Here is a 57,671-nt window from a genome sequence, read left to right as displayed (position 1 = left end):
GCTTTCGCTGCCTTCGCTGATGTAGGCAAAGTCGATCTGGCCGGTCACCGGCGCCCGCTCCAGGCGAAAGACCAGGCCTGGCACATTAGCGGCAATACCTTGCAACCGCGCTTCGCTTTCGCGCAACGCCGCCAGCGCTCGTCGGCGCTCGGTCACATCATTGAGGTAGACCACCAGGTATTCAGCGTCGCGAAAGCGCAGGAAGCTCAGGGAAACGTCAGCCGGCAAGATGCTGCCATCGGCTCGCACGCATTCGGTTTCGAAACTCTGCGGCCCATCTTCGCTGGCCCGGGCGCGCTTCCACAGGTTCAGCCAGCGATCCATGTGCAAACCCGGCTCGAAGTCAATCAAGGGGCGGTCGATGATGGCGCCCGAGGCATACCCGAGCATGGTTTCAGCCGCTCGGTTGGCATAACGCACGTGACTGTCCCAATTGACCCAGAGGATGCCGACCGTACTTTGATCGATGGAAAACTGCGTCAGGCGCAAGGCTTCTTCGCTGGCCGTACGCTGGGCGATGTCCTCCCTCGCGGCACGCAGACGACGCTCCAGTGCGCGTTGCTGGCGGCGCTGCCAGAACACGATGGAGACGCTGCTGAGCAGCAGGGCCAGAATCAATAGGGTCAAGTTCTGCCAGAAGCCCGGGGTCTCGGTCAGGCGTGGATACTTTGGCTTGAGCCAACGGCTGTGCAATTGCTCCAGCGCCTTGGCCGGGATCGCCTGCAAACCGCTGTCGATGATCTCGGCCAGTTCCGGCCAGTCCCGGCGTGTGGCAACCCGCAGCAACTGCGGCAGGCCGATGTCGCCCACCACCGCCAGCTCGGCGAATTCGGGCTCGACCATCAACCGCCCGAGCTGTGCCTCGTCGACCACCGCGTATCGAGCCTGCTGGGTCAGCAATAATTGCAGGGCCTCGCGCTCCATCGGCACACCTTGCAGATTCAGCGTCGGGTAGTTGCTGCGCAGGTAATCGGCCGTCGCGCTGGGCATGCGCACCGCGACCCGGGCCTGGCTGTCGAGTTTTTCCAACTCCACCCCTTCGGCGCCCTTCTGCGCGCCGACGATCAGTTGCGGCACTCGCATATAGGGATCGGAAAACTGCCAGAGCTTGAGCCCGCCCGGGGATTGGGTCAGGCCCGGAGCTACGTCCACCTCGCCGGCGCGCACCGCTGCTTCCAGTTGTGCCAGGTCCTGGAAATTGCGCCAGGTGAGCTCGACGTTCAACGCCTTGCCCAGCCATTGCATCAACTCGACGTTAGTGCCGGACAAACGCTGCAGGCGCCGGTCGTATTGGGCATAGGGCGCCTGCAATACCAGGCCGACCCGCCATTGCGGATGTTGCACCAACCATTGGCGCTGTCCCGCATTCAATTGCACCCCATGCGTCGACGGTGCGGGCGCGGCCCACGCCATCAAGGGAAGCCATAAACAGCCGATAACCCACAGGCAGCAAAAACGCATCATCGAAGTCTCATGCACTGACAAATACTGACCAACCCATTAGGCTGCCGGAAATACTTCTGGTCATGGAATATCCAATGCCCTCTGTTTATCGCCTGGCGTTGCCAGCATTGTGCCTGTCGCTGATCCTGCCAAGTGCCTTTTCTGTACAGGCCAGCGAAACGGCGCCCGCCGCGCAGCAACCTGCCGAGGAAAAACCCGTCGAGCGCCAACCCTTGCTCGAGCGTAGCCAGGAAGAGGCGACCGCACTTGAACGAAGAGTCCCGGCCCAGGAACAACAACAGTTACAGACCGGCAGCGATGCCTTCCTGGCACTGTGGAAACCAGCCAATACCGGCGACCCCAGAGGCGCAGTCATCATAATCCCCGGCGCCGGCGAAACAGCTGACTGGCCTCAAGCTATCGGCCCTTTGCGGAAAAAATTGCCAGATGTTGAGTGGAGCAGCCTGAGTATCACCCTGCCGGACCTGCAAAGCGACGTCATTGCACCGCGCGTGGTAGAAACACCGCCCGAGACCAAGCCGACCGACACCGCTGCCGCAACACCGGACGCCACCACTGCGGCGCCGATCGAACAGGCCGCAGGCGGCGAAGCCGATGCGGCAGATCCCGTCGTCGACCAAACCGATGAAGAACATGCCAAGGCCGACGCCGAGCGCATCTTCGCCCGTATCGATGCAGCCCTGGCCTACGCCGAACAGCAAAGCGCACACCGTATCGTGCTGCTGGGCCATGGCACTGGCGCTTATTGGGCAGCGCGCTACTTGAGTGAAAAGCAGCCCTCACAAGTCGAACGCTTCGTGATGGTGGCCGCCCAGACCCCGGCCACCGCCAAGCCGGCCCTGGCCGAACTGACCTCGACCTTGAAACTGGCGACCGCCGACATTTTCTACATGGACAAGCCGCTGGATCGAAACGCGGCGCTGGAGCGCTTGCAGGCGAGCAAACGCTTGAAAGGCTCGACCTTCAGCCAGGTGTCCCTCAAGGCCCTGCCGAACCCGGCGGCGGAGCAGGAGCAGCTGTTTCGTCGGGTCCGGGGTTGGTTGAATCCGCAGAAGGCGGGGGAGTAAGGCTGACCCGTTCGGGATGTCGGCGCCCACCCTCCTGTGGCGAGGGAGCTTGCTCCCGTTCGGCTGCGCAGCAGTCGCAATCCGGGTCTTTACGAAGAACCGCAGTGCCCGCTTTGGGGACCGCTTCGCGCTCCAGCGGGAGCAAGCTCCCTCGCCACAGGGGATAGTGGCGCTACCGGAAATTCCGCCGTTCCCGTATCAAGCGATAGGCGTTGTGCAACTCCCGAGTCCTGTCAGTGGCTTCACGCACCTGCAAGGGCGTTGCCCCGCTACCGGCAATCTTGTCCGGATGGTGGCGACTGAGCAATCGTCGGTAGGCTCGCTTGATCTGCGACGGCTCACTCGTGGCGGAAACGCCCAGCAAACGCAACGCCTCCTGATACGTCACCCCACTGCTGGGCAGCGACAGTTTGTGCGGTTCGTAATCGCTGGCCAATGCCTGGACCTGTTGTTGGGTCCAGCCCAGCCACTTGCCCCACCGGGCAATCAATTCACGCTCGCCGACGCCCGCCTTGCCATCAGCCCAAACCATTCGCCAGCAGGCCCGCAGCACGCCTTCCGCCGCATGCGGCTGGGTGCTGAGACGGCGCAGATAACCGCGTAGGCGGACATCTCCAGACTTGCCCCGGTTGAATGCAGCGATGGCCCGGCGTTGCGCCGATTCGCTCAGGTCCAGGGCCCGCATTTCCTGGCGAGCCTGTTGGATGTGACCGTCGACCACACGCCCATCGCTTTTCGCCAAACGCCCCAGCAACACAAACAACAATTCATCGTTGCGCAATGCTGGGCGCCCGCCCAGACGCTCACGAAGCTGCTCCCAGCTTTGCACGTTTAGGCGCCTATCCAACGCTTGTCCTAATAACGCACCAAGCATGGCCCCCGGAATGCTGGCTATGGCAAAGCCCGCCCCGGCTCCAATCAGAGTCCCTGGCCACCACATATCAACCGCTCGCTTCTATCAAGGTTTCGACCTGCGCCAAACGTTCATGGGTGCCGACATCGACCCAATGCCCTTTGAGGTGCTCGCCACTGACGCGTCCCTCGGCCATGGCCGCGCGCAACAGCGGTGCGAGCTTGAACGCACCGTCCGCGCAACCGTCGAACAACCGCGGGTGCAGAACGGCGATGCCGCTATAGGTCAGGTTGTCGGCAGGGGCGTGCCTATCGTGAACCTTTCCGTCGACCAGGACGAAATCGCCGTCTGGGTGATGCTCGGGATTATCGACGAGCACCAGGTGCGCCAACCCTTCGAGCGGCCGGCGCAAAGCGCTGAAGTCGTAGTCGGTCCAGACATCGCCGTTCACCACCACAAACGCTTCATCGCCCAGCAGCGGCAAGGCCCGGAAGATTCCACCGCCGGTTTCCAGCGGCTCGCCTTCAGGGGAAAACCGAATGCTCACGCCAAACCGTGCACCATCCCCCAGGTGATCTTCGATCTGCTGACCGAGCCAGGCGTGATTGATCACGATCTCGGTGAATCCGGCCCTGGCCAGCGCCCGCAAGTGGTATTCGATCAAGGGAACACCACCGACGCGAATCAACGGCTTTGGCGTGGTAAGGGTCAAGGGGCGCATGCGTTCGCCCTTGCCTGCCGCCAGAATCATCGCCTTCATGCCGTTGCTCCGGCCGATTGCCGCAGGCTGCCCAGAAGTTCATCGAGCGGTGCCAGTTCCGGACGGCGGGCAATGACCGCTTCTATATAAGCAAAGAATCGCGGCACATCGCCGAGGTAGCGTGGCTTGCCATCACGATGACAAATGCGCGCGAAGATCCCGATGACCTTTAGATGACGCTGCACACCCATCAAATCGCTGGCCCGCAGGAAGTCCTCGAGGTCCGGCTGCACGGGAATGCCGAGGGCGCCGGCCTGCTGCCAGTAACTCTCCAGCCAGCCGCGCACGCGCGCCTCGGGCCAACTGAGGAAAGCGTCCTTGAACAGGCAGGTCACGTCGTAGGTAACGGGACCATAGACGGCATCCTGAAAATCCAGCACGCCGGGGTTCGGCACGCTGAGCATCAGGTTGCGTGGCATGTAGTCCCGGTGCACCAGCACTTTGGGCTGGGCCAGGGCGCTGTCGATCAGCAGCTCGCTGGCCTGCTGCCAGAGCTGCTGCTGGGCCGAATCCAATTCAATCCCCAGCTCGCGCTTGACGTACCACTCGGGGAACAATTCCAGCTCCCGACGCAACAACGCGACATCGTAGCTCGGCAACGGCGCAACCATTGGCAGTTGCTGGAAAGCCAGCAAGGCTTGCAGGGCATCGCGGAATAAATCGTCGGCATTTTCGCCGTTGATCACGTCCAGATAGGTTTGGTTGCCCAAGTCATTGAGCAAAAGAAAGCCGCGCTCAAGGTCTTCGGCATAAATTTTTGGCACGTTAATGCCGGATTTCGCCAGCAAAAAAGCAATATCCACGAAGGGTTTGCAGTTTTCCTGGGGCGGTGGCGCATCCATTACGATCAAACTGCGACCCTCGCCTTCCCAGCGGAAATAACGCCGAAAACTCGCGTCACTGCTGGCGGCGGTCAACGTGGCCGGGGGTACGGGGCCCCAGCCCTGTTGAGTGAAAAGGATCGGCAGTTGTTCATCGAGCCAAACTTTCAGGTGTTGCAAGCGTACATCTTGGTCGGGCATTGCAAGGGTCTCCGACGGCGCTAGCCGTCAAGCGGGTCATGCTTTATTATCCAGCATCTTTTTCAGACCATCGAGAGGCGTGCGGCCCACACCGCGGGCAGATGGCACGCAGGAAGCCCGGACTAATAAGATGGCATTGAAATCCCCCGCGTTTCGTAAAAAATTTCCGTTGCTGGTCACCGGCAGTCTGCTGGCCCTGCAACCCCTGGCCTCTTCATTCGTCGTCGCGGCGCAGCAGTATGACTGCTCCGTCTCCGCTTCGGGTGCCTGGGACTGTGCACCCAAGACACCGGCCGCCGCGTTGCCGCCGCGTCCCGTGCATGACGGCAGTGCGGTTTCCGACAGCGGCGCGGCTCCGGCCGACAGCAGCTCGGGCGAGGAAGCCGGCGAAAAGCCGATGCTCGTTACCGAAGCCAAGGGCCGCGGCCTGAAGTCGCGCAGTGCAGACTACAGTCACCTGGATTGGGTTCCACGGGAGAACCTTACCCCGGCGCAATTGGCTGAAACCGGCCCTTACTGCTCGGGTGCCTATATCGAGCCGACCCGTCCTGGCATGAACGACAAGACGGCCAAGAGCGACGCTCCTACCTTCCTCGGCGCCAAGGCTTCGCGCTATCAACAGGAAGAACAGGTGGCGACCCTGGCCGGCGACGTGGTCATGCGCCAGGGCAGCATGCAGGTCGAGGCCGACGAGGCCAGCCTGTACCAGGCTGAGAACCGCGGTGAGCTGAGCGGTAACGTCCGCGTTCGCGACAACGGTGCACTGATCGTCGGCGACCATGCCGATGTACAGCTGGACACCGGCGAAGCCAAGGTCGACAACGCCGAATACGTGATGCACAAGTCGCGTATCCGCGGTAACGCGCTGTACGCCAAGCGTGCAGAGAATGCGATCATCCGTCTCAAGGACGGTACGTACACCACGTGCGAACCGAACAGCAACGCCTGGACGCTCAAGGGCAACAACATCACCCTGAACCCGGCCACCGGCTTCGGTACCGCGACCAACGTGACGCTGCGGGTCAAGGACTTCCCGGTCCTGTACACACCGTACATCTACTTCCCGATCGACGACCGTCGCCAGTCCGGCTTCCTGCCGCCGACCATCGGCAGCGGCAGCGACACCGGCTTCCTGCTGGTCACCCCGTACTACTTCAACCTGGCGCCGAACTACGATGCCACGTTGTATCCGCGCTACATGGCCAAGCGCGGCCTGTTGATGGAAGGCGAATTCCGCTACCTGACCAAATCCAGCGAAGGTCAGTTCGGTGCTGCGTACCTCAACGACGAGGACGATGAGCGCAGCGGGCAAAGCGACTACGACAAGACCCGCTACATGTACAACTGGCAGCACAAGGGCGGCCTCGACTCGCGCGTGCTGACGGAAGTCGACTACACCAAGATCAGCGATCCGTATTACTTCCAGGATCTTGAAAGCGATCAGATTGGTGTCGAGTCCAGTGATTACGTCAATCAGCAAGGCGCTGTCAGCTATCGCGGCGACAACTACACGGCACGCGTGAATGCCCAGGCCTATCAGATGGCGACGATTTCGAAAATCACGCCCTATAATCGCCTGCCCCAGATCACCTTCAATGGCTCCCTGCCCGAACATCCGTATGGCCTGGATTTCGAGTACAAGACAGAGTTGGTGCGATTTGATCGTGATTTGCGGACTGGCAACTATACCGATGAGGATGGCAACACCGAGCCGTGGCTGGACACCAACGTTCGCGGACTGGCGCGGGCTAACGGCACTCGCCTGAATCTGGCGCCAGTCATGAGCTTGCCGATGGAAGCCACCTACGGCTTCATCAAGCCGTCGCTCAAATACCAATACACCCAATATGATCTGGACCTGGACGGCACTGGCAAATCCCAGATCGCCGCACAGTCCGCCGAGACTGATCGTCTGCGCGGCACGTATAGCGGCAGTCAGAATCGCGGCGTCCCAATCGCCAGCATCGACAGCGGCCTGTACTTCGACCGGGATACCCAGTGGTTTGGTAGTAACTACCGCCAAACCCTGGAGCCACGCCTGTTCTACCTCTATGTCCCAGAGAAAGATCAGAGCGACATTCCGGTTTTCGACACCGGCGAATCCACCTTCAGCTACTCCTCGCTGTTCCGGGACAACCGTTTCTCTGGCTCCGACCGTGTCGGCGACGAGAACAAACTCTCCCTGGGCGTGACCAGTCGCTGGATCCAGGAAAACGGATTCGAGCGCCAGCGCGTCAGCGTCGGCCAGGCCTTTTACTTCAAGGACCGCGAAGTTCAACTGCCAGGCATCGATTTCAATACGCGCGAAGATGCCAAGTCCGACGTATCTCCCTATGCACTGGAGTACGAATTCCGCTGGAACCGCGACTGGCGCACTACTGCTACCTATAACTGGGACCCGGACACCCATAGCCCTCGCTCGGGCAGCGCGATGTTCCACTACCAGCCTGAAGACAACCCGAACAAGGTTATCAACGCCGGTTATCGCTATCGCAACGACCAGGTCCGTTACGACCAGACTACGGGTCAATGGTCCGTGGGCGGCGGCGACTACGGCACACCGGGCACACCGGGCTACGTAAAGGACTACTACAAGATCAAGCAGCACGACTTCTCGGTCATCTGGCCAGTCGTGCCGCAGTGGAACCTCATCAGCCGCTGGCAGTATGACTACAACCGCAACCGTACCCTGGAAGCCTTCGGTGGTTTCGAATATGACAACTGCTGCTGGAAACTGCGCCTGATCAACCGTTACTGGGTCGACTACGAAGAGTTCAGTCAAGCCGCCCCGGAAAACGAAAAAGGCGACCACGGCATCTTCCTCCAAATTGTTCTGAAGGGACTCGGCGGCCTTACTGGCGCCAAGGTAGAGAGCTTCCTCGACAAAGGCATCCAAGGTTATCGTGAACGTGAAGACCAAGCTTTCTGATTGTCTGCGCCCGCTGATGCTGGGCGCGCTGTTCCTGGGTACTGCGGCCAATGCCGCGGTACAGTCCATCGATAAAGTGGTGGCCATCGTCGATAACGACGTGGTCATGCAGAGCCAGCTGGACCAGCGCGTCCATGAAGTGCAGCAAACCATCGCCAAGCGCGGCGGTGGCCAGCCGCCACCAGGCGTACTGGACCAGCAAGTGCTTGAACGCCTGATCGTCGAAAACCTGCAGTTGCAGATCGGCGAACGCTCCGGCATTCGCATCACTGATGAAGAACTGAACCAGGCCGTCGGCACCATTGCCCAGCGCAATAACATGAGCATCGACCAGTTCCGCGCCGCCCTGGCTCGCGACGGCCTCTCCTACGAGGACGCCCGTGATCAGATCCGCCGCGAAATGGTCATCAGCCGTGTGCGTCAGCGCCGTGTGGCCGAACGCATCCAGGTGTCGGAGCAGGAAGTGAAAAACTTCCTCGCCTCGGACCTGGGCAAGATGCAGCTTTCCGAAGAGTTGCACTTGGCGAACATCCTGATTCCGACCCCGGAAAGCGCCAACTCCGAAGCGATCCAGAGCGCTTATCGCCAGGCAATGGATGTCTACCAGCAACTCAAGCAAGGCGCTGATTTCGGTCAGATGGCCATTGCCAAGTCGGGCAGCGACAACGCCCTGGAAGGCGGTGACATGGGCTGGAGAAAACCCGCTCAACTGCCGCCTCCGTTCGACCGTGAACTGAGCGCCATGGCCGTGGGCGACATCACCCAGCCAGCACGCACCCCTGGTGGCTTCATTATCCTGAAAGTGCTGGAAAAACGCGGTGGCGGAACCCAGGTCCGTGACGAAGTCCATGTTCGCCACATCCTGATCAAGCCAAGCGAGATTCGCAGCGAAGCCGAGACCAAGCGCCTGGCGGAGAAACTCTACGACCGCATCGAAGCGGGCGAAGACTTTGCTGAACTGGCGAAGAGTTTTTCCGAAGACCCGGGCTCGGCCCTCAACGGCGGCGACCTGAATTGGGTTGACCCCAATGCACTGGTTCCCGAGTTCCGCCAGGTCATGGCCGACACGCCGCAAGGCCAGTTGTCCAAACCGTTCAAGAGCCCTTATGGCTGGCACGTGCTGGAAGTCCTTGGCCGCCGCGCCACTGACAGCACCACCCAGGCTCGCGAACAGCAGGCAATGACTGTCTTGCGCAACCGCAAATACGACGAAGAGCTGCAAACCTGGCTGCGTCAGATTCGCGACGAAGCCTACGTTGAAATCAAACTTCCTGGTGCAGACCAGGCAGCGCAGTGAAACCCAAGCGTTTCGCGCTGACCCCCGGCGAACCAGCCGGCATCGGTCCCGACCTGTGCCTGCTGCTCGCCTCGCAAGCCCAGCCACACCCCCTGATTACCATCACCAGTCGCGACCTGCTCCTTGAGCGGGCCGCGCAACTGGGGCTGGTCGTCAACCTGTTGCCCGTGACCTCGCAGGCCTGGCCGGACGTCCCGGCGCCCGCCAACAGCCTGTATGTCTGGGATACGCCTCTGGGTGCTCCGGTCGTCACAGGGCAGTTGGACAAGGCCAACGCCGCGTTCGTCCTCGAGACCCTGACCCGCGCCGGCCAGGGCTGCCTGGACGGTGCCTTCGCCGGCATGATCACCGCACCGGTGCACAAAGGCGTGATCAACGAATCCGGGATTGCCTTTTCCGGGCACACCGAATTCCTGGCGGACCTGACCCACACCGCGCAAGTGGTGATGATGCTCGCTACCCGTGGGCTGCGTGTGGCCCTGGTGACCACTCACCTGCCCTTGCGGGACGTCGCCGACGCCATCACCCCGGAACGCCTGGAGCGGGTCACGCGCATCCTGCACGCCGACCTGCAGGAAAAATTCGGCATCGCCCGGCCGCGCATCCTCGTTTGCGGGCTCAATCCCCACGCGGGCGAAGGCGGACACCTGGGCCGTGAAGAAATCGACATCATCGAACCCACTTTGGAGCGCCTGCGCAGCGAGGGCATGGACCTGCGTGGCCCGCTGCCTGCCGACACTCTGTTTACCCCCAAATATCTGGAGCACTGCGACGCGGTGCTGGCGATGTACCACGACCAGGGCCTGCCCGTGCTGAAGTACAAAGGTTTCGGCGCGGCGGTCAACGTGACGCTGGGCCTGCCGATCATCCGCACCTCCGTGGACCATGGCACTGCCCTGGACCTGGCCGGCGGCGGCAAGATCGATACCGGCAGCCTGCAAGTCGCGCTGGAAACCGCCTACCAGATGGCCGAGACCCATTTATGACCGAGCAATACCAACACCGCGCGCGCAAGCGTTTCGGCCAGAACTTCCTGCATGACGCCGGCGTGATCGATCGCATCCTGCGTTCGATCCGGGCCAAGCCCGACGACCGCCTGCTGGAAATCGGCCCGGGCCAGGGCGCCCTGACCGAGGGCCTGCTCGACAGCGGCGCACAACTGGACGTGGTGGAACTGGACAAGGACCTGGTTCCGATCCTCAACCAGCAGTTCGCCGGCAGGAGCAATTTCAGCCTGCACCAGGGCGACGCGCTGAAGTTCGACTTCAATAGCCTGAACGCTGCACCGAACAGCCTGCGGGTGGTGGGAAACCTGCCGTACAACATCTCCACGCCGCTGATCTTCCACCTGCTGAGCAACGCCGGCCTGATCCGCGACATGCATTTCATGTTGCAGAAAGAAGTGGTCGAGCGTCTCGCCGCCGGCCCTGGCGGTGGTGACTGGGGTCGCCTGTCGATCATGGTCCAGTACCATTGCCGGGTCGAACACCTGTTCAACGTAGGCCCGGGCGCGTTCAACCCGCCGCCGAAGGTCGACTCGGCCATTGTCCGCCTGGTGCCCCATGCCGTCCTGCCGCACCCGGCCAAGGATCATCGCCTGCTGGAGCGGGTGGTACGCGAAGCGTTCAACCAGCGCCGCAAAACCTTGCGCAACACCCTGAAACTATTGCTCAGCAGCACCGAAATCGAAGCCGCCGGCGTCGATGGCAGCCTGCGCCCAGAGCAGTTGGACCTGGCAGCGTTCGTGCGCCTGGCCGACAAACTCAGTGAACAGGTCGCCCCGCAAGTCGACGCCAACTGAACGGGTGACGATCGCTATCGGGCAGTACGCCAGTCTGGTCTACTACCCGATACTTGGCCTAGACTGATCTCCTGAGTCGCGCCCGCGTCCCGCTTCGTTTTTAAGGCCTTTTTGCATGTCCGATCCTCGTTACCAGGTCGACGTCAGCGTCACCACCCGTTTTCTGGCAGAACAGTCGCAACCCGAGCATGACCGCTTCGCTTTCGCCTACAGCATTACCGTGCGCAATAACGGCTCCTTGCCGGCCAGGCTACTGTCACGGCATTGGATCATCACCGACGGCGATGGCCATGTCGAAGAAGTGCGTGGCGAAGGTGTGGTCGGCCAGCAGCCGTTGATCGATGCAGGCAAGAGCCACAGCTACAGCAGCGGCACGGTGATGACGACCAAGGTCGGCACCATGCAGGGTACCTACCAGATGCTGGCCGAGGACGGCAAACGCTTCGACGCCGTCATCAAACCCTTTCGCCTGGCCGTGCCCGGAGCCCTGCACTAATGGCCACGTATGCGGTCGGTGACCTGCAAGGCTGCCTCGACCCGCTCAAATGCTTGCTGGAGCGCGTTGCTTTCGATCCTCAAAAAGACACGCTGTGGCTGGTGGGCGACCTGGTCAACCGTGGCCCGCAGTCCCTTGAGACGTTGCGCTTTCTCTACAGCATCCGCCAGTCGCTGGTGTGCGTGCTCGGTAACCACGACCTGCATCTGCTGGCTGCCTGGCAGAACATCGAGCGCCTGAAAAAGTCCGACACCTTGAGCGAAATTCTCGACGCCCCCGATTGCGTTGAACTGCTGGAGTGGTTGCGCCAGCAGAAGCTCATGCACTACGACGAGGCGCGCAACCTTGCACTGGTCCATGCCGGCATCCCGCCCCAGTGGTCCCTGCGCAAGGCGCTCAAGTGTGCTGGCGAAGTCGAACAGGCATTGCGCGACGACAACCTGTTCGCCCCCTACCTGGACGGCATGTACGGCAACGAGCCGGTCAAGTGGGACAACGACCTCACCGGCAGCGCTCGTCTTCGCGTCATCACCAATTATTTCACGCGCATGCGCTTCTGCACCCGCGACGGCAAGCTCGATCTCAAGGGCAAGGAAGGTATCGAGACGGCGCCGCCCGGCTATGCCCCCTGGTTCAAGCACAGTGAGCGCAAGACCCGTAACCTGAAGATCATTTTCGGGCACTGGGCCGCACTCGGCGGCCAATCCGACGAACCCGGCGTCTTCGCCCTCGATACCGGTTGCGTGTGGGGCAGTGCCATGACCCTGATGAACGTCGACACTGGCGAGCAACTGCATTGCGATTGCGATGAACAGGGCCACGCCAAAACCCATCACCCGACCACTGCACCATTGCCGGCCGGCACTGCCGTTTGACCGGCGTTGCGCTTCAGCTACAGGAGCCCCTCATGAGCGAATTCAAACGCATCCCCCCGGAACAGGCCCAGGCCCTGCGCGAGCAAGGCGCGGTCGTCGTCGACGTCCGCGACCCAGCCACTTTTGCCGCTTCGCATATCAGTGGCTCCCGGCATCTGGATAACCATTCCATCGCCGACTTCATCCGTGCCGCCGACCTCGATGCGCCGACTGTCGTGGTCTGCTATCACGGCAACTCCAGCCAGAGCGCAGCCGCCTATCTGGTCAGCCAGGGCTTCAGCGACGTCTACAGCCTGGACGGCGGCTTTGAGTTGTGGCGTGCGACTTATCCTTCAGAAACAGCGCAAGACAATCACGAATAATTTTTTATGCCGTCCAAGCCCGCGTGAACCGTGGGCTTGAGCGATGGCAGACGAACGGTCTGCCATAACTAATTACGTATTCCACCTTTACCTCCGCGATTCCGAACTATCCTTAGCCTCAGGCCATCCAAAACAGGGGAGAGCCGGTACACCGGCGCGCGGGTCATCGGGAGTCAGCTTTCAAGAGCCTGCATGCTTGAAAGCATTCTGGGGGGTAAAACGGCAACTGGATTCCCAGCGGCTGTCCAGCATCGACTGATTGATCCGACACCGGCTCCACGTATCGAGCGAGGTGACGTCATGAGCATTTTTAGCCACTTCCAGCAACGTTTCGAGTCCACGCGGCAGGAGGAATACTCGCTGCAGGAATACCTCGAACTCTGCAAGCAGGACCGCAGTGCCTATGCATCGGCTGCGGAGCGTCTGTTGCTGGCCATCGGAGAACCGGAGCTGCTGGATACCTCGACCAACTCGAGGCTCTCGCGAATTTTTTCCAACAAGGTGATTCGCCGCTATCCGGCCTTTGCGGACTTCCACGGGATGGAAGAATGCATCGAACAAATCGTGTCCTATTTCCGCCACGCCGCCCAAGGCCTGGAAGAGAAGAAACAAATCCTTTATCTGCTCGGCCCCGTGGGTGGTGGTAAATCGTCCCTGGCCGAGAAGCTCAAGCAACTGATCGAAAAAGTGCCCTTCTACGCCATCAAGGGCTCACCGGTGTTCGAATCGCCTCTAGGGCTTTTCAACGCCACTGAAGATGGCGCGATCCTCGAGGAAGACTTCGGCATTCCACGCCGCTATCTCAATACCATCATGTCGCCCTGGGCAACCAAGCGCCTGGCCGAGTTCGGCGGTGACATCAGCCAGTTCAAGGTAGTCAAGCTCTACCCATCGATCCTCAACCAGATCGCGGTGGCCAAGACCGAACCGGGTGACGAAAACAACCAGGATATTTCCGCCCTGGTGGGCAAGGTCGATATCCGTAAACTGGAAGAATTCCCACAGAACGACGCCGACGCCTACAGCTATTCGGGTGCACTGTGCCGGGCCAACCAGGGCCTGATGGAATTCGTCGAAATGTTCAAGGCGCCCATCAAGGTGCTGCACCCGCTGCTGACCGCCACTCAGGAAGGCAACTACAACAGCACCGAGGGGCTGGGGGCCATTCCGTTCACCGGCATCCTGCTGGCCCACTCCAACGAATCGGAATGGCATACCTTCCGCAACAACAAGAACAACGAGGCCTTCATCGACCGGATCTACATCGTCAAGGTGCCGTACTGCCTGCGAGTGAGCGATGAGGTGAAGATCTACGACAAGCTGCTGTTCAACAGTTCGCTGTCCAAGGCCCATTGCGCTCCCGACACCCTGAAGATGCTTGCCCAGTTCACCGTGCTGTCGCGCCTCAAGGAACCGGAAAACTCCAACATCTATTCGAAGATGCGCGTGTACGACGGTGAAAACCTCAAGGACACCGATCCGAAGGCCAAGTCGATCCAGGAATACCGCGACAATGCGGGGGTCGACGAAGGGATGAACGGGCTGTCCACACGCTTCGCGTTCAAGATCCTGTCCAAGGTCTTCAACTTCGACCCTCACGAGATCGCGGCCAACCCGGTTCATCTGCTGTATGTGCTGGAACAGCAGATCGAGCAAGAGCAATTCCAGGCCGAAACCCGCGAGCGCTACCTGCGTTTCCTCAAGGAATACCTGGCCCCGCGCTACATCGAGTTCATCGGCAAGGAAATCCAGACGGCGTACCTGGAGTCCTACAGCGAGTACGGCCAGAACATCTTCGACCGCTACGTGCTGTACGCAGACTTCTGGATCCAGGACCAGGAATACCGCGACCCGGAAACCGGCGAAATCCTCAATCGCGTGGCCCTCAACGAGGAGTTGGAGAAAATCGAGAAACCGGCGGGCATCAGCAATCCGAAGGACTTCCGCAACGAGATCGTCAACTTCGTATTGCGCGCCCGGGCCAACAACAACGGCAAGAACCCAACCTGGCTCAGCTATGAAAAGCTGCGGGTGGTCATCGAGAAGAAAATGTTCTCCAACACCGAAGACCTGCTGCCAGTCATCAGCTTCAACGCCAAGGCCAGCAAGGAGGATCAGCAAAAACACAACGATTTCGTCACACGCATGGTCGAACGTGGCTATACCGACAAACAGGTACGACTGCTCTCCGAGTGGTATCTGCGGGTCCGGAAATCGCAGTAAGCAGCGGCAAGCTTCTAGCTACAGCCTGTAAGGGAACGGCGTTGAGCCCATGGCTCGACGCCACGCCCCTTGCAGCTTGAGGCTTACGACTTGAAGCTCCCCCGGAGGGGCCTATGAGCTATGTGATCGACCGACGCCTTAATGGCAAGAACAAGAGCACGGTGAACCGCCAGCGGTTTCTGCGGCGTTACCGTGACCACATCAAGAAGGCCGTCGAAGAGGCGGTCAGCCGGCGTTCCATTACCGACATGGAACACGGCGAACAGATCAGTATCCCCGGTCGCGACATCGACGAGCCGGTGCTTCACCATGGTCGCGGTGGCAAACAGACCGTCGTGCACCCCGGCAACAAGGAATTCACCAGTGGCGAGCACATCCCCCGTCCCCAGGGCGGAGGCGGCGGCAAGGGACCCGGCAAGGCCGGCAACTCCGGCGAAGGCATGGATGAGTTCGTGTTCCAGATCACCCAGGAGGAATTCCTGGAGTTCATGTTCGAGGACCTGGAACTGCCGAACCTGGTCAAGCGTAACCTGACCGGCACCGACACCTTCAAGACCGTGCGTGCCGGTATCAGCAACGAAGGCAATCCATCACGCATCAACATCATCCGCACCCTTCGCTCAGCCCACGCCCGGCGTATCGCGCTGTCGGGCAGCAGCCGGGCAAAACTACGCGAGGTGAAGGAAGAACTGGCCCGCCTGAAACGCGAAGAACCCGACAATTTTGGCGACATCCAGGACCTTGAAGCGGAAATCGAGAAACTCAGCGCCCGCATCCATCGCGTACCGTTCCTCGACACGTTCGACCTCAAGTACAACCTGCTGGTGAAACAGCCAAACCCCAGCTCCAAGGCGGTGATGTTCTGCCTCATGGACGTCTCCGGCTCCATGACCCAAGCCACCAAGGACATCGCCAAGCGCTTCTTCATCCTGTTGTACCTGTTCCTGAAACGGAACTACGACAAGATCGATGTAGTGTTCATCCGCCATCACACCAGCGCCCGGGAAGTGGATGAAGAGGAATTCTTCTATTCCAGGGAAACCGGCGGCACCATCGTCTCCAGCGCCCTGAAGCTGATGCAGGAGATCATGGCCGAGCGCTACCCCGCCAACGAATGGAACATCTATGCAGCCCAGGCGTCGGACGGCGACAACTGGAACGACGATTCGCCGATCTGCCGTGACATCCTGATCAACCAGATCATGCCGTTCGTCCAGTACTACACCTACGTGGAAATTACTCCACGCGAACACCAGGCCTTGTGGTACGAATACGAACGGATTGCCGAAGCTTTTTCCGACACATTTGCCCAACAGCAATTGGTCTCGGCCGGGGATATCTACCCGGTCTTCCGTGAACTCTTCCAGCGCAGGTTAGTGACATGACCGCCAAAAAAGAGCAGAAGCGCCAGCCTATTTCCACCGGCTCCGAATGGACATTCGAGCTGATCAAGGCCTACGACCGCGAAATCAGCCGTATCGCGGACCGTTATGCCCTCGACACCTACCCGAACCAGATCGAGGTGATCACCGCCGAGCAGATGATGGACGCCTACGCGTCGGTCGGCATGCCGCTGGGCTATCACCACTGGTCCTACGGCAAGCACTTCCTCAGCACCGAGAAATCCTACAGCCGGGGCCAGATGGGGTTGGCCTATGAGATCGTCATCAACTCCGATCCTTGCATCGCCTACCTGATGGAAGAAAACACCATCTGCATGCAGGCCCTGGTGGTGGCGCATGCCTGCTATGGGCACAACAGCTTCTTCAAGGGCAACTACCTGTTCCGCACCTGGACCGATGCCAGCTCGATCATCGATTACCTGGTGTTCGCCAAGCAGTACATCATGCAATGCGAGGAGCGCCATGGTATCGACGCGGTGGAGGACCTGCTGGACTCCTGCCACGCCCTGATGAACTACGGCGTGGACCGCTACAAGCGGCCGTATCCGATTTCCGCCGAAGAAGAACGTCGGCGCCAGAAGGATCGCGAAGAGCACCTGCAAAAACAGATCAACGACCTGTGGCGCACCATTCCCAAAGGTGCAGACAAGTACAACGAAAAAGACAATGCACGGTTCCCTGCCGAGCCCCAGGAGAACATTCTCTATTTCATTGAAAAACATGCGCCGCTGCTGGAGCCGTGGCAGCGGGAAATCGTGCGCATCGTGCGCAAGATCGCCCAGTACTTCTATCCACAGCGCCAAACCCAGGTCATGAACGAGGGCTGGGCCACGTTTTGGCACTACACGCTGATGAACGACCTGTACGACGAGGGCCTGGTCACAGACGGCTTCATGATGGAGTTCCTGACGTCCCACACCAGCGTGGTGTTCCAGCCTGGCTTCGACAGCCCGTACTACAGCGGTATCAACCCTTACGCACTGGGCTTCGCCATGTACCGCGACATCCGGCGCATGTGCGAAAACCCCACCGAGGAAGATCGTCGCTGGTTCCCGGAAATTGCCGGCTCGGACTGGTTGTCCGCCATTAAATTCGCCATGAGCAGCTTCAAGGACGAAAGTTTCATCCTGCAGTACCTCTCGCCCAAGGTGATCCGCGACCTGAAACTGTTCAGCATCCTCGATGACGATCAGAAAGATGACCTGCTGGTACCTGCCATTCACGATGAGGGCGGCTACCGCATCATTCGCGAAACCCTGGCGGCGCAGTACAATCTGGGCAATCGCGAACCCAATGTGCAGATCTACAGCATTGACCGCCGCGGGGATCGCTCGCTGACCCTGCGGCACCAGGCACACAACCGCAAACCACTGGGCGACTCCACCGACGAAGTGCTCAAGCACCTGCATCGCCTCTGGGGTTTCGACATCCACTTGGAAACCCTGCAAGGCGACCAGGTGATGAAAACCCATCACGTACCACCCAGAGGCGAACAAGCCGAAGGAGACTACGGTCGCCTGGACCTGGCCGTCATTCATCTTTGATCCCGTTTTCGCCTCCGGACGTCCGACGCACAGGTTATCCTGTCGGACCAACGGAGGTTTTTTATGCAGATCTATAAAGTCGGCGGCGCCGTTCGCGACCGCCTGCTAGGCATTCCCGTCACCGACATCGATCGGGTCGTGGTGGGTGCCACCGCCGAGGAAATGCTCGCCAAGGGGTTTCGCCCGGTGGGAGCCGATTTTCCGGTATTCCTAGACCCAAAGAGCGGCGAGGAGTACGCCCTCGCCCGCACCGAACGCAAGAGCGGCCGAGGCTATGGCGGCTTCGTGTTCCATGCCAGCCCTGAAGTGACCCTGGAGCAGGATCTGGTTCGCCGGGACCTGACGATCAACGCCATGGCCGAAGATGACCATGGCAACCTGACCGATCCGTACCACGGCCAGCGCGACCTGGAAGCCCGGGTGCTACGCCACGTTTCCCCCGCTTTCGCCGAAGATCCGCTCCGAGTCCTGCGGGTTGCCCGCTTCGCCGCGCGTTATGCTCCGCTGGGCTTCAAGGTGGCGGACGAAACCCTTGAACTGATGCGCCAACTCAGCGAGTCCGGCGAGCTGGAAGCACTGACGGCCGAGCGCAGTTGGAAAGAAATTTCCCGCGCCCTCATGGAAAAACAGCCGCAGGTATTTATCCAGGTCTTGCGCGACTGCACGGCCCTCAAGGTCCTGATGCCAGAGGTCGATGCGCTGTTTGGCGTACCCCAGCCTGAAGCCCATCACCCGGAAATCGACACCGGCGTCCATACCCTGAGCGTGCTGGAACAAGCCGCCCTGCACCAACAACCGCTGACAGTCCGCTGGGCCTGCCTGCTCCATGACCTGGGCAAAGGCCTGACGCCCCAACACGAATGGCCGCGACACATCGCCCATGAGCACACGGGGTTGAAGCTGATCAAAGCGGTCAACGAGCGCTTCAAGGCGCCCCGCGACTGTCAGGAATTGGCGTTACTGGTAGGCCAATACCACACCCATGGTCATCGCGCGCTTGAGCTCAAGGCGTCCACTTTGCTTGAGCTGCTGCAGAGTTTCGATGTGTACCGTCGTCCTCAGCGCTTCGAGGAATTCATCGCAGCCTGTGAGATGGATGCGCGGGGGCGCAAAGGGCTTGAAGACAGAAGTTATCCACAGGCTGATTATTTGCGGGGCGCTGCGGCAGCAGCCCGCGCAGTGGCGGTGCAGCCCTTGCTGGAGAAAGGCTTCAAGGGACCGGAGCTGGGTGAGGCGATCAAGCGCGAGCGCCTCAAGGCGTTGAAGGCCTATAAGGAGGCGGCGAGCTGACGGGCGTTTTCAGGTCAGTTCGCATTCCGGCCGGATGTAACGCCGCCATCGCGAGCAGGCTCGCGATGACGGCAGGCGCCTCACAGCAGATTCGATGGCGTAAGCTGCTGGCCACGCCATTCGAAAGCCACTGGCGCCAGCACCTGGTCGATCTGCGATTCTTCCCACAAAGTGGCGAAGCTTTTGCCGACGCCTGGGTGAATCCGATCCGGCGCGATCAACGACAAAGGCCATAGGACGAAGGCGTTCTTGAGGATTTCCGCACGCGGCAAGATCAATCCATCGAAGTTGCCGACCTGTTCGCCATACAACAACACGTCGATATCCAGCGGCAGCCCCTTGCGGTCCGGCGCATAGCGACCGTTGTCCGCCTCGATGAACTTGAGACGACGATCCAGCTCCATCAGCGGCAGATCCGTGAAGGCCGAGACGACGAAATTGAAGAATGGCCCGCTCTTGATACCCACCGGCTGGCTCTCGAACACGGCCGAACAGCGGATGTCCACCAGGAAACCGGCCAAGGCTTCAAGACCGGCGCACAGATGGGTTTCGCGCTCGATATTGCTGCCGAGCCCGAGAAAAACCTGAGTCAGCGACATCCGCGCTCGATCTCCACACCAACGCCACTGGCCGCCGGTACGGCGCCAGGCTTGGTTAATTTCAGACGCAGCCAGGTGATCTTGAACTCATCCATGAGCTCCTGGGCCAGTCGCTCGGCAAAGGTCTCGACCAATTGGAACTGCGCCTGTTCGGCAAATGCCTGGATGCGCGACGATACGCTGGCGTAGTCGAGTGCCAGGGTCAGGTCGTCGCCCGCGGCGGCCGGACGGTTGTCCCAGGCGAAGCTCAGGTCAAGCCGCAGGCACTGTCGGATGCCTCGCTCCCAGTCGTAGGCCCCGATTACCGTGTCGACTTCCAGGCCCTCGATAAACACTCTGTCCAAGCACTCTTCTCCGCAGCACGACAAGGGCGCAATGCGCCGTTAGAATCAGGGCGTCCTCGCCCGGAATAGTTAGCATGTTTTGGTTACTGGCGATTCTCGCCTACCTGCTCGGCTCGCTGTCCTTCGCCATTTTGCTCAGCCGCCTGACCGGTCGCCCGGATCCGCGAATGAGTGGCTCAGGCAATGCCGGCGCCACCAACATGCTGCGCCTGGCCGGACGCAAACTCGCCATCCTGACCCTGCTGGGCGACCTCTGCAAAGGCCTTGTCCCGGTATTGATCGCCAGCCTCGCAGGGCTCTCGTTGCAGCAACAGGCCTGGATTGGCGTCTGCGCCGTCATCGGCCATCTATTCCCGCTGTACTTTCGCTTTCGTGGCGGCAAGGGTGTCGCCACCGCCGCCGGCATGCTGCTGGGCCTGTACCCGCCCGCCGCCCTGCTGGCTGTCTGTGCCTGGCTGCTGACGTTCTACCTGACCCGCACCAGTTCCCTGGCCGCGCTGATCGCCACGCCGCTGACCCTGCCGTTGCTGGCCTGGCAGGAACCGGCGGCCTTGCTACCGATGACCGCGCTGGTTGCGCTGATCGTCTGGCGTCACCGGGGCAATCTACGCGACCTGTTCGCCGGGCGCGAACGGCATTTTTAAATGACGCTTCACAGGGGCGCCAACTGCTCCATCGGCCAGCGCGCCTGTACGCTGATCGCCAGGCTTTCGTGCTGGCCGGCCTGCAAGCGCTGGCAACCGGCAAAGGCAATCATCGCGCCGTTATCTGTACAGAACTCCGGTCGGGCGTAGTAAACGTCGCCTTTCATGTCGCCGAGCATTTTCTCCAGCGATGTCCGCAAGGCCTTGTTCGCGCTCACGCCGCCCGCGATCACCAGGCGCTTGAGCCCGGCCTGCTTGAGGGCACGCTTGCACTTGATGGTCAAAGTCTCCACCACGGCCTGCTGGAACGCCAGCGAGATGTCGCAACGGGCTTGTTCACTGTCGTCCCCGGCGCTGACGCACTGCTGCCAGGTGTTCAGGGCGAAGGTCTTCAACCCGCTGAAACTGAAATCCAGGCCGGGACGGTCGCACATCGGCCGTGGGAACACGAAACGCCCATCGACCCCTTGCGTCGCAAGCCGGGAAATTTCCGGCCCACCGGGATAATTGAGGCCCATCATTTTTGCAGTTTTGTCGAACGCTTCGCCGGCAGCATCATCGAGCGTCTCGCCGAGCAACTCGTATTGGCCGATGCCATCGACTCGAATGAGCTGCGTATGACCGCCCGATACCAACAAAGCGACGAACGGAAATTGCGGCGGTTGCGACTCCAGCATCGGCGCCAGCAGATGACCTTCCATGTGATGCACGCCCAAGGCCGGAATCCCCCAGGCAAAGGCCAGCGCCTGGGCACAGGAGGCGCCCACCAGCAACGCGCCCACCAGGCCCGGGCCGGCGGTGTAGGCGATGCCGTCGATCTCGGTCGGCACGCAGTTGGCTTCGGCCAGGACCTGGCGGATCAAGGGCAGCATGCGCTTGACGTGATCGCGGGAGGCAAGCTCCGGCACCACCCCGCCGTAGGCACGGTGCAGGTCGATCTGGCTGAACAGCGCATCGGCCAGCAGGCCACGTTCACTGTCGTAAAGTGCGACACCGGTTTCGTCGCAGGAGGTTTCTAATCCCAGTACTAGCATGGGTTTGCGCCTTGTAGAGGCTGAATTCGAAGGCGCGCATAATAGTCGCCGCGTTGTGCCCCGACCAGCGGTTTTCGATCAGAGGCTTTGCATTCCGAGCGTTGAGGGGTTAACATCCGCAACCCTTAAAAACCGACGTCTTCAAGTGCTCTTTTGCCGCGAGGATGTTGACCCCGGTAATGAATGAAGGTAGCTCTGGATGCCAGCCGTCAAAGTAAAAGAGAACGAACCCTTCGACGTAGCTCTGCGTCGTTTCAAGCGCTCCTGCGAAAAAGCCGGTGTTCTGGCTGAAGTTCGTAGCCGCGAATTCTACGAGAAGCCGACTTCTGAGCGTAAGCGCAAGGCAGCAGCCGCTGTTAAGCGTCACGCCAAGAAAGTTCAGCGCGAACAGCGCCGCGCCGTACGTCTGTACTAATACACAGACGTCCGTAGCAAGCTTCTGCCAAGCCCGGCCTTCAAGCCGGGCTTATGGCATTTGCGGAATAACGCTTGATGCTTCACTGTCAAATGTCGCAGACGCGACATAGACAACCTGCTTCACCGCGTCAGACCTGGCTCTTTTGCCAGCGGTGCACGTCTTTCCTGACGAGCCTTCCAAGGCTACCGACGAGCACACCCTGATTCCTCTAACGACGATCAGCCCAAGGCACCTGCCTGCGTGTCCGCTTCATGAGCTATCCGAGGCCTGAACAGCCGTTACCGGACTCAGCGCAACACATTCAAACAGTCGAATACTGATAGTTATTAACGTCAGTGGATTATCGGCAGATACACTTCCCGACAGCGATGATGCAGACGACCCGGTCGAGCCACCGATTTAGCGTGCCTCAAACCCAGACCCGGTTACGCCTGCCGATTTCGGGTCCATATTTCGCGCAGTGATGATGAGAACGCCATGGCCGGGCTGATTCCCCAGAGCTTTATTGACGACCTCCTGAACCGCACCGACATCGTCGACGTGGTCAGCTCTCGCCTGCAAATGAAGAAAGCGGGCAAGAACTACACGGCCTGCTGCCCGTTCCATAAAGAAAAAACGCCTTCTTTCAGCGTCAGCCCCGACAAGCAGTTCTACTATTGCTTCGGCTGCGGCGCTGGCGGCAATGCCCTCGGCTTCATCATGGACCACGACAACCTGGACTTCCCCCAGGCCGTCGAAGAACTGGCCAAAGCCGCCGGCATGGAAATACCCCGGGAGGAAAGCGGTCGACAGCACAAGCCACGCCAACCGACCGATTCTCCGCTTTATCCACTGCTGACGGCGGCGGCGGATTTTTATCGCCAGGCCCTCAAAAACCATCCGGCACGCAAGGCTGCGGTGGATTATCTCAAGGGCCGCGGCCTGACCGGCGAAATCGCCCGGGACTTCGGCCTCGGCTTCGCCCCGCCCGGCTGGGACAACCTGTACAAGCACCTAAGCAGCGATACGCTGCAACAGCGAGCCATGATCGACGCCGGCCTGCTGATTGAAAATGCCGAAACGGGCAAGCGCTACGACCGCTTCCGCGACCGGGTCATGTTTCCGATCCGCGACACGCGCGGACGGATCATCGCCTTTGGTGGCCGGGTGCTGGGCGACGACAAGCCGAAATACCTGAACTCCCCGGAAACCCCGGTGTTCCATAAGGGCCAGGAACTCTATGGCCTGTACGAAGCACGCAAGAACAACCGCAACCTCGATGAAATCATTGTCGTCGAAGGCTACATGGACGTTATTGCCCTGGCCCAACAAGGCCTGCGCAACGCTGTGGCAACCCTGGGCACCGCCACCAGCGAAGAGCACATGAAGCGCCTGTTTCGCGTCGTGCCCAACGTGCTGTTCTGCTTCGACGGCGACCAGGCCGGTCGCAACGCCGCCTGGCGCGCCCTGGAGGCGACCTTGCCGTGCCTGCAGGACGGCCGGCGGGCACGCTTCCTGTTCCTGCCCGAGGGCGAGGACCCGGACACACTGGTGCGCTCCGAAGGCACCGATGCGTTCCGTGCGCGGATCAACCAGCACGCACAGCCGTTGGCCGACTATTTTTTCCAGCAATTGACCGAAGAAGCCGATCCACGCTCCCTCGAAGGCAAGGCCCACATGGCCACCCTCGCGGCACCGTTGATCGACAAGGTGCCAGGCGCCAACCTGCGCGCACTCATGCGCCAGCGCCTGAGCGAGATCACCGGCCTGAACAGTGAAGCGGTCAATCAACTGGTGCACAGCGCCCCCCAGGAGGCGCCACCAGCTTATGACCCGGGCATCGATTACGACGCGATGCCGGATTTCGCCGACTATCATCAACCTCAGCAGGATTACGCCCCCCAGCAGGAATGGACACCGAAAAAACCCGGCAGTGGCGGCAAGAAATGGGACAAGAAACCCTGGGACAAGAACGGCAAGCGCGGCGATCGCGACCAGCCACGTGCCCCGCGCGTGCCGGCCGCCGTCGAACCACCAACACTGGCCGCCTTGCGCACCTTGCTGCATCACCCGCAACTGGCGGAAAAAGTAGAGGACGCCGGGCACTTCGCCGCCGAGGACCACAGCAATACGCAATTGCTGGTCGCACTCCTTGAAGCCGTGCAGAAGAACCCCAAGCTAAACTCTTTCCAGTTGATTGCACGGTGGCACGGCACCGAGCAGGGGCGCCTGTTGAAGGCCCTGGCCGAGAAGGAATGGCTGATTGAGGGAGATAACCTTGAACAACAGTTTTTCGACACCATTACTAGCTTGTCCGCCCGCCAACGCGAGCGAAACCTGGAACAACTTCTGCGAAAAGCTCGCCAGAGCGAGTTGACCAGCGAAGAGAAAAACCAATTGCGCGACTTACTCAGCCGCAATGTTTGCGCATCAAACCCGACCTCAACTGGCGCGTGAGGTCACAGCTCAGGTATAATCCTCGGCTTGTTTTTTGCCCGCCAAGACCTTCAGTGGATAGGGTGTTATGTCCGGAAAAGCGCAACAGCAGTCTCGTATCAAAGAGTTGATCCTATTGGGTCGTGAGCAGGGCTACCTGACTTACGCGGAGGTCAACGACCACCTGCCGGAGGATATTTCAGATCCGGAACAGGTGGAAGACATCATCCGCATGATCAACGACATGGGGATCAACGTATTCGAGGTTGCTCCAGATAAGGATGCCCTTATGCTGGCCGACGCCGATACCGACGAGGCGGCCGCTGAAGAAGCGGCCGCAGCGTTGGCAGCGGTCGAGACCGACATTGGTCGCACCACGGACCCCGTGCGCATGTACATGCGTGAAATGGGTACGGTAGAGCTCCTCACACGTGAAGGCGAAATCGAAATCGCCAAGCGTATTGAAGAAGGCATCCGTGAAGTGATGGGCGCTATCGCGCACTTCCCTGGCACGGTTGACCATATTCTCTCCGAGTACACCCGCGTCACCACCGAAGGTGGCCGCCTGTCCGACGTCTTGAGCGGTTATATCGATCCGGACGACGGCATTGCGCCGCCTGCCGCCGAAGTGCCGCCACCGATCGACGCGAAAGCCGTCAAGGCCGACGACGACACCGATGACGACGACGCCGAAGCGAGCGACGACGAGGAAGAAGCCGAAAGCGGTCCGGATCCGATCATCGCAGCACAGCGTTTCGGCGCTGTGGCCGACCAGATGGAAATCACCCGCAAGGCGCTGAAAAAGCACGGCCGCAACAACAAGCAGGCGATTGCCGAGCTGTTGGCACTGGCCGAGCTGTTCATGCCGATCAAGCTGGTACCCAAGCAATTCGAAGGCCTGGTCGAACGTGTTCGCAGCGCCCTGGATCGCTTGCGCCAGCAAGAGCGCGCGATCATGCAGCTTTGCGTGCGTGATGCCCGCATGCCGCGTGCCGATTTCCTGCGCCAGTTCCCTGGCAACGAAGTCGACGAAAGCTGGACCGATGCGCTGGCCAAGGGCAAGAGCAAATACGCTGAAGCCATTGCTCGCTTGCAACCGGACATCGTTCGCTGCCAGCAGAAGCTCAGTGCGCTGGAGGCCGAGACTGGCCTGAGCATCGCCGAGATCAAGGACATCAACCGTCGCATGTCGATCGGCGAGGCCAAGGCCCGTCGCGCGAAGAAAGAGATGGTCGAAGCGAACTTGCGTCTGGTGATCTCCATCGCCAAGAAGTACACCAACCGCGGCCTGCAATTCCTCGACCTGATCCAGGAAGGCAACATCGGCCTGATGAAGGCGGTGGACAAGTTCGAATACCGTCGCGGCTACAAGTTCTCGACTTATGCCACCTGGTGGATCCGTCAGGCGATCACTCGCTCGATCGCCGACCAGGCCCGCACCATCCGTATCCCGGTGCACATGATCGAGACGATCAACAAGCTCAACCGTATTTCCCGGCAGATGCTGCAGGAAATGGGTCGCGAACCGACGCCGGAAGAGCTGGGCGAACGCATGGAAATGCCCGAGGACAAGATCCGCAAGGTATTGAAGATCGCCAAAGAGCCGATCTCCATGGAAACCCCGATCGGTGATGACGAAGACTCCCATCTGGGTGACTTCATCGAAGACTCCACCATGCAGTCTCCGATCGATGTCGCCACTGTCGAGAGTCTCAAGGAAGCGACTCGCGAAGTACTCTCCGGCCTCACTGCCCGTGAAGCCAAGGTACTGCGCATGCGCTTCGGCATCGACATGAATACCGACCACACCCTTGAGGAAGTCGGTAAGCAGTTCGATGTAACCCGTGAGCGGATTCGTCAGATCGAAGCCAAGGCGTTGCGCAAACTGCGCCACCCGACGCGAAGCGAGCATCTGCGCTCCTTCCTCGACGAGTGACCTTCAAAACCCCCGGCCCTGCCGGGGGTTTTGCTATGCACAGATAAAATCCCCTTCGCTACGCTCCTCAGCACCCTGTTGCCCGTCTACACTCGAATCATCCTCACCAAGCCATGACGAGACAGTGATGCCCAGACTGACGGCCGCGCTTTTGCTGTCATTGATGACCTGGACCGCAACAGCTGGCGCGTTGACGCTCACCGACGAGGAGCTCCGCTGGCTCAAGGACCACCCCGACCTGCGCCTGGGTGTCGATGCCTCATGGCCGCCGTTTGAGTTTCGTGACGACCAGGGCCGCTATCAGGGCTTGGCCGCCGACTACGTCGACATTATTCGTGAGCGGCTGGCCATCAAGCTCACACCCATCGAGCCGGTCAGTTGGACCGCCGTGCTGGAGCAGGTCGCACAGGGCAAGATAGACCTTTTGCCGGGCATCATGTCCACACCGGAGCGTCAGAACTACCTGGCATTTACCCGCCCTTACCTGGATTTCCCCATCGTCATCCTGGCCCACCGCGGTGGCGCCCAGCCGCACAACCTCAAGGAACTGTACGGGCTGAAAATAGCCGTGGTGGAGAACTATGCCCCCCATGAATTGCTGCGCAACCACCACCCCGACCTGAACCTCGTGGCGCTGCCCAACGTCAGTTCAGCCCTGCAAGCCCTGGCGATCGACGAGGTGGACGCGGTAGTGGGCGATCTGGCCTCCAGCGTCTGGAGCCTGCGTCAACTCAAGCTCGAAGGCCTTTATGTCAGCGGGGAAACGCCGTATCGCTATCAGTTGGCAATGGCCGTCCCTCGAGACAACAAGATATTGGTGGGCATCCTGGACAAGGTCATGGCGGACATGAGCCCCGCCGAAGTTGCCGAGATCCAGCAGAAGTGGGTCGGCAATGTGCACGACTACCGCCAGCTCTGGTCAGACTTGCTGCTTTACGGCCTGCCTGCGTTGCTGCTCCTGGTCGGCATACTGGCTGTGGTGATTCGCATCAACCGCCGACTCAGCTCGGAAATCGCCCGGCGGGTCGAGCTGGAACAGGAGCTGCGCAGCAGTGAATACCATTACCGTGGGCTGGTGGAGAGCCTGTCGGCCATCGCCTGGGAGGCAAGGGTCAGCGACTTCACTTACAGCTACGTTTCGCCCCACGCCGAAGACTTGCTGGGCTATCCCCTTTCCCATTGGCTGATACCGGGCTTCTGGCGCAACATCATTCATCCCGCCGACCTGATCCGTGCCCAGACCTATTGCGATCATGAAGTGCTGGCGGGTCGCGACCACTGCATCGATTATCGTGTGATCACTGCCGATGGCCGTTGCCTGTGGGTGCGCGATATTGTCAGCCTGATCGAACACGGGCACGAACCGGTGATGCGTGGGCTAATGATCGACATCAGCGAAGCCAAGCGCACCGAGGAAGCCCTGCGCCTTTCGGAGCAGAAATTTGCCTCGGTGTTCCGCCAGTGCCCGGACATCCTGGTGATTGCACGGTTGTTGGACGGTTGCCTGCTGGAGGTCAACAAGGCCTTCGAAGAGCAGATCGGCCTGAGCGCCGCCGAGGTGGTGGGACACAGCGCAACCGAACTGAATATCTGGGGCATCCAGGGCGTGGGGCCGGGCCTGTTGCAGCGCTTGCAGGCCGGTAGCATTCGCAACCTGGAAATGCCCTTCCGCCGTAGCAATGGCCAGGTGTTCACCGGGCTGATCTCCGCCGAGCCCTTCGACCTCGACACGACGCCAGCCCTGGTCGTGGTGGTGCGGGACATCAGCCAGCTCAAGGAAACCCAGCAGCAATTGCAGACATCCGAAGAGAAGTTTGCCAAGGCGTTCCACGCCTCGCCCGATGGCCTGCTGTTGTCCCGGCAAAGCGATGGCCTGCTGATCGAAGTCAACGAAGGCTTCAGTCGCATTACCGGTTTCAACAGTGCCCTGTCGGTGGACCGCTCTACCCTGGACCTGGGCATCTGGGTCAACCTCAACGAGCGAAAGCAGATGCTCGACCTGCTGAAGCGGGACGGCTTCGTCAGGGACTTCAGCTGCCACATCCGTCGCAACGACGGGCAGATCCGGCTCTGCGAAGTCTCCAGTCGCCCGCTGCCCATCGGCAACGAAAACTGCATGCTGACCATCGCCCGGGACATCACCGAACGCCATCTCATGCAGGAGAAACTGCAACAGGCCGCCACCGTGTTCGAAAGCACTGCCGAAGGCGTGCTGATCACCGATACGCAACAGCACATCAGCGCGGTAAACCGAGCCTTCACCGAAATCACCGGCTACAGCGAAACCGAAGCCTTGGGCCATACGCCCCGGTTGTTGGCTTCCGGCCTGCACGACAGCGCGTTTTACGCCGCGATGTGGCATCAGTTGACGGCCGAAGGGCACTGGCAAGGAGAGATCTCCAACCGACGCAAGAACGGCGAGCTGTACCCCAGTTGGCTGACCATCAGCGCGGTGCGCAATCGGGACCGACAGATCACCCATTTCGTCGCGGTCTTCGCCGATATCTCCAGCCTCAAACACGCCCAGGCCCGCCTCGACTACCAGGCCCACCACGACCCGCTGACAGGCCTGCCGAATCGCACGCTGTTCGAAAGCCGCTTGCTGGCAGCTCTCAATGGCCAGCAGGAAAACGGTAGCCAGGGCGCCGTGCTATTCCTGGACCTGGACCGCTTCAAGCACATCAATGACAGCCTCGGGCACCCGGTCGGCGACCTGTTGCTCAAGGGCATTGCCGTGCGCTTGCGCGAGCAGTTGCGCGACATCGACACCGTGGCGCGCTTGGGCGGCGACGAGTTCATTATCCTGCTGCCGGGCCTGCAACAGCCCAGCGATGCCGAGCACATCGCCCAAAAACTGTTGAACTGCTTTGCCGCTCCGTTCCAGGCCGGCGAGCACGAGTTCTTCATCAGTGCCAGCATCGGTACCAGCCTCTACCCGCAGGACGGCTGCGACGTCGCCACGCTGGTGAAGAATGCCGACGCGGCGATGTACCGTTCCAAGGCCAAGGGACGCAACCGGGTGGAAAGCTATACCCGCGACCTCACCGCCCAGGCCAGCGAGCGAGTGGCCTTGGAGCATGAGCTACGGCGGGCGATTGAACGCAACGAGTTGTCATTGTCCTTCCAACCCAAAATCAGCCTCGTCGACAACCACCTGGTAGGTGCCGAAGCATTGATCCGCTGGACGCATCCCACGTTTGGCGACGTGCCGCCGGAACACTTCATCCCCCTGGCGGAAGAAAACGGCATGATCCTGCAAATCGGCGACTGGGTGCTGGAGCGCGCCTGCCGGCAGTTGTGTGAATGGAATGACGCCTACGACAGCCTCGGCCCTCTTTCGGTCAATCTGGCCGGAGCCCAGCTGCGTCAACCCAATCTACTGGGGCGTATCGAACAACTGCTGCGAGAGCACCAGCTCGAACCCGGCTTATTGCAACTGGAAATTACCGAAAACTTCATCATGAGCCAGGCTGAAGAGGCCCTGACAGTGCTGCACCAGCTGAAAAAACTCGGCGTGCAATTGGCCATCGACGACTTCGGCACGGGCTATTCCTCCCTGAGCTACCTCAAGCGCCTGCCACTGGACATTCTCAAGATCGACCAATCCTTCGTCCGCGGCCTGCCCGACGACCCCCACGACGCAGCCATCGTACGGGCAATCATCGCCCTGGGCCGCAGCATGCAATTCACCATCATCGCCGAGGGCGTCGAAACCCTGGCCCAGCAGCAATTCCTGACCGAGGAAGGTTGCGAACAGATCCAGGGCTACATCGTCAGCCTGCCCCTGTGCGCCGATGAGTTCGCCGCAACCTTTCTTCGTGTGAGCGTATCGGATTTTTCGGATAGCACAGCCGAGAAACCGTCGTTATAATCCGCGGCCTACTGAGGGCCTATAGCTCAGTTGGTTAGAGCAGAGGACTCATAATCCTTTGGTCCACGGTTCGAGTCCGTGTGGGCCCACCATACAAAAAGCCGCGCATTGCGCGGCTTTTGCGTTCTTGAGCCTGTTGACTCTTGCGCCCTAGGCGAAGGTCTTCATAAATGGCTCAGCACACTGCCTGATGGCTGCGACCACATTCGGTGCCTGTTCACAAAGTTCAGTCGAGCGGGCCAGCACTTGTTCCAGTGCTTGCAACTGTTTGCGGATTACCTTCTTCTGGCCGGACAACATCACATACCCGAGCGAAGTCCAACAGGCCCTGTCGCGAGGCAAATAGCGACTTGTTGCCGACCAGATCAAGGGCCAATACATCTCTTGGAATATAGGCCGTGGTGTTGACGATGTCGTAGGCAGGCGCCAACCGCGCGTCGCGCTGGGTAGGGTCGGAATAGAGCAGCCCGAAGTTCTTCAGATGGGCGTCACCATTGCCGACGATGCAACTCAAGGCCACGATGGCAAATAAATGGGCCAGGGAGTCCTGCACTTGCTCAGACGGGCAGAACAGACGGATGGCTTTGGCAATGGCTGAATAGCTCTTGCTGTACTTTTGCCCCGCAGCAAGCCCCATCAATGCGGCCATGTCCTCGAAGCCGATGGGGTTGAGCTGCTCGTCTCGATCGAAGCGACGCATAACGAACAGCTTGGAATTATCGGAAAGGTAGAACTCCGGCACCTTGATCCCGGCCTCCCTGGCTACAGACATGCAGAGGAACTCATTGATCGCCAGCCCCGGAAGTTCGTCCCGGCCGCTCTTGATAATCAGGTCGGAGGTTTTCGAGGTAAACCGTTGCGCAGCACCATCCTGACGCTCTGGAACGAGCACCTTGGGCTGCACGCCCGATATCCCGGCACGCAGAATGTAACGATCCACCAAGTCGGCAAAAATGTCCTGCGCACCATCCCAGGCCAGGATTTCCTCCAGCCGTTCTCCAGGAAATTGTTGGCGTAGTAGAAGCGCATCGACCTCCGGTGAACTCACCTCCACCCGCCCGATAGGCGAGCTACTGCCAGACAGTGCAAGCAGCAGCATGGGGTCGACGTTCGTCACCTTGGCCAGACGGTTGCGTAGCTGCTCCAAGACGTAACCTTCGGGCAGATTCATCTGGAAGATCGGGTGCAGCTCTCGATGACGGTATTCATCCAGACGCACAGGCATCAATAAACTGATTGCCGCCTGTGCATCAGCATCTTCGCGATAACGAAACAGGTAGTCTCCAGTGCTGGAGAGGATCCTCCCACTATCACCTTCAGGTGTTGCTACCCGTAGCAAGGTCGTCATCAGTCGAACACTCCCTGGATTTCCTCAAGCGTAGGCATCGCAGCCGGTACCACGGCGAACTCACAATCCAGGGCCCCCAGGACTCGTGCATAGGCAAGCATCCCCACCGACGGGTCACCCTTTTCGATGGCAATGACCTTCTGCCGAGTGACACCTGCCAAGGTAGCGAGATTGGCCTGGGTCAGGCCGCGATTGCGGCGGCGCTTGCGAACCTGCTCGCCCAGACGCATGAGGATGAGGGAATAATCCATGTTATGTATACAAGACAAATAAGATTAAATGTAACGTATACCTAACTTCCCAAAAAATCAAAGCAGATATGCCCTCGAAGTTAACGTGCTCACCTTTCACCGGAACATCCGTCCCCCGAATCGACTTCAAAAGCTCTCCGTTGCTTGACCGCGATAGCAACTTTGGCAACTCGCCGCCCCCTTTCCTTGTTCCTCGACTCACCTGGAAGTAATACTCTGGGGAATTAACGACGGGCGAGGCCCGTTCAACCTCCTCAAGCGAGATCTCCATCATCGCCAGCCCCAGCCTCTCCCGACTGTTTCTTGAACTGTTCTGGCAACTCGGCATCCTGCTGGTGCCGGCTTTTTTCGTCACGATATTGCCTCCCCCATTGGCTTTGCTGGCGGTGTTGTTCTTCGGCCTGCTGATGGGGTTTGCCGCACGATTCGGTTTTCTGTCGGCCGGGCGAGTCTGTGGCAGGTTGATCGTCGGCGCCGTGTTCGGCCTGGGTTTCAGTGTGGGTCGGGCCTTGCCTGAGTGGTGGGGCATCCTGGCGGCCATCGCCAGCATCGGCGGCGGGCTGGCGTGTGTCAGTGCCTGGGAGCGGCGCCTGGGTTTGACGTCCGTTTCCGGCAAAGGCGCCAGTGCTTGGGGTGGAAGCGAGCCGCAATTGACGCCTGAAGGCGAGCCGATCCGAGTGTTCAACCACAGTGAAATCGCCATGGGTGGCCCCACTTATTGTGACTATCTGTTCCCCGACGGCGTGCTCCTGCAAGGCCTTGGCTCTTCGTCAATGTTCTCCCGCGACGGGCGCTACTTTGCGGCAACCGTACCGTCCCGGCAGAACTGGGGGCTGGTCGTCCTCGACCGTCAACAGCGCCAGGTGTACCGCTGTGCCGACAGCGAACTCTGGGAGTTGGACGCTTTTGATCTCGGCGTGTTGAGCGGGCGCCATAGCCCGCTTGTGGACGACAGCGTTCGCGAAATCCGACTGGATGAGCTGTTCCAGACGGCCAGCGTTACCCAATTGGTCCCCTTCGCCGATCTATGGCTGGACTCCGAGTGGCATCCTGAGCAGGTTCAACCTACCTTCGAGCGGCGTTCCGCAGACGGCCAGCACTGCCTGTGGGGCGAGATTGCCTTGCCCGCGACATTTCGCGACCTGGCCCAGCCGCTGGAACCGCTGGCTTCACCGCGCTACGCCATCAGCGTCAACGGGCAACCGGCCGGCCTGTTGATGGCGGCCGATGCGCCGTTGGTATGGAGCAGCGATCAACGCGCCCTGGTGTGTCTGGCCCAGGAACAAACCCCTCATGCAGACGGCGACCAGTATTGGCTGTGGCAGCTGGACCTGGGCTGGCGCGCCCTGCCCTCGCCTTGGGTGAAGAGCGAAACAGAACCGTCCTTCTATTGGCACGAGTTGCTGGGTCTCGACGCAAGCCATGTGCAGATCGGCTCGTACCTTGACTATCCGCGACCGGGCTCCGGGCGTTATGGCTACCGCTTGGACAGCATCCACGGCGATACCGAGACCCAGATCGGTCACGACGCCCAAGGTCGCGTGCAGGTTGGCGAATTTGCGCTGACCCGCATGACCATCGCCATGCCGTTGGACAGCCAAGGCCAGCGCGGTGACTCGTACATCGAGACGCAGCCGATGCAGGACGGGGTGCGCGCGCGGTTGACCTGGCTTGGCGATAATCCCGATGGGCTGGGCGGTTATCGCTGTCAGATCGGCGACTGGCAATTACCTGGCCGCTGGTTGTTGGATCATCGGGTCTCCGATTGCGGGCGTTACCTGGCCCTGCTGCCCTTCGACGGTGCCACGACGGTCGCAACCCACGGGGTGGTCGCCGATCTGAAGGAACGACAGCTGCTGCAGGGGCCCGCGATGTGGGTCGCCCGCCTGCTCGATTTCCGCGCCGGCCGGCTGAGCCTGGCAGTGGTTGCCGGACGTCTTGATCAAGACCTGGAGAGCAGCGCACTGCAACGCTTCAACATCCCCGCGCCGCAGAGCGATAGCGTCCCTTCGTTCTTTCAATCCGACGAACAATCCCGGCTGTTCTACAACACCGTGGAGCTGCAGGTGAGCGATACACACCTGCACAGCGTTGCCCCTTGGCGCCTGGTGGATTGTCCGCAAGTGGCCAACGCCGACGGTGACTTCATCCAGCCTGCCCCCGACCATCAGGATGCCGCCTGGCTGTTCGGCAGCGAAACGGAATATGCCGACAGTTGGGTGCGTGCACAGGCGCCCCGGCTCGGAGGCCATTTGCTGACAGCCTCAGGCTGCGCGTTGGTTGATCTGGCACCGTCGATGATCTGGTCGACGGATAGCCGTTACCTGGCCCTGACCTGCATGGCAACCGATGTGACAGAACAGTGTGGCAGTTATCGAGGCTGGCAATTGCTGCTCCTGGATGTCCAGGAACACACGTTGCGGGTGCATCCGCAGTGGCTGGGCAATCGGCCGCTGTTTGAAAGCTTCGACGACGAACAGCTGCATGTACGGTGTTTCGAGCGCGATTGGGAAGCAGAGGACAATGACGACCCAGGTTCGGTACAGTCATTGCCTTTGACCCTTTTGCTGCAAGCGCCCGCTGAACAGCTGGTGTGCCAGGACGGTTTCTGGCTCAGGTCTTCGCAAGTACACCTGGCCCCTGCCTGGCGAGCGCTGACCTTACCCGCCATTGGCTATTTCGAACGCGAGAGCCTGTAACATGCTCGCCACCGATGCCCCCGCCGGAGCCCACCTTGCCTGACACCCGCCCTCCCGTCCTCGACGAAATCGACCGCCAACTGATCGCGGCCCTGCAAATCAATGCCCGGGAAAGCGTCGCCATGCTGGCCCGGCAGCTGGGTATCGCCCGGACAACCGTAACTTCACGCTTGGCGCGCCTGGAAAAGACCAAGGTGATTACCGGATATGGCGTGCGCCTGGGCCAACGGGTGATTGACGGCGGCTTGCAGGCTTACGTCGGCATCAAGGTCCAGCCGCGTTCCGGCAAGGACGTGCTGCGACGCTTGAGCGCCATGGCCCAGGTACAGCAACTGTGCGCGGTCAGCGGTGAGTTCGACTATGTCGCCTGGTTGCGCACGGACTCGCCGGAACAGCTGGACCAGTTGCTGGACCAGATCGGCAGCGTGGACGGCGTGGAAAAGACCACCACCTCGATCATCCTCAGCAGCAAGATCGATCGAGGCCAGCCAGTCTAAGCCCTGCGTACTTGACCTGTGGGAGCGAGCTTGCTTGCAATGGCGGTCTGTCAGTCCATGAAAGCGCTGACTGAACCGACGCTATCGCGAGCAGGCTCGCTCCCACTGGGAACAACGTAAGTTACGGTGTTGGATGGGAGAAATTTTCGATCCTGACCTGCCCCTCCGGGAAGGTCGCGATAATCTCCAATTCCCCCCCCATGGCCCGGATGTAGTTGCGCAATGTGCTGATGTACATGTCTGTACGGCGCTCCATTTTCGAGACTGCCGCCTGGTTGATATGCAGTGCCTTGGCCAAGGCCTCCTGGCTCAACTCCTGTGCCTGACGCAACTCGTGCAACGGCATTTCTGCACGCAACTGCTGATACAGAGCCTGTGCACGCGCCTGGGAGTCAGGCGAACGACGCGCCATCAAATCGGAAAATTTCTTAGCCATGGTCAATGCCCTCTCTCTCCAATACTTCCAAATGCTCGTCATAGAGGCGTTCGGCCAAAGGCACATATTGCTGATACCAACGGTCCTGGCCGGTCTTGTCTCCCCCGATCAGCAGGATGGCGCAGCGTCGTGGATCAAACGCATAGAGCACACGATAAGGCCTACCTGCATGTTGCACCCGTAACTCACGAAGGTTGCCATGACGCGAACCTTTGATATCACTGGTGTGAGGAAAGCCCAGATACGGCCCGGTATCGCCGAGCAGCATCACCGAAACCTGTACCGAGTCCTGCTCTGACTCACTGAGACGGTCCCACCACAACTCAAATTCGTCAGTGTATTCAACGTCCCATTTCATACAAATATGCCACCCAGGATATATAACCTCAAGGGAATAACCATAGGAGTTTCGGCGGGTATCTGTTGCTGTTGATCGCGCAGACAATTGTTAGGGCGCGTTTCTGTGGGAGCGAGCTCGCGATGGCGTTAATTCACTCAGCACCTTCATGGACTGACGCACCGCTATCGCGAGCAAGCTCGCCCCCACAGTGGACAGATTTCGTCATTATGATTTATGAACAGATCAAAATGACTGCCATATGCTCAAAACGACGACATATTGTGTCTTATTAACGTGTTCCACCCTCCCTAGAATGGCTGGCATCTTTCCTATACTCAGACGCGAACACCGCGTCGAGTCGCCCATCAAGGTCAGCCATGAACAAGAACAATCGCCACCCAGCAGACGGTAAGAAGCCCATCACCATTTTCGGGCCGGACTTTCCTTTCGCCTTTGACGACTGGATCGAGCATCCGGCTGGCCTGGGCAGCATACCCGCCCACAACCACGGTACCGAAGTGGCGATTGTCGGGGCCGGGATCGCCGGCCTGGTGGCGGCGTACGAGCTGATGAAGCTGGGTCTCAAACCCGTGGTCTACGAGGCGTCGAAGATGGGTGGGCGCCTGCGCTCACAAGCGTTCAATGGTGCCGAAGGGGTGATCGCCGAGCTGGGCGGCATGCGTTTTCCGGTGTCCTCCACCGCGTTCTACCATTACGTCGACAAGCTGGGCCTGGAGACCAAACCATTCCCCAACCCGCTGACCCCCGCGTCCGGCAGCACGGTCATCGACCTGGAAGGCCAGACCTACTACGCACAGAAACTGGCGGACCTTCCCGCACTGTTCCAGGAAGTCGCCGACGCCTGGGCCGATGCGCTGGAGGATGGCTCGCGCTTCGGCGACATCCAGCAGGCGATCCGCGACCGCGACGTGCCACGCCTCAAGGCGCTGTGGAACACCTTGGTGCCACTGTGGGACGACCGCACCTTCTACGACTTCGTCGCCACCTCCAAGGCCTTCGCCAAGCTCTCTTTCCAGCACCGCGAAGTGTTCGGCCAGGTCGGTTTCGGCACCGGCGGCTGGGATTCGGACTTCCCCAATTCGATGCTGGAAATCTTCCGGGTCGTGATGACCAACTGCGACGACCACCAGCACCTGGTGGTCGGCGGCGTCGAGCAGGTGCCCCACGGCATCTGGAACCACGTGCCGGAACGCTGCGCGCACTGGCCGCAAGGGACCAGCCTGAATTCGCTGCACCTGGGTGCCCCACGCAGCGGTGTGAAGCGCATTGCCCGTGCGGCTGATGGCCGATTCAGCGTGACCGACGTCTGGGACAACACCCGCGAGTACGCCGCTGTGCTGGTCACCTGCCAGAGTTGGCTGCTGACCACCCAGATCGAATGCGAAGAAGCGCTGTTCTCGCAAAAAATGTGGATGGCCCTGGACCGCACCCGCTACATGCAATCGTCGAAGACCTTCGTGATGGTCGACCGGCCATTCTGGAAGGACCAGGACCCCGAGACCGGCCGCGACCTGATGAGCATGACCCTGACCGACCGCCTTACCCGTGGCACCTACCTGTTCGACAACGGGGACGACAAGCCAGGGGTGATTTGCCTATCGTATTCCTGGATGAGCGACGCGCTGAAAATGCTCCCGCACCCGGTGGAAAAACGCGTGAAGCTGGCCCTCGATGCCCTGAAGAAAATCTATCCCAAGGTGGACATCGCCGCGCGGATCATCGGCGATCCGATTACCGTGTCCTGGGAAGCCGACCCGCATTTCCTCGGTGCGTTCAAAGGCGCCCTGCCCGGCCACTATCGCTACAACCAACGCATGTATGCGCATTTCATGCAGGACGACATGCCGGCCGAACAACGCGGGATCTTTATCGCCGGTGATGACGTCTCATGGACACCGGCCTGGGTCGAAGGCGCGGTACAGACCTCACTCAATGCCGTGTGGGGGATCATGAAGCACTTCGGCGGTGAAACTCACGCCGAGAACCCGGGTCCTGGTGATGTGTTCCACGAGATCGGTCCGATCGCCCTGCCCGAATAAAAGGAGTTTTCGATGCGCGTAGCCCTCTACCAATGCCCACCGCTGCCACTGGATCCGGCCGGCAACCTGCACCGCCTGCACCAGGTGGCGCTGGAAGCCAGGGGCGCCGATGTGCTGGTGCTGCCGGAGATGTTCATGACCGGCTACAACATCGGCGTCGACGCGGTGAATGTATTGGCCGAGGTCTACAACGGCGAGTGGGCGCAACAGATCGCCCGCATTGCCAAGGCCGCCGGCCTGGCGATTGTCTACGGCTACCCTGAGCGCGGCGAAGACGGGCAGATCTACAACGCCGTGCAACTGATCGACGCCCAGGGTGAGCGCCTGGCCAACTACCGCAAGAGCCACCTGTTCGGCGACCTCGATCACGCCATGTTCAGCGCCGGCGACGCCGCATTGCCCATCGTGGAGCTCAATGGCTGGAAGCTTGGCCTCCTGGTCTGCTACGACCTGGAATTTCCGGAAAATGCCCGACGCCTGGCCCTGGCCGGCGCCGAGCTGATCCTGGTGCCGACCGCCAACATGCAACCTTACGAGTTCATCGCCGACGTCACCGTGCGGGCCCGGGCCATCGAGAACCAGTGTTTCGTGGCGTACGCCAATTACTGCGGCCACGAAGGTGAATTGCAGTATTGTGGCCAAAGCAGTATCGCCGCGCCGAATGGCCGCCGCCCGGCGCTTGCAGGGCTGGATGAGGCCTTGATCGTCGCAGAACTGGATCGACAACTGATGGACGACTCCCGCGCGGCCTACAACTACCTGCACGATCGCCGCCCTGAGCTTTACGACGACCTGCACAAACACTGATTGAGGATTGAGAACGCGGCCTAATCCGCTAGCATGAGCGCATCTTTGTTCTGGAAGCGCTCATGCCGGCCCCCGACTCCCTCCGCCCCCACACTGAAACCCTGGCCAACGGCTTGCGGGTGACACTGCGTCACGTCCCAGGCCTCAAGCGCAGCGCTGCAGTACTGAGAGTCGCGGCTGGCAGCCATGACGCGCCCCTGGCCTGGCCGGGATTGGCGCACTTGCTCGAGCATCTGTTCTTCCTCGGCACCGAGCGTTTTCCCGCTGGGGAGAACCTGATGGCCTACGTGCAGCGCCATGGCGGCCAGGTCAATGCACGCACCAGCGAACGCACCACGGATTTTTTCTTCGAATTGCCACCCGCAACCTTCGCCGAGGGACTGGAACGGCTGGGGGACATGCTCACTCACCCACGCCTGGATGAGGCCGATCAGTTGCGCGAACGAGAAGTGCTGCACGCCGAGTTCATCGCCTGGTCCCAGGATGCAGCAGCCCAGCGGCAGCTTGCCCTGCACGACGGCCTGTCGGCGACCCATCCGCTGCGGGGTTTTCATGCCGGCAATCGCGACAGCCTCGCGGTGGCGCAAAGCGAATTCCAAAGCGCCTTGCACGACTTCTATCGCCGCTTTTACCAGAGCGGCCAGATGACCTTGAGCCTGGCCGGCCCGGAAAGCATCGACGCCTTGAAAGCGCTGGCTGAACAGTTCGGCAGCCACCTACCTGGCGGTGAAGCGCTTGCCAGGCCGGCACCACCAAGTTTGATGGCATCGTCCCCGACAAGTTATCAACAGGCCCGCGAGGGTTGCCTTGATCTGCTGTTCGCCTTCGAAGATTTACCGGCCGCCTCGCCTCAAGCCCTGGACTTTCTCTGTATGTGGCTGAACTCCAGCAAACCGGGCGGCTTGCTCGCCACGTTGCGTCAGCGCGGCCTGGCTGACAGCCTCAAGGCCACCGCGCTGTATGAGTTTGCCGGGCAGGCGCTGCTGCACATCGAATTCAAGCACGCCAATGCTCCGGCATCGGCGCAAATCCAGCCGTTGCTGCACGACTGGCTGGGCTTCTTTGCCGCCCAGGACGACTGGGCGCCGTTGCGCCAGGAGTTCACCGCACTGTTGCAGCGCCGGCAGGAGACAGGATCGGCCTTGCAGGTGGCCCGCTGGGACGGTGAAGGACGTGACGGGCCGCTGTTGGCAAACGACCTCGTGAGGCTCAGGGAAATCCTCAAGCAACTGCACCCCGCCGATAACGTCGTGGAACCCTGGCAACTGCCCGCACCCAATCCGTTCCTGCAAACGCCAAGCGAAGCGCCCCGCGCCGGGCTGATACGCGGCCAGACCAGCGCCCACCGCGGCTTGCGAACCTTCGCCCAGGACCGCTCCCGGGGGCGTCGGGAACGCTCACCCATGCAGTTCAGCCAGGCGCTGCCAGACAACGGTCGTGAAGGCGCGGTGTACCTGCGCTGGCAACTGACGACCCAGACACCACTGGACTTTCAATCCAGGCTCGACCGGCACCTGCAGGATGTGCGAGAGGATGCTCGCCAGGCCGGCGTGGATGTCAGCTTCCAGTCCTCCGGTAATCAATGGCTACTGAAACTGGTTGGCTTACAGGCGCCGATACCGTTGGTGCTCGAACACGTTCTGACGAAGCTTGCGCAACCGCTGCCAATGGCCCTGGCCAGTCAGGAACCCCCGCCGATGCCGATTCGGCATCTGTTGAAGGCGCTGCCAGATCACTGCCACCCCAACCGCCAAGCGTCAGCGTTGCCAATGCCCGACAGCGACCAAAGCGTGTGGACAACGGCCCGATGGGACGGGCTGTGCATCGGCCTGTCGGCGGCCACCCAAGGGCCGTTGGGCCCTGCGTTGGCCCGAGTGCCGGGCATTGCCGGCGATGAAGCCAGCCTGGCGCCGGCACCTCGCGGGCAACGCCTCTGGCATACGCTCCAGACTCACGGCGAAGAACCGGCCGTGTTGCTGTTTTGCCCGACAGCCACCCCGACGCTGGCCGACGAAGCCGCCTGGCGATTGCTGGCACAGCTGTGTCAGACGCCGTTCTATCAGCGCCTGCGCGTCGAGTTGCAGTTGGGCTATGCGGTGTTCAGTGGGTTGAAGCAGATCGACGGGCAAACCGGGATATTGTTCGGCGTCCAATCGCCCAGCCTTTCGGCGACGCAACTGAGCGCCCACATCGAACAGTTCCTGGCCGGGTTACCGACGTTGCTCCAGCAACTCGATGATGTTTCCCTGACCGGCCAGCAGCAGGCGCTTGCCGCCCAACTCCAGAGCACCGCCCTGCCCTGCGCCCAGGCCGCCGAGCTGCTCTGGCAGGGCAAGCTGGCCGGCCACCCGTCGGATTATCTTGAACAACTCTCCGCTGCCATCGTGTACCTGGATCGCACGCAGCTACAAAGAGCCGCCCAACGTCTGATCGAGGCTGAAGGGGGATGGTATTGCCTGAGCAACGGAGCCTGTCCGGGAGAGCGCTGGCAAGCGCCGCAGTGATCATTGCAGCGGCCGTAATGAGCTTTCTTCGAGAATCGCGGCGAACGATCTGTCAGATTTAGTAACATAGCCGCCTAAGCATCTGAACATCTCCGCGCGGAGGTGGACTATATGTATAGGTCTCAACCGTTCCAACTAACGAAAGCATCCCAACCAAAGGAGTATTCCCATGTCCTGGTCCAAACCCGCATATATCGACCTGCGTATCGGTTTCGAAGTCACCATGTACTTCGCCAGCCGTTGAATGCTGCAGGCGGTTAAGCACGCAGCACTACGCCTCGGCCAGCCGAGGCGTTTTTATTTCGGTTTGCAGATGGAGCAGCCATGTTCGTCCAGATTCTAGGTTCTGCCGCCGGTGGCGGTTTCCCCCAGTGGAACTGCAACTGCGCCAATTGCGCAGGTTTTCGCGACGGCAGCCTGCGGGCCCAGGCGCGCACCCAATCGTCCATCGCCCTGTCCGATGACGGTGTGAACTGGGTGCTGTGCAACGCCTCCCCGGACATTCGCGCCCAGCTCCAGGCGTTCGCCCCGATGCAGCCGGGCCGGGCCCTGCGCGACACCGGCATTGGCGCGATCATCCTGATGGACAGCCAGATCGACCACACCACCGGCCTGCTCAGCCTGCGCGAAGGGTGCCCGCACCAGGTCTGGTGCACCGACATGGTCCATGAAGACCTGAGCACAGGCTTTCCGCTGTTCAACATGCTGACCCACTGGAACGGCGGGTTGAGCTGGAACCGTATCGAACTCGACCAATCGTTCACCATCCCGGCCTGCCCGAACCTGCGCTTCACCCCGCTGCCCCTGCGCAGCGCCGCACCGCCCTATTCACCGCACCGCTTCGACCCGCACCCGGGCGACAATATCGGGCTGATCGTCGAAGACCTTCGCACGGGAGGCAAACTGTTCTATGCCCCGGGCCTGGGCAAGGTCGACGAGTCGTTGCTGGAGATCATGGCCGGCAGCGATTGTCTGCTGGTGGACGGTACGATGTGGGACGACGATGAAATGCAGCGCCGTGGCGTCGGCACCCGCACTGGCCGGGAAATGGGCCACCTGGCACAGAATGGGCCCGGCGGGATGCTGGAAGTGCTGGAGCGACTGCCCAATCAGCGCAAGATCCTTATTCATATCAACAACACCAACCCGATCCTCGATGAAGACTCCGTCGAACGGGCCGAGCTGGTGCGGCGCAATGTCGAAGTGTCTTACGACGGCATGAGTATTGAACTGTAGGAGCAACGGAAATGACTGACACCCCCCTGTCCCCCGCCGAGTTCGAAGCTGCCCTGCGTGCCAAGGGCGCGTATTACCACATCCATCACCCCTATCACGTGGCGATGTATGAGGGCCGCGCGACTCGCGAGCAGATCCAGGGCTGGGTCGCGAACCGTTTTTACTATCAGGTCAACATCCCGCTCAAGGATGCCGCAATCCTGGCCAATTGCCCGGACCGGGAGATCCGCCGTGAGTGGATCCAGCGCCTGCTCGATCATGACGGCGCGCCCGGCGAAGACGGCGGTATCGAAGCCTGGCTGCGGCTGGGCCAGGCGGTGGGCCTGGACCCCGATCAACTGCGCTCCCAGGAATTGGTGCTGCCAGGTGTGCGTTTCGCCGTGGACGCCTACGTCAACTTCGCCCGGCGGGCCTGCTGGCAGGAAGCCGCCAGCAGCTCGCTGACCGAACTGTTCGCCCCGCAGATCCACCAGTCGCGCCTGGACAGCTGGCCGCAGCATTACCCGTGGATCGACCCAGCCGGCTATCAATACTTCCGCACCCGCCTGGGCCAGGCCCGGCGTGACGTGGAGCATGGCCTGGCGATCACCTTGCAGCACTACACCACCCGCGCAGGGCAAGAGCGAATGCTGGAGATTCTCCAGTTCAAACTGGACATCCTCTGGAGCATGCTCGACGCCATGAGCATGGCCTATGAATTGAACCGCCCGCCCTACCACAGCGTGACCGACCAACGGGTTTGGCACAAAGGAATTACCTTATGAGTTTTAACCGCAGCCAAACCCCACGCTGGCGCCCTGGCTATCGCTTCCAGTACGAACCGGCACAGAAAGGCCATGTGCTGCTCTATCCTGAAGGCATGATCAAGCTGAACGACAGCGCTGCGCTGATCGGCGGGCTGATCGACGGTGAACGGGATGTCGCGGCCATCGTCGGCGAGTTGGCGAAGCAGTTTCCCGACGTGCCGGAACTCGGTGACGACATCGAGCAATTCATGGAGGTCGCCCGTGCACAGCACTGGATCGAACTTGTCTGAGACCAACGGGCTGCCGCCCAAGCCTGAAGTCGGCCTGCCGCTGTGGCTGCTGGCCGAGCTGACCTACCGTTGCCCGCTGCAATGCCCATATTGCTCCAACCCGCTGGACTTCGCCGAACAGGGCCAGGAGTTGAGCACCGAGCAATGGTTCAAGGTCTTTCGCGAAGCCCGCGAGATGGGCGCCGCGCAGCTGGGCTTTTCCGGCGGCGAGCCGTTGGTGCGCCAGGACCTGGCCGAGTTGATCGGCGAGGCGCGCCGGCTGGGTTTCTATACCAACCTGATCACTTCCGGCATCGGCCTGACCGAGCAGAAAATCAGCGACTTCAAGAAGGCCGGCCTCGACCATATCCAGATCAGTTTCCAGGCCAGCGACGAGCAGGTGAACAACCTCCTGGCCGGCTCGAAGAAAGCCTTCGCGCAAAAACTGGAAATGGCCCGGGCGGTGAAAGCCCACGGCTACCCGATGGTGCTGAACTTCGTGACCCATCGGCACAACATCGACAAGATCGATCGCATCATCGAACTGTGCATCGCTCTGGAGGCCGACTTCGTCGAGCTTGCCACGTGCCAGTTCTATGGCTGGGCGCAGCTCAACCGCGTCGGCCTGCTGCCCACTCGGGAACAACTGGTGCGTGCCGAGCGTGTCACCAACGAATACCGCGCCAAGCTGGAAGCGCAAGGCAATCCGTGCAAGCTGATCTTCGTCACGCCGGACTACTACGAAGAACGCCCCAAGGGCTGCATGAACGGCTGGGGCAGCATTTTCCTCACCGTCACGCCGGACGGCACGGCATTGCCCTGTCACGGTGCCCGCCAGTTGCCGGTGCAATTTCCCAACGTGCGCGACCACAGCATGCAGCACATCTGGTACGACTCATTCGGCTTCAACCGCTTCCGCGGTTATGACTGGATGCCCGAACCGTGCCGCTCCTGCGATGAAAAAGAAAAGGACTTCGGCGGCTGCCGCTGCCAGGCGTTCATGCTCACCGGCGACGCCAGCAACGCCGACCCGGTGTGCAGCAAATCCGAACATCACGGGGTGATCCTGCAGGCGCGTGAAGACGCCGAGCACGCCACGCAAACCATCGAACAATTGGCCTTTCGCAATGAACGAAACTCGCGCCTCATCGCCAAAGGCTGAGCCTTTCAGCGCCGCCCAGGCCGTTGCCGCCGGCACCGACTTCGCCGAACTGCAGCTCGGGCCTTTGGGCCTGTTCTGGAATGAATACCGCCCCGCAGACGGTGCCTGCCGGATCTGGCATTGGCAAGACGCCATGCCCCGCTGCCTGACACCGGACGGGTTCAGCGCGCGCAGCCGGGTCTATGAATACGGCGGTGGATCATTCTGCCTGAGCCATTACGGTGTGCTGTTCGTCAATGAGGCCGACCAGCAGCTGTACCACCAATCCCTGAACGACGAACGCCCCATAGCGCTGACCTCGGGTGACTGCCGTTATGGGGATCTGAGCTTCGCCGACGGCCAGGTACTGGCGGTGGAAGAACGGGCCAACCAGCATCGCCTGGTGTCGATCGGGCTGGTGGATCATCAGCGACACCTGCTGGCCGAAGGTGCGGATTTCTACGCGTCACCCACCGTGAGCCCGGACGGCCAGCGGCTCGCCTGGATTGAATGGAGCCGCCCGCATCAACCCTGGACCGCAACGCGCTTGATGCTGGCCGAGCGCAACACCGCGGGTTGGGGTGCGCCGCGCTGTGTCGCGGGCAACGGTGAAGAAGAGTCCATCCAGCAACCGCGCTTCGATGCGGCCAGTCGTCTTTATTGCCTGACTGATCGCGGGGGTTACTGGCAGCCTTGGGTGGAGTCGGCCCAGGGCCTGGAACCGCTGCCTGCCGCCCAAGCCGATCACGCCCCAGCGCCGTGGCAACTGGGTGGTTGCACCTGGCTGCCGCTGGGCGAACACACGTACCTGGCCAGCTGGACCGAAGCGGGTTTCGGGCGCCTGGGTCTATGCCACGGTGACGATGTCGAAGAAGACTTCACCGGCCCCTACACCCGCTTTCGCAGCCTGGTGCTGGATGAACGGTTCATCTACGCCGTTGCAGCCTCGCCGACCCGGCCATCGGCGGTCATTGCCATTGAGCGGCACAGCCACGAAGTGGCCGTGCTGGCCGGCGGCGTCACGCCCTTGCCTATCGAACAGATCAGCCGTCCTCGAACCCTGCGCTATCCATCCGCGTCAGGCGAGGCCCACGGGTTCTTCTACCCGGCCATGAACGCACCCGCAAAGCCACCATTGGTGGTGTTCATTCATGGCGGACCCACCTCGGCCTGTTATCCCCTGTTCGACCCGCGTATCCAGTATTGGACCCAGCGTGGCTTTGCCGTCGCCGATCTCAACTACCGCGGCAGCAGCGGCTATGGCCGGGCCTATCGGCAGGCGTTGCATTTGAATTGGGGCGTGGTGGATGTCGAGGACGCCTGCGCGGTGGTCGCGTATCTGGACGAACAAGGCCTGATCGATGGCCGACGCGCGTTCATTCGAGGCGGCAGTGCCGGTGGCTACACGACGCTCTGCGCCCTGGCATTCCATGATGTATTCCGCGCCGGCGCCAGCCTCTATGGCGTGAGCGATCCTGTCGCCCTGGCCCGTGCTACGCACAAGTTCGAAGGTGATTACCTGGACTGGCTGATCGGCGATCCGCAACAAGACGTCGAGCGTTACCGCGCCCGTACCCCGCTGCTGCACGCCGGGAACATTCGCGTGCCGGTGATCTTTTTCCAGGGTGAACTGGACGCCGTGGTCGTGCCGCAGCAAACCCGCGTCATGGTCAACGCTTTACAGGCCAACGGCGTGGCGGTCGAGGCGCACTACTATCACGATGAACGCCACGGTTTTCGCAAGGCGGCGAACCAGGCTCATGCGCTGGAGCATGAGTGGTTGTTTTATCGCAGGGTGATCGATTGCGGTCTATGACAACGGCGCTCATTGTGGCGAGGGAGCTTGCTCCCGCTCGATTGCGCAGCAATCGCAAAAACATTGGGACCGCTGCGCGCTCCAGCGGGAGCAAGCTCCCTCGCCACAGATAAATCCCTCATGGCCTCAGCGCTTGGCGATGATGTACACCGCATGCACGATGCCAGGGATATAACCCAGCAGCGTCAGCAGGATATTCAGCCAGAAAGCCCCGCCAAAACCCACCTGCAGAAACACCCCCAATGGCGGCAGCAGGATGGCGATAATGATACGAATGAAATCCATGGATAACTCCCTGATCGACGATGGCCAAATTGCCATATAGCTCATTGACCCCAGGCCGCTCGCCAGGGTTCAGTGAAACGCAACCAGAAGCAGCCCCGATGGAGGACGCCTGCCAGGAACAAAAAAACGCAGGATCGAGTAGGAGGCGGATTTGCATCCGCCGTCCTCTCACACCACCGTACGTACGGTTCCGTATACGGCGGTTCAGGTTATGCAGATAAGCCGTTGATCGTGTCCAGTATCGAGACCAGTCCGAGTTGGTTCCACAGTTTCTTCGGCAGCGCCTGATTCATATGCGACGCCCCCGAGTTCCACCATGGGCCGCGGCCATTCGACGTTGACTTGCAGGCACGAGCTTCGCCAAGCCCCAAGCGCATTAAGTTGCGCGCCCTCGTCGAGGGCTGCTTCCATTGGCGCCAGATGGCACACCGAAGCTTACGTCGCACCCATCCGTCCAACTCCTCAAGTGGCTTCTTGCTCTGACTGAGCTTGAAGTAGCCCGCCCAGCCACGCAGCATCGGTCTTATCCGCTCAATGACCTTCGCCATCTCTTGGCCCCGTGCCCCGCGCAATAATTCCCTGAGCCGGTCGCGTAAGCGATCCAGACTCAGCGTTGCCACTTTCAACCTCGGTTGTCGATGCCGGCTCATCCCATAGCCCAGATAGTCACAGACCCACGGCCGTGCCACTCGGCTCTTTTCCCGATTCAGCGTTAGTTTCAGACGCAGGCTCAGGAAGCGCTCAACCCCGGCCAGCACTCGTTCGCCAGCACGGCGACTGCGCACATAAATGTTCGCATCATCGGCGTAACGCACGAAGCGATGGCCCCGTCGTTCCAACTCTCGGTCGAGTTCGTTGAGCAGGATGTTCGACAGCAACGGCGAGAGCGGGCCGCCTTGCGGCGTCCCCTCCTGTCGTCGGCTGACGATCCCACCCGACATGACCCCAGCCTCGAGATAGCGACGGATCAGCCTGAGCACTCGCTTGTCTTCGACTTGACGCTCGACGTAGGCCATCAATACATCGTGGCTGACCCGATCGAAGAACTTCTCCAAGTCGAGTTCCACACACCAGCGGTGACCCGCCGCCACGTGGGCGCGGGCTGTTTCGATGGCTTGATGAGCGCTTCTGCCCGGGCGAAAGCCGTAGCTGTAGTCCGAGAACAGGGGGTCGAAGATCGGCGTGAGCTGTTGCAGCAGGGCCTGTTGGATCAGACGGTCCACGACACAGGGGATACCCAACTGTCGTGTTCCACCTTTGGGTTTAGGGATTTCGACGGCGCGCACACCTTGCGGGTGGTACTCGCCGGCCAGCAACCGGGCCTTGAGGATCGGCCAATACTGTTTCGTGTAGTGCGCCAGTTGCTCCACCGTCATGCCATCGGCACCCGGTGCGCCCTTGTTGCTGACCACACGTTGATACGCACGTCTGAGGTTGGCGGGTGCAAGCACTCGCTCCATCAGCGTGTCCGGCTCCGCGTTCGTCCACGTCACAAACGCCGTCGATACCTGTGCGCTGTCAGCCGTCATCCTCGGATTCTGTCCAGGACTCGGAGTCACAGTCTTCTCTGGGAGAAATTTCTGCATTTCGGTATTCAACGAGACTCTGACGCCTACCGGCGGCACAACCTGTTCGGCCCTTGGTGACGCGGTTAACCGCCACTTACTACGGCTTCGGCTGACTTCTACACGTTCATCCCGTCGCCTCTCGACGCTCGGTAGCACACTGGCAAACGGGCAGATCTCCCAGGGTAATTCGCGCGACCTTCCTGCTTATGCCTGTCGGATCTACGTCACAGCGTTCCGTGCAAGTATTGGGCTTTGGCAATTTTGGCTACCTTACCCCGCTGCACCGCCTAATCCGCTTCCTGTTCGTCAGGCCAGCATTTTTGCCTCGGGCTTCCTTCAGATTCGCAGTCACCCGCGACACCCTTGCCTCTGGCTAACACTTCCCCTTGCCGGGTGTGTAGAGGACTTTCACCTCCAAGTCACCAGCGTGACCACCACAGCCAAGCTGGTTGCGCTTGCGCGCAACGCGCCATGCCTGGCGCACCAAAAGAAAACCCCGCCGAAGCGGGGCTTTGCAGACTGTTTCCCTGACATCCATTTCACTCCGCCTTCCTGGCAGAATCCTACGTGTCCGTGTTGTTACTTTTGCGCATCCTGCGCGGCGTCCATGTGAAGTAGATTAGCCTTGGATCCAACCTGCCGATAGAGGGAAAACGCCAGCACATTGTGTAAGCGTTTGCTTACACAATGTCAGTTTTTAGAACTGTCCGGGCTCCAGCAAGAACAGCGACTCGCTCCCTGCCTTCACCGAAGCACTCAAAGAGTGAATACGCGGTAGCAGACGGGCGAAATAGAACCGCGCCGTGCCCAATTTGCTCGCGTAGAAATCATCCTGGCCTTCTTTGCCCAAGGCCGCCCTGGCCATCAGAGCCCACATGTAGGCATACGCGGTGTAGCCAAACGCCTGGAGATACTCCACCGACGCCGCGCCGATTTCGTTCGGGTTGCTTTTCGCTCGGTCCAACAACCATTCGGTCAGCTCATCCAGCGTACCGACCGCATCGTTCAGCGGCTTGGTGAACTCCGCCAGGTCGCTGCTCGCAGTGGCAGTGAAGTGCCGGATTTCATCGGCAAACAACTTGTAGAACGCACCGCCGCTGCCGACGATCTTGCGCCCCACCAGGTCCAGCGCCTGGATACCGTTGGTGCCTTCGTAGATCTGGGTGATACGCACATCGCGCACCAGTTGCTCCTGGCCCCATTCACGAATGTAACCGTGGCCGCCGAACACCTGTTGACCATGGACTGTGGTTTCCAGGCCCAGGTCGGTCAGGAAGGCCTTCGCCACCGGTGTCAGCAACGCCACCAGGTCTTCGGCGCGCTTGCGCGTGACTGGATCTTCGCTGAACTTGGCGGTGTCCAGTTGCATCGCCACGTAGGTGGAAAATGCCCGGCCGCCTTCGTTCGAGGCTTTCATGGTCAGCAGCATCCGACGCACGTCGGGGTGGACGATGATCGGGTCGGCGACCTTGTCCTTGTTCTGCGCACCGGTTGGCGAACGACTTTGCAGGCGGTCACGGGCATATTCGATGGCGTTCTGGTAGGAACGCTCACCGGAGGCCAGGCCTTGGATACCGACGCCCAGACGTTCGTAGTTCATCATGGTGAACATCGCCGCCAGGCCCTTGTTCGGCTCGCCTACCAGATAACCCACGGCTTCGTCGAAGTTCATCACGCAGGTGGCGGATGCCTGGATGCCCATCTTGTGTTCGATCGAGCCGCAGTTGGCCGCGTTGCGCGCGCCCAGGCTGCCGTCGGCATTGACCATGAACTTGGGCACCAGGAACAGCGAGATGCCCTTGGGGCCTGCCGGCGCGTCCGGCAGTTTCGCCAGCACCAGGTGAATGATGTTCTCGGTGAGGTCGTGCTCACCGCCAGTGATGAAAATTTTCGTGCCGCTAACCTTGTAGGAACCGTCTGCCTGGGGTTCGGCCTTCGTGCGGATGATCCCCAGGTCCGTACCGGCATGAGGCTCGGTCAGGCACATGGAACCGGCCCAGACGCCGGCGTACATGTTCGGCAGGTACGCCGCTTTCAGTTCTTCACTGGCGTGGGCATTGATCGACAGGCAGGCGCCGGCGGTCAGCATCGGGTACAGGCCAAAGGACAGGCTGGCGGAGTTGACCATTTCCTCGACCTGGGCCGAAACGGCCTTGGGCATGCCCATGCCGCCGTACACCGGGTCACCGCCGACACCGACCCAACCGCCTTCAGCGTAAGTCTTGTAGGCCTGTGGAAAACCTGCCGGCGTGGTGACGGCGCCGTCGGCCCAGTGGCAACCTTCTTCGTCAGCGGCGCGGCTGAGGGGCGCGATGCTTTTGCTGGTGACTTTGCCGGCTTCTTCAAGGATCGCTTCGACCGTTTCGGCATCCACGGCATCGGCCAACGCCGGCAATTGGGCCCAGAGTTTCGCGACCTCAAACACTTCATTGAGGACGAAGCGCATATCGCGCAGGGGCGCTTTGTAGTCAGCCATGGCAAACCTCGCAGGATCTAAACAGTTGGTTCGAAAGAAAACGCTTTTTGCAGTGGCTTGAGTGTACCCCAACAACTTTTGAGACACATAGAGTCAACCTGTGACTGTTTTGTTATTTTTAGTCAACATGCAGGCTTGAATGTTGATGGTGGCGAGGGAGCTTGCTCCCGCTTGAGTGCGCAGCACTCACACAAAGGAGGGCTGCTACGCAGCCCAGCGGGAGCAAGCTCCCTCGCCACGGGTTCAGTCAGAGGGCAAACAACTCTGCAGGTAGCTTCATCAGGCAGTCGCTCCCGGCCTCGACCCCAGCCCGATGGGCGGTGGTACGCGGCAGCAGCCGCTTGAAGTAGAACTCGCAGGTCGCCAGTTTGGCCTGGCAGAAATCGCCGTCACCGTTGCCGCTGTCGAGTTGCGACTGAGCCACCAATGCCATGCGCAACCACAGGTAGGCCAGGATGATGTAACCGCTGTACATCAAATAATCCACGGAGGCGGCGCCGACTTCATCTGGATTCTTCATGGCGGCCATGCCAACCCGAGTGGTCAGCTCGCCCCACTGCTGGTTGAGCCCGTCGAGTTGCGCGACGTACGCCTTGAGCTGCGGGTGTTCGGCATTGGCCACGCAGAATTTATGGACGATTTTGGTGAAACCTCGCAACAATTTGCCCTGGCTGCCCAGCACCTTGCGTCCCAGCAGATCCAGGGCCTGGATTCCATTAGTGCCCTCGTAGATCGGCGCGATGCGGCAATCTCGCACCAACTGCTCCATGCCCCACTCACGAATGAAGCCGTGACCGCCAAACACTTGCATGCCGTGGTTGGTCACCTCCAGCCCGGTGTCGGTCATGAAGGCCTTGCAGATCGGCGTGAGGAACGCCAGCAGGTCCTCGGCCTCCTGGCGGGCGGTTTCGTCCGGGCTCAGGTGCGCGGTATCGAGCAATTGCGCGGTGAAATAGGTCAGCGCCCGATTGCCTTCGTTGAAGGCTTTCATGGTCAGCAGCATCCTGCGCACATCGGGATGGACGATGATCGGGTCGGCGACTTTTTCCGGCGCCTTGGGGCCGGTCAGCGCGCGCATCTGCAAACGGTCGTTGGCGTACCTGATGGCGCCCTGGAAGCTCGCCTCGCCCAGGCACAGGCCCTGCATGCCAGTGCCGAGCCGGGCGTGGTTCATCATGGTGAACATGCAATTGAGGCCCTTGTTCGGCTCGCCGATGAGGAACCCCTTGGCCTCATCGAAATTCAGCACACAGGTGGCCGATGCCTTGATGCCCATCTTGTGTTCAATCGAACCACAGGACACGCTATTGCGCGCCCCTGCCTCACCCCTGGCGTCGGGCAGGAACTTGGGCACGATGAACAGCGAGATGCCCTTGGTCCCGGCGGGAGCGTCCGGCAACTTGGCCAGCACCAGGTGGATGATGTTATCGCTCATGTCGTGTTCGCCGGCGGAAATGAAGATCTTGCTGCCGGAGATCGCATGGCTACCGTCGGCCTGGGGCACGGCGCGGGTCTTGATGATGCCCAGGTCGGTGCCGCAGTGGGCTTCGGTCAGGCACATGGTGCCAGTCCACTGGCCGGCGGTGAGTTTGCTCAGGTAGGTCTGTTTCTGTTCTGCCGTGCCGTGGGCATGAATCGCCGACATGGCGCCATGAGTCAGGCCCGGGTACATGCCCCAAGATGTGTTGCTGGAGCCGATCATCTCGCTGATGACCAGGCCCAGGGAGCTAGGCAAGCCCTGGCCGCCATACGCCGGGTCCGCCGCCAGCCCATGCCAGCCGCCCTCCACATACTGTGCGAAAGCCTGCTTGAAACCTGTCGGCGTCGTGACTACACCGTTGTCGAAATGGCAACCCTCTTCATCACCGGAGCGATTGAGCGGCGCCAGCACGTTCTCACAGAACCTGGCACCTTCCTCGAGGATCGCGCTGACCATGTCCGGGCTTGCGTCGCTGGCGCCCAGCTCGGCATAGCGACCATGGAAATCGAAGACGTGATCGATCAGAAAGCGCATGTCGCGCAGTGGGGCTTTGTACTCGGGCATGGTGGTTTTCTCCGGTAGCAGATCGTTTCAACCTACTGCCGGCCACCCAGGCCCACAATCACAGTCCAGACGCTGAATGCGCCGTCATCACTCAACCCGCGGCAGCCTCCATGCGCACCGCACCGCGGCGGTTCTGCCCGAAGGCAATCACACAGTTACGCCCCGCGCCCTTGGCGTTATAGAGCGCCTGGTCGGCGGACTTGAGCACTTCTTCAGGCGTGCGTTGCTCGAGGCGTTCCGCGACACCGATGCTGACCGTCACCGAGACACTGGACGCACCGGCACCGGAGCGACGCTGGCGGCCTTGCTGGTCGTCCTGGGGACGACTGTCAGGGTTGCGCAGTTGGATGGCGTACGTCTCGATGGACTGGCGAATGACTTCCAGATGGGGCATGCACTCGTCGATGGTCTTGCCTGCGAACACCAGGGCAAATTCCTCACCGCCGTAGCGATACGCCCTACCGCCACCGCCGATTTTCGACAATTTGCTGGCCACCAGGCGCAGGACCTGGTCACCCACATCGTGGCCGTGGGTGTCGTTGAATTTCTTGAAGTGGTCCACGTCACTCATCGCCAGCACATAATTGCGGCCCAGGCGCTGCATGCGTTCGTTCAGCGCCCGACGGCCCGGCAGGCCGGTGAGTTCATCACGGAAGGCCATTTGATAGGCCTCATGGGCGACCGCTGCCGCGATCATCAACATCACCTGGCTGCACATGATGTTCAAGGTGAACGGCAGGATGAAGGTTTTCGGCAACATCCAGAACAACCCCAGCACCCCCACCAATTGCGCAGCATGCAGTGGCCGGGGGTTGCGCCAATATTGCCAGGCCAGCAGCAGGAACGCGGCGGCGAACATCGGGTAAGACAATTGGATCAGGCTCATCCAGGCACCGTGCAACGCCGGCCAGCGGATCTCCGAAAGCCACAACAGCAAGGCCTGGGGGTAACTTTGCTCCAGGGCCAGCGCCACGCTGCCAAAGACCAGCAACACCGCGAACCGCGCCACCATGTCCTGGAACAGATGGGTGCGCTCCTGCCACGCGGCGAACAGCCCGAACAACAGCGGCAACAACAGGCAAACGAGATGGAACACCACCGCCGCGTCTTCGCGCACCTTGCCGTTATCGCGATAGAAGTCAGTCTGGGTGTCCAGCAGGAAATAGGCGATGTACACCGTGACCATCAGAAACAGCTCACGTTGACGTCGGTAGACCGCGCAATACGCCCCACCCAGCAACAACACCAGTGTCGGGAGCACGTTGAACAGCGAGGTGAAGAAAACGTTGAGATCCTTGACGTAGGCAGCCGCAAGCCCCGCCAGCAACAGCAGCAATGACGGCAGGAAATGGCTGAAACGTACAGCGGAAGAACGCGGCAAGGGTAAAGCTCCAACCCGGCTGATCAAAGATGGCATTGTGCCTGCAACTGGAGCAGTAAGGCACGCGAGATGTGACAGATGTCACACTGCCATCGCTGTAACGGCAGAGGTGACGGTTTTCTTAGGGTCGAGTTGGATGAATATTGTTTCAGGATCCTGGTTGCCCCTGTGTGCGAGCTTGCTCGCGATAGCGGTGTGTCAGCCATGAAGGTACTGACTGAACAAACGCCATCGCGAGCAAGCTCGCTCCCACAAGGGCCTGCGGTGAATACAAATTTGTGGCAGGCATGAAAAAGCCGCTGCTCCCGAAGAAGCAGCGGCTTTTGGAAGAAGCGCGTGAGGCTTAGTAGCCCAGCGCGAAATCCTCTTCCTTCATGTCCATCAGGTTGTTGGCGCCCGACAGCATGGTTGCCACGTGGGTACGGGTACGCGGCAGGATGCGCTGGAAGTAGAAGCGCGCGGTCTGCAGCTTGGCAGTGTAGAAGGCTTCTTCAGTGGTGCCGGCTGCGAGTTTTTCCGCCGCCAGGCGCGCCATGTCGGCCCAGAAATAGGCCAGGCAGGCGTAACCGGAGTACATCAGGTAGTCCACCGACGCGGCGCCGACTTCTTCGCGATCCTTCATGGCCGCCATGCCGACCTTCATGGTCAGCTCGCCCCATTCCTTGTTCAGCGCAGCCAGGGGTTCTACGAATTCCTTGACCGCTTCGTTGCCTTCGTTGCCCTGGCAGAACTTGTGGACGATCTTGGTGAAGCCCTTGAGTGCCTCGCCCTGAGTCATCAGCACTTTACGGCCCAGCAAGTCGAGTGCCTGTATGCCGGTGGTGCCTTCGTACAGCATCGAGATACGGCTGTCGCGAACGTTCTGCTCCATGCCCCACTCGGCAATGAAGCCGTGGCCGCCATAGATCTGCACGCCGTGGTTGGCCGATTCGAAACCGACTTCGGTCATGAAGGCCTTGGCGATCGGCGTCATGAACGCCAGCAGTGCATCGGCCTTTTTCTTCTCTTCTTCATCCACGCCGTACTTGACGATGTCGACCTGCTTGGCGGTGAAGTAGACCATCGCCCGGTTACCTTCGGCGAAGGCCTTCATGGTCAGCAGCATGCGCCGCACGTCAGGGTGGACGATGATCGGATCAGCGGCCTTGTCTGGCGCTTTCGGGCCGGTCAGGGAACGCATTTGCAGGCGGTCGCGAGCGTATTTCAGGCCGCCCTGGAAACCGATTTCGGCGTGGGCCAGGCCTTGCAGCGCGGTGCCCAGGCGTGCGGTGTTCATGAAGGTGAACATGCAGTTCAGGCCTTTGTTCGCCGGGCCGATCAGGTAACCGGTGGCCGCGTCGAAGTTCATCACGCAAGTGGCGTTGCCGTGGATGCCCATCTTGTGTTCCAAGGAACCGCAGCTCACCGCGTTGCGCTGGCCGATGGAGCCGTCGGCGTTAGGCAGGAACTTGGGAACGATGAACAGCGAAATGCCCTTGGTACCAGCCGGTGCGTCCGGCAGGCGCGCCAGCACGATGTGAACGATGTTGTCGGCCATGTCGTGTTCGCCGGCCGAAATGAATATCTTGGTGCCGGAAACCTTGTAGGAACCATCGGCCTGAGGCTCGGCCTTGGTGCGCAGCATGCCCAGGTCAGTGCCGCAGTGTGGTTCGGTCAGGCACATGGTGCCGGTCCATTCACCGGACACCAGCTTGGTCAGGTAAGCCTCTTGTTGCTCAGGCGTACCGTGCTCGGAAATGGTGTTCATCGCGCCATGGGACAGGCCCGGGTACATGCCCCACGACCAGTTGGCTTCACCGACCATCTCGCTGACTGCCAGGCCGAGGGATTCCGGCAGGCCTTGACCGCCATGCGCGACATCATGGGCCAGGCTTGGCCAGCCGCCTTCGACGAATTGCTTGTAGGCTTCCTTGAACCCGGTCGGGGTCTTCACACCGGACTCGCTCCAGGTGCAGCCTTCGAGGTCGCCCACGCGGTTCAGCGGCGCCAGCACCTGCTCACAAAACTTGGCGCCTTCTTCGAGAATGGCGTCAACCATGTCCGGAGTTGCGTCCTGGCAAGCCGGAAGGCTCTGATAATGCGCTTCGTAGCCAAGCAGTTCGTCACGAACGAAGCGAATATCACGCAAGGGGGCCTTGTAGTCAGGCATAGCGATAAACCTCTGCTGATGTAACCGGGAATGAACGACCGCGTGGATTTGTTGTAGCGATCAAACAGTTGTTTGAAACATACGTTTACGCCGAAATCTTGTCAAGCACCGATCCGTTACCACTCGTCCCTCGTCTTGAAATTGATCGCGCTTGGCGCGGACCAACGCCACGACTGTCAACCTTTACAGGTTCGGCTTTGCGAGAAAACTGGTGTACTGACTCCGAGGCACAGAACAGCGCCGTTTCGGTCCAGACTAGTTCCCAATGGAGGAAAGCACATGGCCACTCAATCCGCAGGAGACAGTTCGAATCGCATACCAGGCGAACTGGACCGGAAATTTGGTACAGATGGCTATATTCAATTCAATGAACGAGGTAGCGCCACCACGATTGCTCACGACAGGGAAGCCAAATTGGTCTTTGCCTTGCAACTCCAGGATCATTTTGCACTGACGCGCTACCTGCCTAACGGGACCAGGGACGAGGCGTTCCAGGAAATTGGTTGGAATTTCCGGGATGGCGACAAGAGCTGGCCGACACGCGTATTGCTGCAAGAGGATGAGAAAATCCTGCTCATCGGAGCTTCGTCAAAAAACAGCGAGTGGAACCCGGCGGCGGTGCGTTTTCTTGCAAATGGCGGTCATGACATCGTGTTCGGTCGTAGGAGCCTCCCTGGCCCCGTCAATGCAAACCATGGGTCGATATGGAATGACAAACTCGTAGATGGATGCCTGCAAAAAAATCAAAAAATATTGATCTGCGCCACTTACTTCCTTTTTCCTGACGAAGAAAAACCAGAAGCATCGCTTAGTCGCCTGTTTTGCCTGCAACCCAACGGGGAACTTGATACTGGCTTCGGCGCAGGCCGCGGCTTCATCGATATCCGATTCCATGACCACGCAAGCTTCGCCTGTAATGTGCAGGTACAAAGGGATAGCAAGATCATTGTGGCTGGCAGTTGGCGACGCCT

Annotated in this window: 45 protein-coding genes, 1 tRNA gene and 1 pseudogene (2 of these 47 running past the window's edge); 30 read left to right on the top strand and 17 right to left on the bottom strand. The window is 60.6% G+C overall.

What is annotated here, in order from left to right:
- A protein-coding gene (locus BLU76_RS03695; protein ID WP_092221558.1) for a PAS domain-containing sensor histidine kinase crosses the window boundary here: on the bottom strand, positions 1 to 1,464 show its 5' portion. It extends 933 nt beyond the left edge of the window; 1,464 of the gene's 2,397 nt are visible here — the first part of the coding sequence; the start codon lies at positions 1,462 to 1,464; its stop codon lies beyond the left edge, outside the window.
- A 74-nt stretch (positions 1,465 to 1,538) separates the two neighbouring features.
- Between BLU76_RS03695 and BLU76_RS03690 the strand changes: the two genes are divergently transcribed.
- On the top strand, positions 1,539 to 2,531 hold the full coding sequence (locus tag BLU76_RS03690; protein ID WP_092221556.1) for an alpha/beta hydrolase family protein: 993 nt from the start codon (positions 1,539 to 1,541) through the stop codon (positions 2,529 to 2,531).
- 172 nt (positions 2,532 to 2,703) lie between these two features.
- Here BLU76_RS03690 and BLU76_RS03685 read toward each other — a convergent pair whose 3' ends face one another.
- The 3 genes from BLU76_RS03685 to BLU76_RS03675 are packed head-to-tail and all read right to left on the bottom strand — an operon-like array spanning position 2,704 to position 5,166.
- Positions 2,704 to 3,471, bottom strand: coding sequence for a TerB family tellurite resistance protein (locus tag BLU76_RS03685; protein WP_072342471.1), 768 nt, complete (start codon positions 3,469 to 3,471; stop codon positions 2,704 to 2,706).
- A 1-nt stretch (position 3,472) separates the two neighbouring features.
- Positions 3,473 to 4,144, bottom strand: coding sequence for an N-acetylmuramate alpha-1-phosphate uridylyltransferase MurU (gene murU / locus BLU76_RS03680; protein ID WP_063324113.1), 672 nt, complete (start codon positions 4,142 to 4,144; stop codon positions 3,473 to 3,475).
- On the bottom strand, positions 4,141 to 5,166 hold the full coding sequence (locus BLU76_RS03675) for an aminoglycoside phosphotransferase family protein (RefSeq protein WP_063324112.1): 1,026 nt from the start codon (positions 5,164 to 5,166) through the stop codon (positions 4,141 to 4,143). Before BLU76_RS03675 ends, murU begins: the two co-directional genes overlap by 4 nt.
- A gap of 130 nt (positions 5,167 to 5,296) precedes the next feature.
- Between BLU76_RS03675 and BLU76_RS03670 the strand changes: the two genes are divergently transcribed.
- The 11 genes from BLU76_RS03670 (at position 5,297) to BLU76_RS03620 (ending at position 19,386) form a co-directional block, all read left to right on the top strand.
- On the top strand, positions 5,297 to 8,095 hold the full coding sequence (locus BLU76_RS03670) for an LPS-assembly protein LptD (protein ID WP_092221554.1): 2,799 nt from the start codon (positions 5,297 to 5,299) through the stop codon (positions 8,093 to 8,095).
- Positions 8,076 to 9,392, top strand: a complete 1,317-nt coding sequence (surA, locus tag BLU76_RS03665; protein WP_013694355.1) for a peptidylprolyl isomerase SurA — start codon at positions 8,076 to 8,078, stop codon at positions 9,390 to 9,392. Before BLU76_RS03670 ends, surA begins: the two co-directional genes overlap by 20 nt.
- Positions 9,389 to 10,378, top strand: a complete 990-nt coding sequence (gene pdxA / locus BLU76_RS03660; RefSeq protein WP_092221552.1) for a 4-hydroxythreonine-4-phosphate dehydrogenase PdxA — start codon at positions 9,389 to 9,391, stop codon at positions 10,376 to 10,378. The genes surA and pdxA overlap by 4 nt, the downstream gene beginning before the upstream one ends.
- A complete protein-coding gene (gene rsmA, locus BLU76_RS03655) occupies positions 10,375 to 11,193 on the top strand; it encodes a 16S rRNA (adenine(1518)-N(6)/adenine(1519)-N(6))-dimethyltransferase RsmA (RefSeq protein WP_018607222.1) in 819 nt (272 codons plus the stop codon). The genes pdxA and rsmA overlap by 4 nt, the downstream gene beginning before the upstream one ends.
- 115 nt (positions 11,194 to 11,308) lie before the next feature.
- The gene (apaG, locus tag BLU76_RS03650; RefSeq protein WP_003206172.1) at positions 11,309 to 11,689 is read left to right on the top strand and encodes a Co2+/Mg2+ efflux protein ApaG; all 381 of its coding nucleotides are present in this window, start codon (positions 11,309 to 11,311) and stop codon (positions 11,687 to 11,689) included.
- Positions 11,689 to 12,564 carry a symmetrical bis(5'-nucleosyl)-tetraphosphatase gene (locus BLU76_RS03645; RefSeq protein WP_003206174.1) on the top strand — a complete coding sequence of 292 codons (876 nt, stop codon included), beginning with the start codon at positions 11,689 to 11,691 and terminating at the stop codon, positions 12,562 to 12,564. The genes apaG and BLU76_RS03645 overlap by 1 nt, the downstream gene beginning before the upstream one ends.
- 32 nt (positions 12,565 to 12,596) lie before the next feature.
- On the top strand, positions 12,597 to 12,926 hold the full coding sequence (gene glpE / locus BLU76_RS03640; RefSeq protein ID WP_003206176.1) for a thiosulfate sulfurtransferase GlpE: 330 nt from the start codon (positions 12,597 to 12,599) through the stop codon (positions 12,924 to 12,926).
- 300 nt (positions 12,927 to 13,226) lie between these two features.
- Positions 13,227 to 15,149 (top strand): PrkA family serine protein kinase, encoded by a 1,923-nt coding sequence (locus tag BLU76_RS03635; RefSeq protein ID WP_003206178.1) that lies wholly within the window; start codon positions 13,227 to 13,229, stop codon positions 15,147 to 15,149.
- Positions 15,150 to 15,262: 113 nt separating this feature from the next.
- The gene (locus BLU76_RS03630; RefSeq protein ID WP_025215799.1) at positions 15,263 to 16,534 is read left to right on the top strand and encodes a YeaH/YhbH family protein; all 1,272 of its coding nucleotides are present in this window, start codon (positions 15,263 to 15,265) and stop codon (positions 16,532 to 16,534) included.
- Positions 16,531 to 18,096 carry a SpoVR family protein gene (locus BLU76_RS03625; RefSeq protein ID WP_063324107.1) on the top strand — a complete coding sequence of 522 codons (1,566 nt, stop codon included), beginning with the start codon at positions 16,531 to 16,533 and terminating at the stop codon, positions 18,094 to 18,096. Before BLU76_RS03630 ends, BLU76_RS03625 begins: the two co-directional genes overlap by 4 nt.
- Positions 18,097 to 18,159: 63 nt before the next feature.
- A complete protein-coding gene (locus BLU76_RS03620) occupies positions 18,160 to 19,386 on the top strand; it encodes a multifunctional CCA addition/repair protein (protein WP_092146409.1) in 1,227 nt (408 codons plus the stop codon).
- An 80-nt stretch (positions 19,387 to 19,466) separates the two neighbouring features.
- On the opposite strand, the gene folK is transcribed toward BLU76_RS03620, so the two are convergent.
- Together folK and folB are read right to left on the bottom strand one after the other, a co-directional pair.
- Positions 19,467 to 19,985 (bottom strand): 2-amino-4-hydroxy-6-hydroxymethyldihydropteridine diphosphokinase, encoded by a 519-nt coding sequence (gene folK, locus BLU76_RS03615; protein WP_057449623.1) that lies wholly within the window; start codon positions 19,983 to 19,985, stop codon positions 19,467 to 19,469.
- Positions 19,976 to 20,329, bottom strand: coding sequence for a dihydroneopterin aldolase (folB, locus tag BLU76_RS03610; RefSeq protein WP_003206187.1), 354 nt, complete (start codon positions 20,327 to 20,329; stop codon positions 19,976 to 19,978). Before folB ends, folK begins: the two co-directional genes overlap by 10 nt.
- Positions 20,330 to 20,403: 74 nt before the next feature.
- Between folB and plsY the strand changes: the two genes are divergently transcribed.
- The gene (gene plsY, locus BLU76_RS03605) at positions 20,404 to 20,973 is read left to right on the top strand and encodes a glycerol-3-phosphate 1-O-acyltransferase PlsY (RefSeq protein ID WP_003206189.1); all 570 of its coding nucleotides are present in this window, start codon (positions 20,404 to 20,406) and stop codon (positions 20,971 to 20,973) included.
- Positions 20,974 to 20,981: 8 nt separating this feature from the next.
- On the opposite strand, the gene tsaD is transcribed toward plsY, so the two are convergent.
- The gene (tsaD, locus tag BLU76_RS03600; RefSeq protein WP_092146407.1) at positions 20,982 to 22,007 is read right to left on the bottom strand and encodes a tRNA (adenosine(37)-N6)-threonylcarbamoyltransferase complex transferase subunit TsaD; all 1,026 of its coding nucleotides are present in this window, start codon (positions 22,005 to 22,007) and stop codon (positions 20,982 to 20,984) included.
- Between the two features lie 199 nt (positions 22,008 to 22,206).
- On the opposite strand from tsaD, the gene rpsU reads away from it, so the two are divergent.
- The 5 genes from rpsU (at position 22,207) to BLU76_RS03575 (ending at position 30,739) form a co-directional block, all read left to right on the top strand.
- On the top strand, positions 22,207 to 22,422 hold the full coding sequence (gene rpsU, locus BLU76_RS03595) for a 30S ribosomal protein S21 (protein ID WP_002551877.1): 216 nt from the start codon (positions 22,207 to 22,209) through the stop codon (positions 22,420 to 22,422).
- Positions 22,423 to 22,902: 480 nt separating this feature from the next.
- Positions 22,903 to 24,861 carry a DNA primase gene (gene dnaG / locus BLU76_RS03590; protein ID WP_092221550.1) on the top strand — a complete coding sequence of 653 codons (1,959 nt, stop codon included), beginning with the start codon at positions 22,903 to 22,905 and terminating at the stop codon, positions 24,859 to 24,861.
- 67 nt (positions 24,862 to 24,928) lie between these two features.
- The gene (rpoD, locus tag BLU76_RS03585; protein ID WP_063324103.1) at positions 24,929 to 26,776 is read left to right on the top strand and encodes an RNA polymerase sigma factor RpoD; all 1,848 of its coding nucleotides are present in this window, start codon (positions 24,929 to 24,931) and stop codon (positions 26,774 to 26,776) included.
- Positions 26,777 to 26,903: 127 nt separating this feature from the next.
- Positions 26,904 to 30,647, top strand: a complete 3,744-nt coding sequence (locus tag BLU76_RS03580; RefSeq protein WP_092221548.1) for a bifunctional diguanylate cyclase/phosphodiesterase — start codon at positions 26,904 to 26,906, stop codon at positions 30,645 to 30,647.
- Between the two features lie 15 nt (positions 30,648 to 30,662).
- Positions 30,663 to 30,739, top strand: a tRNA-Ile gene (locus BLU76_RS03575).
- Between the two features lie 58 nt (positions 30,740 to 30,797).
- On the opposite strand, the pseudogene BLU76_RS03570 reads toward BLU76_RS03575, so the two are convergent.
- Both BLU76_RS03570 and BLU76_RS03565 read right to left on the bottom strand, forming a co-directional pair.
- Positions 30,798 to 31,995, bottom strand: a pseudogene (locus BLU76_RS03570) (type II toxin-antitoxin system HipA family toxin).
- Positions 31,995 to 32,246 carry a helix-turn-helix transcriptional regulator gene (locus tag BLU76_RS03565; protein WP_170845954.1) on the bottom strand — a complete coding sequence of 84 codons (252 nt, stop codon included), beginning with the start codon at positions 32,244 to 32,246 and terminating at the stop codon, positions 31,995 to 31,997. The pseudogene BLU76_RS03570 and the gene BLU76_RS03565 overlap by 1 nt, the downstream one beginning before the upstream one ends.
- 359 nt (positions 32,247 to 32,605) lie before the next feature.
- On the opposite strand from BLU76_RS03565, the gene BLU76_RS03555 reads away from it, so the two are divergent.
- Both BLU76_RS03555 and BLU76_RS03550 read left to right on the top strand, forming a co-directional pair.
- The gene (locus BLU76_RS03555) at positions 32,606 to 34,945 is read left to right on the top strand and encodes a hypothetical protein (protein WP_305882105.1); all 2,340 of its coding nucleotides are present in this window, start codon (positions 32,606 to 32,608) and stop codon (positions 34,943 to 34,945) included.
- Between the two features lie 35 nt (positions 34,946 to 34,980).
- The gene (locus BLU76_RS03550) at positions 34,981 to 35,442 is read left to right on the top strand and encodes an Lrp/AsnC family transcriptional regulator (protein ID WP_060743121.1); all 462 of its coding nucleotides are present in this window, start codon (positions 34,981 to 34,983) and stop codon (positions 35,440 to 35,442) included.
- Positions 35,443 to 35,563: 121 nt separating this feature from the next.
- On the opposite strand, the gene BLU76_RS03545 is transcribed toward BLU76_RS03550, so the two are convergent.
- Entirely contained in the window at positions 35,564 to 35,878 is a 315-nt protein-coding gene (locus BLU76_RS03545; protein ID WP_024616743.1) for an XRE family transcriptional regulator, read from the bottom strand.
- A complete protein-coding gene (locus BLU76_RS03540) occupies positions 35,871 to 36,236 on the bottom strand; it encodes a type II toxin-antitoxin system RelE/ParE family toxin (protein WP_092221543.1) in 366 nt (121 codons plus the stop codon). Before BLU76_RS03540 ends, BLU76_RS03545 begins: the two co-directional genes overlap by 8 nt.
- 359 nt (positions 36,237 to 36,595) lie before the next feature.
- Between BLU76_RS03540 and BLU76_RS03535 the strand changes: the two genes are divergently transcribed.
- The 9 genes from BLU76_RS03535 (at position 36,596) to BLU76_RS03495 (ending at position 46,797) form a co-directional block, all read left to right on the top strand.
- The gene (locus BLU76_RS03535) at positions 36,596 to 38,278 is read left to right on the top strand and encodes a flavin monoamine oxidase family protein (RefSeq protein ID WP_092221541.1); all 1,683 of its coding nucleotides are present in this window, start codon (positions 36,596 to 36,598) and stop codon (positions 38,276 to 38,278) included.
- 12 nt (positions 38,279 to 38,290) lie between these two features.
- Positions 38,291 to 39,085: a carbon-nitrogen hydrolase family protein gene (locus BLU76_RS03530; protein ID WP_092221539.1), complete on the top strand. Its 795-nt coding sequence runs from the start codon at positions 38,291 to 38,293 to the stop codon at positions 39,083 to 39,085.
- 62 nt (positions 39,086 to 39,147) lie between these two features.
- Complete coding sequence (pqqF, locus tag BLU76_RS03525) at positions 39,148 to 41,589, top strand: pyrroloquinoline quinone biosynthesis protein PqqF (protein WP_092221537.1); 2,442 nt, start codon at positions 39,148 to 39,150, stop codon at positions 41,587 to 41,589.
- Positions 41,590 to 41,758: 169 nt separating this feature from the next.
- Entirely contained in the window at positions 41,759 to 41,833 is a 75-nt protein-coding gene (pqqA, locus tag BLU76_RS03520) for a pyrroloquinoline quinone precursor peptide PqqA (RefSeq protein ID WP_003177660.1), read from the top strand.
- Between the two features lie 80 nt (positions 41,834 to 41,913).
- Positions 41,914 to 42,825 (top strand): pyrroloquinoline quinone biosynthesis protein PqqB, encoded by a 912-nt coding sequence (pqqB, locus tag BLU76_RS03515; protein ID WP_092146387.1) that lies wholly within the window; start codon positions 41,914 to 41,916, stop codon positions 42,823 to 42,825.
- A gap of 11 nt (positions 42,826 to 42,836) precedes the next feature.
- A complete protein-coding gene (gene pqqC / locus BLU76_RS03510) occupies positions 42,837 to 43,589 on the top strand; it encodes a pyrroloquinoline-quinone synthase PqqC (protein WP_092146385.1) in 753 nt (250 codons plus the stop codon).
- Entirely contained in the window at positions 43,586 to 43,861 is a 276-nt protein-coding gene (gene pqqD / locus BLU76_RS03505) for a pyrroloquinoline quinone biosynthesis peptide chaperone PqqD (protein ID WP_063324089.1), read from the top strand. The genes pqqC and pqqD overlap by 4 nt, the downstream gene beginning before the upstream one ends.
- Positions 43,833 to 45,002, top strand: coding sequence for a pyrroloquinoline quinone biosynthesis protein PqqE (gene pqqE, locus BLU76_RS03500; RefSeq protein WP_092146383.1), 1,170 nt, complete (start codon positions 43,833 to 43,835; stop codon positions 45,000 to 45,002). The genes pqqD and pqqE overlap by 29 nt, the downstream gene beginning before the upstream one ends.
- The gene (locus tag BLU76_RS03495; protein ID WP_092146381.1) at positions 44,968 to 46,797 is read left to right on the top strand and encodes a S9 family peptidase; all 1,830 of its coding nucleotides are present in this window, start codon (positions 44,968 to 44,970) and stop codon (positions 46,795 to 46,797) included. Before pqqE ends, BLU76_RS03495 begins: the two co-directional genes overlap by 35 nt.
- 126 nt (positions 46,798 to 46,923) lie before the next feature.
- Here the strand turns inward: BLU76_RS03495 and BLU76_RS03490 are convergent, their stop codons facing one another.
- The 6 genes from BLU76_RS03490 to BLU76_RS03465 all read right to left on the bottom strand — a co-directional run bounded on the left by BLU76_RS03490 (position 46,924) and on the right by BLU76_RS03465 (position 56,700).
- The gene (locus BLU76_RS03490; protein WP_003177654.1) at positions 46,924 to 47,082 is read right to left on the bottom strand and encodes a YqaE/Pmp3 family membrane protein; all 159 of its coding nucleotides are present in this window, start codon (positions 47,080 to 47,082) and stop codon (positions 46,924 to 46,926) included.
- A gap of 209 nt (positions 47,083 to 47,291) precedes the next feature.
- Complete coding sequence (gene ltrA, locus BLU76_RS03485) at positions 47,292 to 48,707, bottom strand: group II intron reverse transcriptase/maturase (protein WP_092221535.1); 1,416 nt, start codon at positions 48,705 to 48,707, stop codon at positions 47,292 to 47,294.
- Positions 48,708 to 49,347: 640 nt separating this feature from the next.
- Entirely contained in the window at positions 49,348 to 51,126 is a 1,779-nt protein-coding gene (locus BLU76_RS03480; protein ID WP_092221533.1) for an acyl-CoA dehydrogenase C-terminal domain-containing protein, read from the bottom strand.
- A 247-nt stretch (positions 51,127 to 51,373) separates the two neighbouring features.
- Positions 51,374 to 53,170 (bottom strand): acyl-CoA dehydrogenase C-terminal domain-containing protein, encoded by a 1,797-nt coding sequence (locus BLU76_RS03475; RefSeq protein ID WP_092221531.1) that lies wholly within the window; start codon positions 53,168 to 53,170, stop codon positions 51,374 to 51,376.
- A gap of 91 nt (positions 53,171 to 53,261) precedes the next feature.
- Positions 53,262 to 54,551, bottom strand: coding sequence for a GGDEF domain-containing protein (locus tag BLU76_RS03470; RefSeq protein WP_072342400.1), 1,290 nt, complete (start codon positions 54,549 to 54,551; stop codon positions 53,262 to 53,264).
- A gap of 343 nt (positions 54,552 to 54,894) precedes the next feature.
- Entirely contained in the window at positions 54,895 to 56,700 is a 1,806-nt protein-coding gene (locus tag BLU76_RS03465; RefSeq protein ID WP_092146373.1) for a phenylacyl-CoA dehydrogenase, read from the bottom strand.
- A 279-nt stretch (positions 56,701 to 56,979) separates the two neighbouring features.
- Between BLU76_RS03465 and BLU76_RS03460 the strand changes: the two genes are divergently transcribed.
- Positions 56,980 to 57,671, top strand: the 5' portion of a protein-coding gene (locus tag BLU76_RS03460) for an NHL repeat-containing protein (RefSeq protein WP_092146371.1). The gene runs 574 nt beyond the window's last position; the window shows 692 of its 1,266 coding nt (coding positions 1-692); its start codon is at positions 56,980 to 56,982; its stop codon lies beyond the right edge, outside the window.

Source organism: Pseudomonas sp. NFACC08-1 (genome assembly GCF_900106735.1).
Taxonomy (GTDB): domain Bacteria; phylum Pseudomonadota; class Gammaproteobacteria; order Pseudomonadales; family Pseudomonadaceae; genus Aquipseudomonas; species Aquipseudomonas fluorescens_Q.
The sequence above is the reverse complement of the archived record's forward strand: the minus strand, read 5'-3'. Positions and strand labels throughout refer to the sequence as shown.

What these genes read in the sequence shown, in the direction of transcription:
- BLU76_RS03690 (WP_092221556.1), top strand. Translation starts at nt 1,539, where the DNA reads ATGCCCTCTGTTTATCGCCTGGCGTTGCCAGCATTGTGCCTGTCGCTG.
- BLU76_RS03685 (WP_072342471.1), bottom strand. Translation starts at nt 3,471, where the DNA reads ATGTGGTGGCCAGGGACTCTGATTGGAGCCGGGGCGGGCTTTGCCATA.
- murU (WP_063324113.1), bottom strand. Translation starts at nt 4,144, where the DNA reads ATGAAGGCGATGATTCTGGCGGCAGGCAAGGGCGAACGCATGCGCCCC.
- BLU76_RS03675 (WP_063324112.1), bottom strand. Translation starts at nt 5,166, where the DNA reads ATGCCCGACCAAGATGTACGCTTGCAACACCTGAAAGTTTGGCTCGAT.
- BLU76_RS03670 (WP_092221554.1), top strand. Translation starts at nt 5,297, where the DNA reads ATGGCATTGAAATCCCCCGCGTTTCGTAAAAAATTTCCGTTGCTGGTC.
- rsmA (WP_018607222.1), top strand. Translation starts at nt 10,375, where the DNA reads ATGACCGAGCAATACCAACACCGCGCGCGCAAGCGTTTCGGCCAGAAC.
- apaG (WP_003206172.1), top strand. Translation starts at nt 11,309, where the DNA reads ATGTCCGATCCTCGTTACCAGGTCGACGTCAGCGTCACCACCCGTTTT.
- BLU76_RS03645 (WP_003206174.1), top strand. Translation starts at nt 11,689, where the DNA reads ATGGCCACGTATGCGGTCGGTGACCTGCAAGGCTGCCTCGACCCGCTC.
- glpE (WP_003206176.1), top strand. Translation starts at nt 12,597, where the DNA reads ATGAGCGAATTCAAACGCATCCCCCCGGAACAGGCCCAGGCCCTGCGC.
- BLU76_RS03635 (WP_003206178.1), top strand. Translation starts at nt 13,227, where the DNA reads ATGAGCATTTTTAGCCACTTCCAGCAACGTTTCGAGTCCACGCGGCAG.
- BLU76_RS03630 (WP_025215799.1), top strand. Translation starts at nt 15,263, where the DNA reads ATGAGCTATGTGATCGACCGACGCCTTAATGGCAAGAACAAGAGCACG.
- BLU76_RS03625 (WP_063324107.1), top strand. Translation starts at nt 16,531, where the DNA reads ATGACCGCCAAAAAAGAGCAGAAGCGCCAGCCTATTTCCACCGGCTCC.
- BLU76_RS03620 (WP_092146409.1), top strand. Translation starts at nt 18,160, where the DNA reads ATGCAGATCTATAAAGTCGGCGGCGCCGTTCGCGACCGCCTGCTAGGC.
- folK (WP_057449623.1), bottom strand. Translation starts at nt 19,985, where the DNA reads ATGTCGCTGACTCAGGTTTTTCTCGGGCTCGGCAGCAATATCGAGCGC.
- plsY (WP_003206189.1), top strand. Translation starts at nt 20,404, where the DNA reads ATGTTTTGGTTACTGGCGATTCTCGCCTACCTGCTCGGCTCGCTGTCC.
- tsaD (WP_092146407.1), bottom strand. Translation starts at nt 22,007, where the DNA reads ATGCTAGTACTGGGATTAGAAACCTCCTGCGACGAAACCGGTGTCGCA.
- rpsU (WP_002551877.1), top strand. Translation starts at nt 22,207, where the DNA reads ATGCCAGCCGTCAAAGTAAAAGAGAACGAACCCTTCGACGTAGCTCTG.
- dnaG (WP_092221550.1), top strand. Translation starts at nt 22,903, where the DNA reads ATGGCCGGGCTGATTCCCCAGAGCTTTATTGACGACCTCCTGAACCGC.
- rpoD (WP_063324103.1), top strand. Translation starts at nt 24,929, where the DNA reads ATGTCCGGAAAAGCGCAACAGCAGTCTCGTATCAAAGAGTTGATCCTA.
- BLU76_RS03580 (WP_092221548.1), top strand. Translation starts at nt 26,904, where the DNA reads ATGCCCAGACTGACGGCCGCGCTTTTGCTGTCATTGATGACCTGGACC.
- BLU76_RS03565 (WP_170845954.1), bottom strand. Translation starts at nt 32,246, where the DNA reads ATGGATTATTCCCTCATCCTCATGCGTCTGGGCGAGCAGGTTCGCAAG.
- BLU76_RS03545 (WP_024616743.1), bottom strand. Translation starts at nt 35,878, where the DNA reads ATGGCTAAGAAATTTTCCGATTTGATGGCGCGTCGTTCGCCTGACTCC.
- BLU76_RS03540 (WP_092221543.1), bottom strand. Translation starts at nt 36,236, where the DNA reads ATGAAATGGGACGTTGAATACACTGACGAATTTGAGTTGTGGTGGGAC.
- BLU76_RS03535 (WP_092221541.1), top strand. Translation starts at nt 36,596, where the DNA reads ATGAACAAGAACAATCGCCACCCAGCAGACGGTAAGAAGCCCATCACC.
- BLU76_RS03530 (WP_092221539.1), top strand. Translation starts at nt 38,291, where the DNA reads ATGCGCGTAGCCCTCTACCAATGCCCACCGCTGCCACTGGATCCGGCC.
- pqqF (WP_092221537.1), top strand. Translation starts at nt 39,148, where the DNA reads ATGCCGGCCCCCGACTCCCTCCGCCCCCACACTGAAACCCTGGCCAAC.
- pqqB (WP_092146387.1), top strand. Translation starts at nt 41,914, where the DNA reads ATGTTCGTCCAGATTCTAGGTTCTGCCGCCGGTGGCGGTTTCCCCCAG.
- pqqC (WP_092146385.1), top strand. Translation starts at nt 42,837, where the DNA reads ATGACTGACACCCCCCTGTCCCCCGCCGAGTTCGAAGCTGCCCTGCGT.
- pqqD (WP_063324089.1), top strand. Translation starts at nt 43,586, where the DNA reads ATGAGTTTTAACCGCAGCCAAACCCCACGCTGGCGCCCTGGCTATCGC.
- BLU76_RS03495 (WP_092146381.1), top strand. Translation starts at nt 44,968, where the DNA reads ATGAACGAAACTCGCGCCTCATCGCCAAAGGCTGAGCCTTTCAGCGCC.
- BLU76_RS03490 (WP_003177654.1), bottom strand. Translation starts at nt 47,082, where the DNA reads ATGGATTTCATTCGTATCATTATCGCCATCCTGCTGCCGCCATTGGGG.
- BLU76_RS03480 (WP_092221533.1), bottom strand. Translation starts at nt 51,126, where the DNA reads ATGGCTGACTACAAAGCGCCCCTGCGCGATATGCGCTTCGTCCTCAAT.
- BLU76_RS03475 (WP_092221531.1), bottom strand. Translation starts at nt 53,170, where the DNA reads ATGCCCGAGTACAAAGCCCCACTGCGCGACATGCGCTTTCTGATCGAT.
- BLU76_RS03465 (WP_092146373.1), bottom strand. Translation starts at nt 56,700, where the DNA reads ATGCCTGACTACAAGGCCCCCTTGCGTGATATTCGCTTCGTTCGTGAC.